Origin of the sequence: Myceligenerans crystallogenes (assembly GCF_039529775.1) — a bacterium.
GTDB lineage: Bacteria > Actinomycetota > Actinomycetes > Actinomycetales > Cellulomonadaceae > Myceligenerans > Myceligenerans crystallogenes.
The window spans coordinates 81,873-132,136 of the sequence record NZ_BAAANL010000003.1 but is presented as its reverse complement, the minus strand read 5'-3'; the positions used below and the strand labels follow the sequence as shown (position 1 = coordinate 132,136).

The 50,264-nt window shown below is 74.1% G+C and carries 39 protein-coding genes (1 of these 39 only partly in view); 6 read left to right on the top strand and 33 right to left on the bottom strand.

The annotated features are described in order from the left end of the window. Positions 1-70: 70 nt before the first annotated feature. From ABD208_RS08245 to ABD208_RS08135, 23 genes are all read right to left on the bottom strand, one after another. Complete coding sequence (locus ABD208_RS08245; protein ID WP_344101450.1) at positions 71-808, bottom strand: phosphoglyceromutase; 738 nt, start codon at positions 806-808, stop codon at positions 71-73. A 53-nt stretch (positions 809-861) separates the two neighbouring features. After that, positions 862-2,133, bottom strand: coding sequence for a D-inositol-3-phosphate glycosyltransferase (gene mshA / locus ABD208_RS08240; protein WP_344101448.1), 1,272 nt, complete (start codon positions 2,131-2,133; stop codon positions 862-864). After that, the gene (locus ABD208_RS08235) at positions 2,133-3,362 is read right to left on the bottom strand and encodes a lactonase family protein (protein WP_344101446.1); all 1,230 of its coding nucleotides are present in this window, start codon (positions 3,360-3,362) and stop codon (positions 2,133-2,135) included. The genes mshA and ABD208_RS08235 overlap by 1 nt, the downstream gene beginning before the upstream one ends. Before the next feature lie 30 nt (positions 3,363-3,392). Beyond that, a complete protein-coding gene (locus ABD208_RS08230) occupies positions 3,393-3,719 on the bottom strand; it encodes a histone-like nucleoid-structuring protein Lsr2 (protein ID WP_344101444.1) in 327 nt (108 codons plus the stop codon). Positions 3,720-3,897: 178 nt separating this feature from the next. Continuing rightward, complete coding sequence (locus ABD208_RS08225) at positions 3,898-4,122, bottom strand: hypothetical protein (protein WP_344101442.1); 225 nt, start codon at positions 4,120-4,122, stop codon at positions 3,898-3,900. Positions 4,123-4,162: 40 nt separating this feature from the next. Further along, the gene (lysS, locus tag ABD208_RS08220) at positions 4,163-5,683 is read right to left on the bottom strand and encodes a lysine--tRNA ligase (RefSeq protein WP_344101440.1); all 1,521 of its coding nucleotides are present in this window, start codon (positions 5,681-5,683) and stop codon (positions 4,163-4,165) included. Between the two features lie 85 nt (positions 5,684-5,768). Beyond that, entirely contained in the window at positions 5,769-6,695 is a 927-nt protein-coding gene (gene nadC, locus ABD208_RS08215) for a carboxylating nicotinate-nucleotide diphosphorylase (RefSeq protein ID WP_344101438.1), read from the bottom strand. Between the two features lie 9 nt (positions 6,696-6,704). After that, the gene (locus ABD208_RS08210) at positions 6,705-10,394 is read right to left on the bottom strand and encodes a hydantoinase B/oxoprolinase family protein (protein ID WP_344101436.1); all 3,690 of its coding nucleotides are present in this window, start codon (positions 10,392-10,394) and stop codon (positions 6,705-6,707) included. A gap of 119 nt (positions 10,395-10,513) precedes the next feature. Further along, the gene (locus ABD208_RS08205; protein ID WP_344101434.1) at positions 10,514-12,241 is read right to left on the bottom strand and encodes an L-aspartate oxidase; all 1,728 of its coding nucleotides are present in this window, start codon (positions 12,239-12,241) and stop codon (positions 10,514-10,516) included. After that, a complete protein-coding gene (panD, locus tag ABD208_RS08200) occupies positions 12,238-12,702 on the bottom strand; it encodes an aspartate 1-decarboxylase (protein ID WP_344102272.1) in 465 nt (154 codons plus the stop codon). The genes ABD208_RS08205 and panD overlap by 4 nt, the downstream gene beginning before the upstream one ends. A gap of 100 nt (positions 12,703-12,802) precedes the next feature. After that, a complete protein-coding gene (gene panC, locus ABD208_RS08195; RefSeq protein ID WP_425561083.1) occupies positions 12,803-13,894 on the bottom strand; it encodes a pantoate--beta-alanine ligase in 1,092 nt (363 codons plus the stop codon). A 73-nt stretch (positions 13,895-13,967) separates the two neighbouring features. Next, positions 13,968-14,933 carry a Rossmann-like and DUF2520 domain-containing protein gene (locus ABD208_RS08190; RefSeq protein WP_344101432.1) on the bottom strand — a complete coding sequence of 322 codons (966 nt, stop codon included), beginning with the start codon at positions 14,931-14,933 and terminating at the stop codon, positions 13,968-13,970. A 19-nt stretch (positions 14,934-14,952) separates the two neighbouring features. Next, positions 14,953-16,557 (bottom strand): PH domain-containing protein, encoded by a 1,605-nt coding sequence (locus ABD208_RS08185; RefSeq protein WP_344101430.1) that lies wholly within the window; start codon positions 16,555-16,557, stop codon positions 14,953-14,955. Next, positions 16,554-17,036, bottom strand: coding sequence for a PH domain-containing protein (locus ABD208_RS08180; RefSeq protein ID WP_344101428.1), 483 nt, complete (start codon positions 17,034-17,036; stop codon positions 16,554-16,556). The genes ABD208_RS08185 and ABD208_RS08180 overlap by 4 nt, the downstream gene beginning before the upstream one ends. A gap of 30 nt (positions 17,037-17,066) precedes the next feature. Beyond that, positions 17,067-17,549, bottom strand: coding sequence for a DUF3180 domain-containing protein (locus tag ABD208_RS08175; RefSeq protein WP_344101426.1), 483 nt, complete (start codon positions 17,547-17,549; stop codon positions 17,067-17,069). Between the two features lie 10 nt (positions 17,550-17,559). After that, complete coding sequence (gene folK, locus ABD208_RS08170) at positions 17,560-20,325, bottom strand: 2-amino-4-hydroxy-6-hydroxymethyldihydropteridine diphosphokinase (protein WP_344101424.1); 2,766 nt, start codon at positions 20,323-20,325, stop codon at positions 17,560-17,562. Beyond that, on the bottom strand, positions 20,295-21,299 hold the full coding sequence (gene folP, locus ABD208_RS08165; protein ID WP_425561082.1) for a dihydropteroate synthase: 1,005 nt from the start codon (positions 21,297-21,299) through the stop codon (positions 20,295-20,297). The genes folK and folP overlap by 31 nt, the downstream gene beginning before the upstream one ends. 2 nt (positions 21,300-21,301) lie before the next feature. Further along, positions 21,302-21,925: a GTP cyclohydrolase I FolE gene (gene folE, locus ABD208_RS08160; RefSeq protein WP_344101422.1), complete on the bottom strand. Its 624-nt coding sequence runs from the start codon at positions 21,923-21,925 to the stop codon at positions 21,302-21,304. Continuing rightward, a complete protein-coding gene (ftsH, locus tag ABD208_RS08155; protein ID WP_344101420.1) occupies positions 21,922-23,958 on the bottom strand; it encodes an ATP-dependent zinc metalloprotease FtsH in 2,037 nt (678 codons plus the stop codon). Before ftsH ends, folE begins: the two co-directional genes overlap by 4 nt. A 188-nt stretch (positions 23,959-24,146) precedes the next feature. Then, entirely contained in the window at positions 24,147-24,701 is a 555-nt protein-coding gene (gene hpt, locus ABD208_RS08150; protein ID WP_344101418.1) for a hypoxanthine phosphoribosyltransferase, read from the bottom strand. Continuing rightward, complete coding sequence (gene tilS, locus ABD208_RS08145) at positions 24,679-25,911, bottom strand: tRNA lysidine(34) synthetase TilS (protein ID WP_344101416.1); 1,233 nt, start codon at positions 25,909-25,911, stop codon at positions 24,679-24,681. The genes hpt and tilS overlap by 23 nt, the downstream gene beginning before the upstream one ends. A gap of 15 nt (positions 25,912-25,926) precedes the next feature. Beyond that, positions 25,927-27,027, bottom strand: coding sequence for a zinc-dependent metalloprotease (locus ABD208_RS08140; protein ID WP_344101414.1), 1,101 nt, complete (start codon positions 27,025-27,027; stop codon positions 25,927-25,929). A 67-nt stretch (positions 27,028-27,094) separates the two neighbouring features. After that, positions 27,095-28,501, bottom strand: coding sequence for a D-alanyl-D-alanine carboxypeptidase/D-alanyl-D-alanine-endopeptidase (locus ABD208_RS08135; RefSeq protein WP_344101412.1), 1,407 nt, complete (start codon positions 28,499-28,501; stop codon positions 27,095-27,097). A 197-nt stretch (positions 28,502-28,698) separates the two neighbouring features. On the opposite strand from ABD208_RS08135, the gene ABD208_RS08130 reads away from it, so the two are divergent. Then, positions 28,699-29,196 (top strand): inorganic diphosphatase, encoded by a 498-nt coding sequence (locus ABD208_RS08130; RefSeq protein WP_344101410.1) that lies wholly within the window; start codon positions 28,699-28,701, stop codon positions 29,194-29,196. A 47-nt stretch (positions 29,197-29,243) separates the two neighbouring features. Here the strand turns inward: ABD208_RS08130 and ABD208_RS08125 are convergent, their stop codons facing one another. Beyond that, positions 29,244-30,758, bottom strand: a complete 1,515-nt coding sequence (locus tag ABD208_RS08125; RefSeq protein WP_344101408.1) for a C40 family peptidase — start codon at positions 30,756-30,758, stop codon at positions 29,244-29,246. A 393-nt stretch (positions 30,759-31,151) separates the two neighbouring features. On the opposite strand from ABD208_RS08125, the gene metX reads away from it, so the two are divergent. Both metX and ABD208_RS08115 read left to right on the top strand, forming a co-directional pair. Continuing rightward, complete coding sequence (metX, locus tag ABD208_RS08120; protein WP_344101406.1) at positions 31,152-32,402, top strand: homoserine O-acetyltransferase MetX; 1,251 nt, start codon at positions 31,152-31,154, stop codon at positions 32,400-32,402. A gap of 35 nt (positions 32,403-32,437) precedes the next feature. Beyond that, positions 32,438-32,761 (top strand): thiamine-binding protein, encoded by a 324-nt coding sequence (locus ABD208_RS08115; protein ID WP_344101404.1) that lies wholly within the window; start codon positions 32,438-32,440, stop codon positions 32,759-32,761. Between the two features lie 44 nt (positions 32,762-32,805). Here the strand turns inward: ABD208_RS08115 and ABD208_RS08110 are convergent, their stop codons facing one another. The 3 genes from ABD208_RS08110 to cofD form a co-directional block, all read right to left on the bottom strand. Continuing rightward, positions 32,806-35,820, bottom strand: coding sequence for an FAD-binding and (Fe-S)-binding domain-containing protein (locus tag ABD208_RS08110; protein ID WP_425561090.1), 3,015 nt, complete (start codon positions 35,818-35,820; stop codon positions 32,806-32,808). A 167-nt stretch (positions 35,821-35,987) separates the two neighbouring features. Beyond that, positions 35,988-36,662 carry a 2-phospho-L-lactate guanylyltransferase gene (cofC, locus tag ABD208_RS08105; RefSeq protein ID WP_344101402.1) on the bottom strand — a complete coding sequence of 225 codons (675 nt, stop codon included), beginning with the start codon at positions 36,660-36,662 and terminating at the stop codon, positions 35,988-35,990. After that, complete coding sequence (gene cofD / locus ABD208_RS08100; RefSeq protein ID WP_344101400.1) at positions 36,659-37,618, bottom strand: 2-phospho-L-lactate transferase; 960 nt, start codon at positions 37,616-37,618, stop codon at positions 36,659-36,661. The genes cofC and cofD overlap by 4 nt, the downstream gene beginning before the upstream one ends. 215 nt (positions 37,619-37,833) lie before the next feature. Between cofD and ABD208_RS08095 the strand changes: the two genes are divergently transcribed. Then, a complete protein-coding gene (locus ABD208_RS08095; protein WP_344101398.1) occupies positions 37,834-40,572 on the top strand; it encodes a restriction system modified-DNA reader domain-containing protein in 2,739 nt (912 codons plus the stop codon). 56 nt (positions 40,573-40,628) lie between these two features. On the opposite strand, the gene ABD208_RS08090 is transcribed toward ABD208_RS08095, so the two are convergent. Continuing rightward, positions 40,629-41,090 carry a VOC family protein gene (locus ABD208_RS08090; RefSeq protein ID WP_344101396.1) on the bottom strand — a complete coding sequence of 154 codons (462 nt, stop codon included), beginning with the start codon at positions 41,088-41,090 and terminating at the stop codon, positions 40,629-40,631. A gap of 120 nt (positions 41,091-41,210) precedes the next feature. Between ABD208_RS08090 and ABD208_RS08085 the strand changes: the two genes are divergently transcribed. Next, positions 41,211-41,849 (top strand): nitroreductase family protein, encoded by a 639-nt coding sequence (locus tag ABD208_RS08085; RefSeq protein ID WP_344101394.1) that lies wholly within the window; start codon positions 41,211-41,213, stop codon positions 41,847-41,849. A gap of 123 nt (positions 41,850-41,972) precedes the next feature. Here ABD208_RS08085 and ABD208_RS08080 read toward each other — a convergent pair whose 3' ends face one another. The 3 genes from ABD208_RS08080 to ABD208_RS08070 form a co-directional block, all read right to left on the bottom strand. Then, positions 41,973-42,416, bottom strand: coding sequence for an OsmC family peroxiredoxin (locus ABD208_RS08080; RefSeq protein ID WP_344101392.1), 444 nt, complete (start codon positions 42,414-42,416; stop codon positions 41,973-41,975). Positions 42,417-42,507: 91 nt separating this feature from the next. Beyond that, positions 42,508-44,322 carry a hypothetical protein gene (locus tag ABD208_RS08075; RefSeq protein WP_344101390.1) on the bottom strand — a complete coding sequence of 605 codons (1,815 nt, stop codon included), beginning with the start codon at positions 44,320-44,322 and terminating at the stop codon, positions 42,508-42,510. Beyond that, complete coding sequence (locus tag ABD208_RS08070) at positions 44,312-44,860, bottom strand: RNA polymerase sigma factor (RefSeq protein ID WP_344101388.1); 549 nt, start codon at positions 44,858-44,860, stop codon at positions 44,312-44,314. Before ABD208_RS08070 ends, ABD208_RS08075 begins: the two co-directional genes overlap by 11 nt. Before the next feature lie 216 nt (positions 44,861-45,076). Between ABD208_RS08070 and ABD208_RS08065 the strand changes: the two genes are divergently transcribed. Further along, on the top strand, positions 45,077-46,558 hold the full coding sequence (locus ABD208_RS08065; RefSeq protein WP_344101386.1) for an endo-1,4-beta-xylanase: 1,482 nt from the start codon (positions 45,077-45,079) through the stop codon (positions 46,556-46,558). A gap of 194 nt (positions 46,559-46,752) precedes the next feature. Here ABD208_RS08065 and ABD208_RS08060 read toward each other — a convergent pair whose 3' ends face one another. Both ABD208_RS08060 and ABD208_RS08055 read right to left on the bottom strand, forming a co-directional pair. Continuing rightward, positions 46,753-48,600 (bottom strand): glycosyl hydrolase family 18 protein, encoded by a 1,848-nt coding sequence (locus ABD208_RS08060; RefSeq protein WP_344101384.1) that lies wholly within the window; start codon positions 48,598-48,600, stop codon positions 46,753-46,755. A gap of 166 nt (positions 48,601-48,766) precedes the next feature. Continuing rightward, a protein-coding gene (locus tag ABD208_RS08055) for a LuxR C-terminal-related transcriptional regulator (RefSeq protein ID WP_344101382.1) crosses the window boundary here: on the bottom strand, positions 48,767-50,264 show its 3' portion. The gene runs 521 nt beyond the window's last position; the window shows 1,498 of its 2,019 coding nt (coding positions 522-2,019); the start codon falls outside the window, past its right edge — the gene reads right to left on this strand; the stop codon is at positions 48,767-48,769.

The following is a 50,264-nucleotide window of genomic DNA, read 5'->3' as shown; positions in this document are numbered from 1 at the left end:
GGCCGCTTCCTCGGACTCCGCTGCGGGCGGGAGCCTCGTTCCTCGGCTCCCACCCTGCGCTGCGTCCTCGTCAGCGGCCCTGGTTCGCGACCGCCGCGATCGCGTCCTTCGCGGCCTCCGGGTCGAGGTAGGTGCCGCCCGGGGTGGTGGGCCGGAAGTCCTCGTCGAGCTCGTAGTACAGCGGGATGCCCGTGGGGATGTTCAGGCCCGCGATGGCCTCGTCCGAGACGCCGTCGAGGTGCTTGACCAGGGCGCGGAGGCTGTTGCCGTGCGCCGCCACCAGCACCGTCCTCCCGTCCTTGAGGTCCGGGACGATCTCCGACTCCCAGTAAGGCAGCGCACGGTCGAGAACCTGCTTGAGGGCCTCAGTCCGGACCAGGGGGGCGCCCTCGTAGCGGGGGTCGGTGTCCTGGCTGTACTCCGAGCCGAGCTCGATCTCGGGCGGCGGCACGTCGTACGAGCGGCGCCAGGTCATGAACTGCTCCTCGCCGAACTCCGCGAGGGTCTCCTTCTTGTTCTTGCCCTGGAGCGCGCCGTAGTGGCGCTCGTTCAGGCGCCAGCTGCGCTTGACCGGGATCCAGTGCCGGTCCGCCGCGTCGAGCGCCAGGTTGGCGGTCATGATCGCGCGGCGCAGCAGCGAGGTGTGCACGACGTCGGGCGTCACGCCCGCCTCGGTCAGCAGCGCGCCGCCGCGCCGCGCCTCCTCGATGCCCTTCTCGGACAGCGGCACGTCCACCCAGCCGGTGAACAGGTTCTTGGCGTTCCACTCGCTCTCGCCGTGGCGGAGCAGGACAAGCTTGTAGGTCATGGGCCCCATCCTGCCGTGTCCGGGAGGCCGTGCCATCCGGTCCCGCTCCTTGGTCACGCGATGTTCACCGGTCCCGGGACCCCGCGGGAATCCGCGTGCCGCCTGCGTGCCGCCTCGTAGACCTGCAGCATCTCGCCCGCCGCGTGGTCCCAGCTGAAGCGCGCCGCCGACGCCCGCGCGGCGCGGGCCATCCGCGCCCGGCGCTGCTCGTCCGCGAGCAGGTCCGCCAGCGTGCGCGCCCAGCGGGCCGGGTCGTGGCCGGGAACCAGCGCACCCGACTCGCCGTCGGCCACCACCGTGCGCAGACCGCCGACGGCGGCGGCGACCACCGGCGTGCCCGACGCCAGTGCCTCCGCCGCCACCAGCCCGAACGACTCGTTGTGCGACGGGACCGCGACGAGGTCCGCCGCCCGGAACCAGCCCGCCAGCTCGTCCTGCGGCACGGCCGGGCGCACCAGGACGTCGTCGGACACGCCCTCCTGCCAGGCGAGCGCCTCGAGCTCGCGCACCGCGGTGCGCGTCCCGCTGGCCCCGCCGAGCACGACGAGCAGGGGACGACGCCGCCCGGCGGGCCAGGCGCTCAGGGCCCGCACGAGGACGTCGGGGCCCTTGAGCAGCTGGATGCGGCCGGCGAACAGCACGACGTCACGGCCGGCCGGCAGGCCGAGACGTTCCCGGAGCACCGCGCGGCCCCCGGCCGCCTCGGGCAGCGGGGAGAAGAGCTGCGTGTCGACCCCCGGCGGCACGACGTGGACGCGGGACCGCTCGGCGCCGTACCAGGAGGTCAGGTCGTCGGCCTCCTGCTCGGTGCTGGCGACGAGCGCGTCCGCCTCCGCGACCACCTGCTCCTCCCCCACGATCCGCACCATCGGCTCGGGGCGGTCGCCCGGGGCGAGGGCGGCGTTCTTCACGCGCGCCATGGTGTGCATGGAGTGCACGAGGGGGACGTCCCAGCGCTCCGTGGCGAGCCAGCCCACCTGGCCCGACAGCCAGTAGTGGGCGTGCACGACGTCGTACCAGTCCTCGGGGCGGTGCGCCTCGGCGCGCAGCACGCCCGCGGCGAACGCGCAGAGCTGACCCGGCAGGTCGTTCTTGTCCAGGCCCTCGAAGGGCCCGGCCGGGATGTGCACCACCTTGATGCCGGGTTCGGCGTCGACGGCCTTGGGCTGGGCCGACGACGTCGCGCGCGTGTAGATCTCGACCTCTGCCCCGCGGCGCACCAGCGCGCGGGAGAGCTCCAGGACGTAGACGTTCATCCCGCCGGCGTCCCCCGTGCCGGGCTGCTCCAGCGGCGAGGTGTGCACGGAGATCATCGCGACGCGCATCAGGCTTCCAGCACGCACGCGGGCGGGACGGGGAACGGGAGCCGCGCGGTGACCTCTCCCTTCCCGGTGGCGCGATCGATCCGGACGGAAAGGAGCTCCGCGGAGTTCTGCGCGGCGACGACGATCAGCTCGGCCGCGGGGTTCCCGGCGCTCCCGCCGGCGGAATCCGCGGCGGCGCCGGCCGCGTCACCGGCGACGACGTCACCGGCGCCCGGGTCACCGACGACGGCGTGGTGCCGCGGCCAGGCGCCCGCGCCCAGGGCGACGTCGCCGGTCCGGACCAGCGTCCAGCCGCTGTCCCCGGCGCGTTCGAGGCGCAGCACGGCCAGCACGTCCGGGCCGCGGACCCCGACGTGGACGTGCCGGCCGTCCGGGGAGAGCGTGAGGTGCGACGGGAAACCGGGCGCCGCGTCGGGTCCCCAGGTGGCCTCGGTGATCGGGAAGCTGTCCGCGTGCCGGTAGCGCGGCAGGTCCGACGGGCCGGGCTCGGGAAGCAGCAGGTGCAGTCGGCAGTCCAGCTCGCCGGCGACCAGGAGCGCGCCGCCGGGCAGTTCGACCAGGTGGCGCGGGCCCGTACCGGGCGGGAACGTGGCGGCGACGGCGGAGGTGCCCGCGTCCCCGGGGACGCCCGGCCGGTGGGCGCGCAGCTCGTCGGTGCCGAGGTCGGCGACCAGCACGACGTCCGACGCCGTCTCCGCCGACGGCTCGCCGGTGCCCGCTGCCCGGGACACCGGGTGGGCGAAGTGGGCGTGCGGGCCCTCCTGGCGCTCCAGGACCGGGCCGGCCCCGCGGTGCGCGTACGTGACGGGGGCCTCCGCGCCGAGCGCGCCGTCGTCGTCGACGGGCCAGGTCGAGGCGACGCCGTCCGAGTAGTTCGTGACCCACAGGCGGTCCGCCGTCGCGACGACGTGACACGGGTCGGATCCGCCGGAGCTCACCGTGCCGCGGCCGGCGATGTCGCTGCCGGGCATGTCGCCGCCGGAGAGGTCGAGCACGGTCAGCGAACCGACGCCGGTCTCGCCCACGGCGTACAGGCTGCGCCCGCCGGGGTGCACCGCGAGGAACGACGGCGACGGGAGCGCGACCACGCGCCGCGCGTCGCTCAGCGCGCCCGTGGCGGCGTCGACGGTTACCTGGAAGATGCCCTCACCGCTGCCCGGATCGGCACCGGGTCGAGGATAGGTGCCGATCCACAGCGAGCGGATGCGATGGCCTGGCTCCGAAGTCATGGAACCAGCCTAGGGCTGCTGCCGAGCGGGTCAGGCGTTGGCCTTCTCCCAGGCGGTGACGATCTCGGCGGCGATCCGGCCGCGGTCGCTCACCTTGTGACCCTGCTCACGGGCCCACTCGCGGATCGCCGCGGTGTTGTTGGTGGCGCGTGCGCGGCGCGACGCCGGGGCGGCCTTGGCGGCTTTCGCCTTGCGTGCCGCACCCACCCACGGAGCGATGGCGTTCCGCAGTTCCTCCGCGTGTTCCTTGCTCAGATCGATCTCGTAGCTCGTGCCGTCGAGACCGAAAGACACCGTCTCGTCGGCGACGCCGCCGTCGATGTCGTCCTCCAGTACCAGCTGAACCCTCTGGACCATTGTCCGCACGCCCTTTCAATCAACAAAATCTCTGGGTGTTGTTGAAAGCATGCCGCACCGGTGTGCGCATCGTCAAACAAAGGGGTCACGACCGTGATTTCGCACACACAGAAACTTCACCCGTGGTCAGGGTCGTCCGACGTGGCCTCGATTCCGGCGGAAGAATCTCGCGCCCCGGTTACGCGCCGCGAGAATTTTCGCTGGATACCACGCCGCCCGAAGCGGAATCCGCGACGCCCGCCGTAGAATCCGGAGCCCCTGACGGAGCACCGGCATCCATGCGCTCCAGCGCGAGACGTTCATCGCGGTCCGCGCGAAGGATCTTTCGCATCGCGAACCAGAACAGAACGCCTACACCGATCGAGGGCGCCAGGCCCGAGATCACCGCCACGAAGGTATCCACCACAGAATCCTCACAATCGAGTGTGCGTCACCGGCATGCGTCAGGCCTGGGGCTTGACGAGCGGGAACATGATCGTCTCGCGAATGCCGAGACCCGTGAGCGCCATCAGGAGCCGGTCGATCCCCATGCCCATTCCGCCGGCGGGCGGCATGGCGATCTCCATGGCGGTGAGGAAGTCCTCGTCGAGGCGCATCGCCTCGTCGTCGCCCGCCGCCGCGAGGGCGGCCTGGGCCGCGAAACGTTCCCGTTGCACCACCGGGTCGACGAGCTCGGAATATCCGGTCGCGAGCTCGAATCCCCGGACGTACAGATCCCACTTCTCGACCTGGCCGGGAATGCTCCGGTGGTCCCGGGTCAGCGGGGAAGTGTCGACCGGGAAGTCCCGCACGAATGTCGGGGCGGACAGGCCGTCACCCACATGGTGCTCCCAGAGTTCCTCGACGAGCTTTCCGTGCGTGGCCTTCTTCGGGTCGAGGGAGATCTCGGCCCGGTCGGCGAGCTTGGTCAGGTGTTCGACTCCCGTGGCGGGGGTGATCTCCTCACCGATCGCCTCCGACAGGGAGCCGTACATCGTGATCTTCGCCCATTCGCCGCCGAGGTCGTATTCGGTGCCGTCCGGGAGCGTCACGACCGTGGTTCCGAGCACGTCGTTCGCCGCGGTCTGGACGAGGTTCTGGGTGAGCGCGCCGATCGTGTCGTAATCGCCGTACGCCTCGTAGGCCTCGAGCATCGCGAACTCCGGGGAGTGCGAGGAGTCGGCCCCCTCGTTACGAAAGTTCCGGTTGATCTCGAAGACCTTCTCGACGCCGCCCACGACCGCCTTCTTGAGGAAGAGCTCGGGGGCGATCCGCAGGAAGAGTTCCATGTCGTACGCATTCATATGCGTCGAGAACGGACGTGCCGAGGCGCCCGAGGCGACCGCCTGCAGCATCGGCGTCTCCACCTCGAGGAAATCGCGGCGGTGGAAATTCTCCCGCAGGGAACGCACCACGCCGGCACGCATCCGCACCATGTCCCGGGCGGCGGGCCGCGCGATGAGGTCCACGTATCGCTGCCGGACGCGCGCCTCCTCGGAAAGGTCCTTGTGCAGCACGGGAAGCGGGCGCAGCGCCTTGGCGGCCATGCGCCATTCGTCGGCGAAGACGCTCAGTTCGCCGCGCCGCGAGGACCCGATGCGGCCGTGCACGAAGAGATGGTCGCCGAGATCGACGTCGCTCTTGAAATTCGTGAGCGCTTCCTCGCCGACGACGTTCTGGCTGAGCATCGCCTGCAGGCGATTGCCCTTGCCGTCCTGCAGCGTGACGAAACAGAGTTTGCCCGTGTTGCGCAGGAAGACGACGCGCCCGGCGACGCCGGCGACATCGTCCGTTTCCTCGCCTTGCGCCAGATCAGCGTACTTTTCCCGGATCTCTGCGATGCCGTGGGTGACGGGAAGATTCACCGGATAGGCCGCATCGCCGCGCGCGAGGATGCGCTCGCGCTTCTCGCGCCGGATCCGCGTCTGCTCGGGCAGGTCGTCGGTTTCGGGTGCGGTGTTCTCGGCGGGGGCTTCGGAAGTCACCCGGCGATTCTATCGGCGTGAAGCAGTGCGCCGAATCCATTTCGTCCCGACGCTGGATTTCGCCGGAGGCCGCCGGACCCCGGATTCACGAGGAACGCAGGTCCAGCGCGAGGTCGAGGATCGGGGCGCTGTGCGTCAGCGCACCGACGCTCAGGTGGTCGACGCCGGTCAGGGCGACCTCCCGGGCCCGGTCCAGGGTGAGATTTCCCGTGGCCTCGAGGTCGACGTGCGCGGGAACGCCGTCGCGGCCCTCGCGCTCGCGCACCGCGCGGACGGTCGCGGCCAGGACCGGGGTCGGCATGTTGTCCAGCAGCAGGAAGTCGGCGCCGGCGCCCAGCGCCTCGATCGCCTGCTCGGTGGTGTCCGCCTCGACCTGGATGCTCACGTCCGGGAAGGTGGCGCGCACCGCCGCGATCGCCCCGGCCACGGAGCCCGCGGCCACGACGTGGTTGTCCTTCACCATCGCGACGTCGTACAGGCCCATCCGCTTGTTCGTGCCGCCGCCCGCCCGCACGGCGTACTTCTCCAGGGCACGCAGCCCCGGTGTGGTCTTGCGCGTGTCCAGCACGGTCGCGCCCGTGCCCGCCAGCTCGCGCGCGAACGCCCGCGTGGCGGTCGCCACGCCGGAGGCCCGCGAGGCGAGGTTCAGCAGCGTGCGCTCGGCGGTGAGCAGCACCTGCACCGGCCCGGTGATCGTGGCCAGCACCTGCCCGCGCTCGACGTCGTCCCCGTCCTGCGCGACATACGTCACCTGCGGCGCGTCCAGCCCGAACCGGTCCGCGACCTGCGACAGCGTCTCCTGGGCGACGACGAGCCCCGCCACCGTCCCGCTCTGCCGCGCCACCAGATCGGCGGCGCCGACGGCGTCGGCCGGAACGGTCGCCTGCGTGGTGACGTCCCGCCCGGGCGCGGCCCCGAGATCCTCGTCGAGTGCGACGGCGACCGTCCGCGCGATCCACCCGGGGTCCAGCCCCGGCTCGACGACGGACGGCTGGCGTTCTGTTTCGCTCACGCCCACAACCTAATCGACGGAGCCGAAGCCGCCGCCACCCGGGGTCTCGACGACCAGGACGTCGCCCGGGCCCAGCTCCACGAAGTCGCGGCCCGCGAGCGGTTCGGGAGGCGGGCCCGATGCCGCGCGGCGCACGCTGTTGCGGCCGAGGGCGCCCGGGGCGCCGCCCGCCATGCCGTACGGCGCGACGACGCGGTGGCTGGTCAGGAGGCTGGCCGTCATCGGCTCGCGGAACTCCAGTTCGCGCACGACGCCGTCGCCGCCGCGCCGGCGGCCGGCGCCGCCCGAACCCTCGCGGATCGCGAAGTTCCTGACGATGACGGGAAAACGGGTCTCCAGGACCTCGGGGTCGGTGAGGCGGGAGTTGGTCATGTGGGTCTGGACCGCCGGCGCGCCGTCGAAGCCGTCGCCCGCGCCCGAGCCGGAGGCGATCGTCTCGTAGTACTGGTGGCGCGCGTTGCCGAAGGTCAGGTTGTTCATCGTGCCGGAGCCCTCGGCCTGCACGCCGAGCGCCGCGTAGAGCGCGCCGGTGATCGCCTGGCTGGTCTCCACGTTGCCCGCGACGACGGCGGCCGGGTACGCCGGCGACAGCATCGTGCCCGGCGGGATCACGATGTCGAGCGGGCGCAGGCAGCCGTCGTTGAGCGGGATGTCGTCGGCGACCAGGGTGCGGAAGACGTACAGCACGGCCGCCGTGACGACGGCGCTGGGGGCGTTGAAGTTGCCGTCGAGCTGCGGCGACGTGCCCGTGAAGTCGACCGTGGCGCGCCGGGCGTCCCGGTCCACCGTGACGCGGACGGCGATCGTGTCGCCCGAGTCCGTGCGGTACTCCGTGGCGCCGTCGTCCAGGCGGTCGATGACGCGCCGCACGGCCTCCGCGGCGCCGTCCTGCACGTGCCGCATGTACGCCTGCACGACGTCGAGCCCGAAGTGCTCCACCATCGCGGCGATCTCCTCGACGCCGCGGGTGTTGGCGGCGACCTGCGCGCGGAGGTCGGCGAGGTTGGTGTCCGGGTCGCGGGACGGATGGCGGGCCGAGGTGAGGAGCTCGCGGGTCTCGGCCTCGCGCATCCGGCCGCCCGAGACGAGCAGCCAGTTGTCGAACAGGACGCCCTCCTCGTCGATGTTCCGGCTGGTCGCGGGCATGGAGCCGGGGGCGATGCCGCCGATCTCGGCGTGGTGCCCGCGGGAGGCGACGTAGAAGAGGATGCGGGCGGCGTCGTCGAACACGGGCGTGATGACCGTGACGTCCGGGAGATGGGTGCCGCCGTGGAACGGGTCGTTGACGGCGTACGTGTCGCCGGGGCGCATCGCGCCGGCGCGGCGCGCGATGACCTCCTTGACGGACGTGCCCATCGAGCCGAGGTGCACCGGGATGTGCGGCGCGTTGGCAACGAGGTTGCCGTCCGGGTCGAAGAGCGCGCAGGAGAAGTCGAGGCGCTCCTTGATGTTGACCGACTGCGACGTCGCCTCCAGGCGGGCGCCCATCTGCTCCGCGATGGACATGAAGAGGCTGTTGAAGATCTCCAGCATGACGGGGTCGGCGGCGTCGGCGGAGATCCGGGCGTCGGGGCGCGGGGTGGTGCGGGTGACGGTGAGGTGGCCGTGGTGCGTGGCCTCGGCGGTCCAGCCGGGTTCGACGACGGTGGTGGCGTTGGCCTCGGCGATGATCGCAGGGCCGACGACGACGTCGCCGGGTGCCATCGCCTCCCGCTGCCGCAGCACCCCGTCGGCCCAGCGCCCCCCGGCGAAGAGGGAAATCGTCGCGGGTTCGTGGTCGGTCGTCCGCGGCAGGATCGGCCGCTCGGGCGACCGATCTTGCGACAGCTGACCGACCACCGCGTCACCGGCCCCGGACGGGGCCACCGCCTCCACGGCGACCGCCTCGGCGGTGAGGGGGCGGTCCAGGAGGAAGGAGTAGACGGAGCGGTGGGCCGCCTCGAACTCGGCGGTCATCTCCGCCGGGTCCGCGAGCCGCACCGGGACGACGGTGTCGGTGCCCTCGTACCGCAGGTGCACCTTGCGCGAGACGACGACGCCGCTCGCGTCGTGGCCAGGGGCGTCGCTCCCGCCGGAGATCCCCTGGGCGGCGAGCTCGGCCCGGGCCGCGGACTCCAGCGCGCCGGCGGCTTCCCGCAGCCGGGCCGCACTGTCCGCGGCGGCCAGCGGGAGCTCCACCGACTGCTCGCGCATGACCGTCGTGTCCGCCAGGCCGATGCCCAGCGCCGAGAGCACGCCCGCCATCGGGGGGACCAGCACCGTGTCGATCCCCAGTGCGTCCGCGACCGCGCAGGCGTGCTGCCCGCCCGCGCCGCCGAACGTCGTCAGGGCGTAGCGGGTCACGTCGTGGCCCTTGCGGACGGTGATCTTCTTGACGGCGCCGGCCATGCTGGCGACCGCCACGGCCAGGAATCCCTCGGCGACCTGCTCGGGGGTACGGCCGTCGCCGATCTCGGCCGCGAGCGCCGCGAACTTCCGGGCCACGACGTCGGTGTCGAGCGGCTGGTCGCCGTCGGCCCCGAACACGGCCGGGAAGTGCTCGGCGCGGATGCGCCCGAGCAGGAGGTTGGCGTCGGTGACGGTGAGGGGACCGCCGCGGCGGTAGCAGGCGGGGCCGGGGACGGCGCCGGCGGACTCCGGGCCGACGCGGTACCGCGTGCCGTCGAAGTGCAGGATCGAGCCGCCGCCCGCGGCGACGGTGTGGATGTCGAGCATCGGGGCGCGCAGCCGGACGCCGGCGACCTGGTTGTCGAAGACACGTTCCAGCTCGCCCGCGTAGTGGGAGACGTCGGTGGAGGTGCCGCCCATGTCGAACCCGATGACGCGGTCGAACCCGGCGAGCGCCGACATCCGCACCATGCCGACGATCCCGCCCGCGGGCCCGGAGAGGATGGCGTCCTTGCCGCGGAACCGGTGCGCCTCGGTGAGCCCGCCGTTGGACTGCATGAACTGCAGCGGGACGCCGGTGAGCCGGTCCGCGACGCGGTCGACGTACCGCCGCAGCACGGGCGACAGGTAGGCGTCGACGACGGTGGTGTCCCCCCGCGGCACGAGCTTCATCAGCGGGCTGACCTCGGCGGACCGCGACACCTGCGGGAACCCGATCTGCTCGGCGAGATCGGCGACGAGGTTCTCGTGCCCGGGATGCAGGTGCGAATGCATCGCGACGACGGCGACCGCCCTGAACCCGTCGTCGTACGCGCTACGCAGGTCCTGTTCCACGGCCTCCAGGTCCGGCGCGCGAAGCACCTCCCCCTCGGCGGTCACCCGCTCGCCGACCTCGATCACGCGCGTGTACAGCGGCTCGGGCAGCACGATGTGCCGGTCGAAGATCCGGGGCCGGTTCTGGTAGGCGATCCGCAGCGCGTCCCGGAACCCCTGGGTGACCACGAGCACGGTCGGCTCCCCCGTGCGCTCCAGCAGCGCGTTGGTCGCGACGGTCGTCCCCATCCGCACGGCCCGGATCCTGTCCGACGACGCCCGCGGGGCACCATCACCCTCGGCCGGCCGGGCGCCGTCGGCCCCCGTCGTCGCGCCCGCGTACTCCCGCAGGATCCGCTCGATCCCGGCCACGGCGGCGTCGTCGTACCGCTCCGGATCCTCGGACAGCAGCTTGTGCGAGCTCAGCGCCCCCTCGGGGTGCCGCGCCACGATGTCGGTGAAGGTCCCGCCGCGATCGATCCAGAACTCCCAGGTCATCCGCTGATCGTAGGCGCCGCGCGACGCCGTCGCCGGTACGGCGCCGATATCGACGCCGAGGATCGCGAGGTCGATATCGACGTCGTGGGCGAACGCGTGGACGGGCCGCCGCGCGGGGGTCAGCGGACGCGCAGGGCGCCGTCGTCGGACAGGCTGATCAGGACGCGGCGCCTCCAGTCCGGGTCCGGTGCGGGGTGGTCGGCGCGGAAGTGGCCGCCGCGGGATTCCGTGCGGAGCCAGGCCGCGCGGGTCAGTGCGCGGGCGACCTGGTAGAGGTTCGTCGTCTCCCATTCGGCGGCCTGGGGGGCGGCGATCACGTCGGCGGCGCGGTGGGCGTCCGCGCGGATCGCGGAGAGCTTCTCGTCGGTGCGGGTCAGGGATTTCGCGGTGCGGATCACGCCGGTGCCGTGGGACATCGCCTTCTGGATCTTGCTGCGCGACGTGGCGGCGATCAGCGCCTGCCCGCCGGGCCGCCCGGCGGGTTCCGGGACGTCGCGGAACTCTCCCGCGGCGTACCGGCCGGCGACGTCGCGCGCCGCGCGGTACGCGAACACGAGCCCTTCCAGCAGGGAGTTCGACGCGAGCCGGTTCGCCCCGTGCACGCCCGTGCACGCGACCTCGCCGACCGCGTACAGGCCCGGCACGTTGGTGCGCCCGGCCAGGTCGGTGACGACGCCGCCCGAGTGGTAGTGCTGCGCGGGCGCGACCGGCACCGGCTCCTCGGACCAGTCGATGCCCAGCTCGCCGAGCCGTTTCGTGATGGTCGGGAACCGCTCGCCGAGGAACCCCCGGCCGAGGTGCCGCACGTCCAGCAGCACGTTGTCGGCCGACGTGGCCGCCATCTGCCGCACGATCGCGTGCGCGACGACGTCCCGGGGCGCGAGCTCGGCCATCTCGTGCACGCCCGGCATGAAGCGGTGCCCGTCGACGTCCAGCAGCAGCGCCCCCTCCCCGCGCACGGCCTCGCTGATCAGCGGCAGCTGCCCCTTCGCCCCGGACCCCAGCCACAGCACCGTCGGGTGGAACTGCACGAACTCCAGGTCGCCGACGACGGCGCCCGCCCGCAACGCGGCCGCGATCCCGTCCCCGGTCGCCCCGGCGGGATTCGTCGAGGACCGGAACACCTGCCCGATCCCCCCGGTCGCCAGGATCACGACGGGCGCCAGCACGGCCCCCACCCCGTCCCGGGAACCCTCGCCCCGCACGTGCAACGTCACTCCGGCGACGGGTCGCGCGTCCGCCGAGGACACGGCCCCGCGGCCGAGGGCACCACCTCGCGCCTCGGCCGAGGCCGGCGTGCCCGTGAGGATGTCCAGCACCAGGGCGTGCTCGATGATCTCGATGCCCGGGTCGTTGCGGACCGCCTCGATCTGGGCGACCAGGGCACGCGAGATCTCCGCGCCCGTCGCGTCGCCGCCCGCGTGCGCGATCCGGTCGGCGCGGTGGCCGCCCTCGCGGGTCAGGGCGATGCCGCCGGCGGCGTCGGCGTCGAACACCGCGCCGCGCGCCACCAGCTCGCGGACGCGCTCCGGGCCCTCCGTGACCAGCACGCCCGCGGCCTCGGGATCGGAGAGCCCGCCGCCCGCGCCGAGCGTGTCCTGCAGATGCGCCTCCGGCGTGTCCGACGGGTGCAGCGCCGCCGCGATCCCGCCCTGCGCCCACACCGTGGACCCGCTGGACAGCTCGCCCTTGGTCACGAGCAGCACCCGCGGCACGCGCGTGCGCAGTTCGAGCGCCGCCGTCAGCCCGGCGATCCCGGAGCCGACGACGACGGCGTCCACGCGCGTGCTCCAGCCGGGCTCCGGTGCTGCCAGGGCACGAGCGAGCCGTGCCGGGGGAAGGCTCACCGCTCGTCGACCGACATCCGGCCGGCGGCCGTCCGCACCAGCCCGGCCTGCTGGTACGGCTCGATCGGCAGGCCGCTCTCGGTGAGCCCGTAGCCGTCCGGCACGAGCCCCGGCTCGTCGCTCTGCTCCACGATCCGGTTGTGCTCGTCGACGAAGGCGACGCGCGGCAGGAAGGTGCGCGCGTCGGCGTCGGACATCATGCCGTAGGCGATGAGGATGACCATGTCGCCCGGCTTCACCAGGTGCGCGGCCGCGCCGTTGATGCAGATCTGCCCGGAACCGGGCTCACCGGGGATCACGTAGGTGCTCAGGCGCGCCCCGTTGGTCACGTCGACGACGTCGACCTGCTGCCCGGGAACGAGGTCGACCGCGTCGAGCAGGTCGGAGTCCACGGTGATGGATCCCACATAGTGCAGATCCGCCTGGGTGACGGTGGCGCGGTGGATCTTGGAGATCATCATGGGCCGCTGCAGCGACGCCGGGCGGCGTACGGGCGCGCGGTGGGGGGTGTGGTTCACGGTTCCAGCCTCCTGGGACGGCGCCGCCGACCTCCAGAATCACTCACGTGACCTGCGGCGACACCTCAACAACGTGGTTGTCGATCAGTCTTGTCGCGCCCACCCGCGCGGCTACCAGGAGGAGCGCGGGTCCCTCGAACTCATCGGGCACATGTTCCACCGTAAACGGATCCACGAGGGCCAGGTAATCCACGACGACGCCGTCGGCGTCGTTCAGGACGTCCGACGCCGCCCGGCGCACCGCCGCCGCGCCGCCCGCCCCCGCCTCGGCCCCCGCCCGCAGCGCCCGGGACAGCGCCAGCGCACGTTCCCGCTCCTCCGGGGACAGATAGGCGTTCCGGGACGACTTCGCCAGGCCGTCCTCGTCACGGACCGTCTCCACGCCCAGGATCTCCACGTCCAGGTCCAGATCGGCGGCCATCCGGCGCACCGCCAGCAGCTGCTGCGCATCCTTCCGGCCGAACAGGGCCACGTCCGGCCGCACCAGGTGCAGCAGCTTCAGCACGACGGTCAGCACGCCGTCCATGTGCCCCGGGCGGAACTCGCCCTCCAGCACCTCGCCGATCCGGCCCGCCGACACCCGCACGATCGGGTCGCCACCCGGGTAGACGACGTCCGGGCCCGGGGCGAACACCAGGTCGGCACCCACGGTCGCCAGCTTCGCGACGTCGCCGTCCAGGTCACGCGGGTACTTCTCCAGGTCCTCGCCCGCGCCGAACTGCAGCGGGTTCACGAAGATCGTCACGACCACCTGGCCGCTGGGACCTGCCTCGTCGCGTGCCCGGCGGACCAGCTCAAGATGTCCCTCGTGCAGCGCGCCCATCGTCATCACGACGGCACGCCGCGCCGGCGCGCCGCCGGACAGGCTGCCCATCGGTGCGGACATCGTCCACCGCACCAGCGCCTCACGCAGGTCCTCCCGCGTCCGGACGACGGCGGGAGGTGCGGCCACCGCGGCGTGTTCCTCCAGTACGTCGCTGCTGCCGAGGGTCCCGCCCTCGACGGTGCGGCTCTCAGTGGCCACGCTCTGCGGCGCCACGCCCGCGGAGGTCGCACTTTCGGGTGTCACACCCTCAGGCGTCGCGCCCTCGGAGGCTCCACCCGCGGCGGCCCCGCCCTCGGAAGTCGTGTTCATCAGTGGTCACTCCTCGTATCCATGTCCGCGCTCCTCGGACTCCGCTCCGGGCGAGGGCCTCGTACCTCGGCCCTCACCCGCCGCTCGCCCTTCGTTGCGCGGAAGCGCGGGCACGTTCCAGCACGTCGAGCAGGGCGCTCGCGGCGTCGTCCCCGATGCGGTGGCTCGCGAGCGCGCGGCGCGTCGCGCCGCTCGCGAGGGCGGTGTAGGCGGCCGGGACGTCGGTCGCGCCGGTGCGCGCCGCCAGGTCCGCCAGGACGCCGAGATGGCGCTCGACCGTGCCGACGTCGCCCCGCGACACCGGGCCGGTGAGCGCCGTGATCGCGCCGGGGCCGTCGCCGACGACGTCGGCCGCCCGCGTCGACGACTCCAGCGCGGCGCCGAGCAGCGGCGCGAGCACCCGGCCCGGCGTCGCGATCCCCGCCTCCCGCAGCGCCTGCGCCGCCTGCGCGACCAGCACGACCAGGTGATTCGCGCCGTGCGCCAGGGCGGCGTGGTAGAGCCCGCGCGCCTCCTCCGGCACGACCACCGGCTCGCCGCCGATCTCCACCACGAGCGCCTGCCCGATGGGCTGCACGGCGGCGGGACCGGTCACCGCGAACGTGCAGCCGGTCAGCCGCGCCAGGTCGAGCGAGGTGCCCGTGAACGTCATCGCGGGATGGATCGCCAGCGGGATCGCGCCCGCGAGCCGGGCGGGCTCCAGCACGGCCGCGCCGGCCGCGCCGGACGTGTGCACCACGAGCTGGCCGGTCTGCCAGGCGCCCGTGTCGCCGAGGCCCGCGACCAGCGGCGCGAGGGCGTCGTCGGGCACGGCGAGCAGCACCAGCTCGGCGCGCTCCACCACCTGCGGCACCTCGAGCACGGGCACGCCGGGCAGCATCGTCGCGATGCGCTCGCGCGACTCCTCGGACACGCCGCTCGCGCCGACGACGGTGTGACCCGCCGCCCGCAGCGCGCTGCCCAGCACGGCCCCGACGCGCCCGGCGCCGACGACGCCGACCCCGAGCCGGCCGGGCCGCGCCGCCGGATCAGTGCTCATGCCGACCTTCCTCGCGCCGTCAGTGCTCATGCTCACCGTCCTCCATCCACCTCTCGGGTCCCGCGTGGGCGCGGGCCGTGCGGGCGCGGGCGGCCTGCTCGCCGAGCAGCGCCGCGGCGTCCGCCGCGCGCAGATGACTGACCTGCGGGGAGACCGGCCCCGGCGTGGAGTGCACCTCGAACGAGGTGAGCCCCAGCCGCCGCTGCAGCGGCCCCGACGCGATCCGCAGGGACTGCGTCCGCTCGTGCGGCACCACGTTCAGGATGCGGTACAGGCGCCCGCCGCGCAGCAACAGCGCCCGGCCGGTCACCGCGAAGCCCTGCCGGCGCCAGCCGACCGGATCGACCCAGCGTGCGCTGCGCGGGCTGCCGACGAACCGGCCCGTGCGGCGCGAGTCGCCCGACAGGCCGTCGTCGAGCACCGCGCGCGGGTCCTCCACGCCGAGGTCCGGCAGGACGAGCGACAGCACCGTCAGCGCCTCGTCGCGCGTGCCGACCGGCAGCAGGACGTTGGTGGTCTCCGCGTTCGAGTCGCCCCCGTAGCCCGCGACGTTCACCTGGACCCGCCACCAGTCCGGCCCGCGCCACAGCAGGCCCTGCGTCAGCGACACCGCCTGCACCCGCCCCGGCGGGATGGTCTGCGCCCGCGTCTCCAGCAGGCCGTGCCGCAGCCGGATCCCGTCGGCGCTGATCGCCACCCGGAACGCGAACTCCGTGGAGAACCGGTTGAACAGGTACCCGCCGATACCGATGATCGGCGCGATCACCGTGAACACGATCTGCGGCCGTCCGGTGACGATCATCGTGACGATCAGGCCGATCGTGAACAGCGCGAAGCCGATCGAGACGCCGTTCCGCAGCAGCGAGGCGATCAGCCGCCCGGGCTGGACCTCCAGGACCGGTCGCTCGGGAGCCTCGACCAGCAGCGGCCCGTCGGCGGGCGACGTCGTCGTCCCTTCGGGGGTGCCGCCGGGGGCCGGCGCCGCGCCGCCGGCGTCCGGCGGCGGGACGACGCCGCTGGTCGAGGCCGGGGTTCCCTTGAGGCCCGCGGCACGCGCCAGGAGCTCGTTGCGCAGCGCGGCGGCGTCGGCGTCGCGCAGGTAGCCGATCGTGACGCCCGAGTCCGACCCGCCCGCCACCTCGAGCTTGAGCTCGCACAGCCCGAACAACCGCGCGACGAGCGGCTGCCGCACGTCCACCGCCTGCAGCCGGTCGAGGCGGGCGTGCCGCTGCTGCTTGAACAGGATGCCGCGGCGCAGGTGCACCGTCTCCTCGCCGACCGCGAACGTCGTCATGCGCCAGGCGAGCGCGGCGTAGCCGAACCCGGCGAGCGCGACCAGGACCAGGCCGAGCGGGACCGTCCACCAGAAATCGCTGGTGAGCAGGCCGATCAGCCCGCGGTCCTCACCCGGCCCGCCGTCCAGCGTCTGCTGGCCCACGATGAAGATCGCGCCACCCAGCACCGCCCAGCCCCGCACCATGGGCGTGACGGGGTGCACGCGGCGCCAGCTGAGGGAATCGGTGCTGTCCGGCACGCTCTCCGGCGCGGCGTCGTCCAACCCGATGCCGTCGGGCTTGGTCTCGTCCGGCCTGACGTCGTCCGGCACGGCTCCCGGGCCGTTCACAGCCCCGCCAGCCTGGCCTCACCGCGGGAGGCCAGACGATCGCGTAGGCGCGCCGCCTCCTGCGGCCGGAGGCCGGGGATCTGGGCGTCCGTGCCCGGCGACGCCGTGTGCAGCTGCACCGTGGCGAGCCCGAGCCGCCGGTCGAGCGGGCCGGCCTCGACGTCGACGTACTGCATGCGGCCGTACGGCACCACCGTGAGCGACACGAACATGATGCCCTTGCGGATCAGCAGGTCGTCCTCGCGCTCGGCGTAGCCGATCGCCCGGACCTGGCGCGGCACGAGGAGCGCCGTCCACACCCACAGCACCGCCGCCGTCCCGGCGAGCAGCCAGAACCACCGCCCCACGGTCAGCGCCAGGACCACTCCGGCGACGACTGGCACCGCGAACGTGATCGACGCGGGGATGAGGCGCGCGGCCGTCAGGCGGGGCGACACGCGGCTCCAGGTCACATCGTGCGGGTCGAACGGGCTGGTCATGTCGCCATCCTCGCACGGCCCCCCGCTACGTCACGCGGTCGCGGTCGAGCCGTTCGTGTCCCGCTCCTCGCCGTCCGGGGGCGGCGGGAGCTGGCAGAACCGCTCGACCACGAGGCCGACGACGGCCAGGCCCAGCGAGCAGGCGACGGCGATCCCCGCCGCCAGCGCCCGGTCCCGGCGCGGCTCGATCGCCAGGTCCGGCAGGACGAGCAGCACCTGCGCCAGGTACCAGCCGCCGAGCAGCGCCCCCGCCAGCGACGCCGCCTTGGCGAGCACCAGCGTGCGCGCCGCCCGGAGCCCGTCCAGCGAGGGACGGTCGCCCTTCTGGTAGGCGCGCACCGTCCAGCCGAGCCAGAACACCACGCCCGCCAGGACGACGATCGCGGCGTCGACGAGCCACGGCACCGGCGGCAGGTGGACGCCGCGGGCCTCGAGCGCCCGCAGCACCGGCCAGCCCACGACGGCGACGCCGGCGAGGATCAGCAGCAGGCTCGGGATCGAGGTGCGTCGCATACCGGCCGCCTCAGCGCTGCCCGTTGTCGTCGGGCAGTACCGGCATCCAGGCCGGGCGCTCGTCGGTCGTGGCGGCGGGCTGCTGGGTGCCCTGCTGGTGGTTCACCGGGGCGAACGGCACGTCGCCCGGCTGCGGCCGGACGGGCGCGAACACCGGCTTCGCCGGAGCCGGGTCCAGGGGGACCGGCTCCGCGGGGATCTCCTGGTGCGCGGTCTCGCGCACGGCGGCCGGGACCACCGGCGCGGAGCGGGGCCCGGGGGCGTGCGCCGCCGGCGCCGGGACCAGCGACTCCTGGGGCGGCGGCACCGCACCCGCCTGCTGCGGGTACGGCGTCGAGCCGGAGCCGGCGAAGCCCTGGCCGTCCTGCGGCGGCTGGAACGCGTCCTGCGGCGGCTGGAACGGGTTCTGCTGCTGCGGGGGCTGCTGCTGGAACTGCTCCCCCGGGTGCTGGCCCGGCTGTCCCTGGCCGGGCGCGCCCGGCATCGGCTGCTGCTGGGCGGGCGCCTCGGGCTGCGCCGGGGCGGGCGGGTTGTACGGGCGGTGCGACGCCGTGGGCTGCGGCTCGACGTCGCCCGTCGGGTCCGCGCCCGAGTTCGACTCCGTCAGCCAGTCCAGCGCGAGCCAGCGGATGCCGCCGCGGTCCTGGGCGGTCGCGGCGAGCTGGGCCACCGGGCCGCCGCCCAGGCCGGGCAGCACCGCCTCGGGCTTCAGCTGGGCCCACGGCTCGAGCACGAACGCGCGCTCGTGGGCGCGGGGGTGCGGCACCTCGAGGTCGTCCGCGGCGGCCGTCAGCAGCCCGTAGGTGACCACGTCGATGTCGAGGGTGCGCGGCCCCCAGTGCTCCTCGCGGGTGCGGCCGTGCGCGTGCTCCACCGCCTGGCACGCGTGCAGCAGGCCGCGCGGCGACAGCCGCGTCCGCGCGACGACGACGGCGTTGAGGTAGTCCGGCTGCTCCGGCCCGCCGACGGCGGCGGTCCGGGCCAGCGGGGAGACCTCGGTGATCTGCAGCCCGGCGATCCGGTCCAGGTCCAGGACCGCGGCCCGGAGGGTCGCCTGCGGGTCGCCCAGGTTCGCGCCGAGCGCGAGCACGACCTCGACGGGTTCGGCGGGCGTCTCGTCGAGGCGGTCCACCGGGCCGTTCCCGGGCATGTCCGACGACGCCGCCGCGGGCTGCTCGGCCGGTGCGGGCTGCGCGGCCGGGGCCGGCTGGAACTGCGGCTCGGGCTGGTACTGCTGCTGGTCCTGCGGGAACGCCTGCTGCTCGCCGGCGTAGGGCTGCGCGTCGGCCGGGAACTGGTGCGCGTCCGCGTACTGCTGCTGCGGCTCCTGGAACTGCTGCGCCGCGTCCTCGTGGTACTGCGGCTCGGGCTGGTACTGCTCCTGGTCCTGCGGGAAGGACTGCTGCCCGGCAGGATGCGGCTGCCCCTCGGCGAACTGCTGACCCTCGGCGAACTGCTGGGAGTCGGAGAACTGCTGTCCGTCGGCGAACTGCTGGGGATCCGCGAACTGCTGCCCCTCGCCGAACTGCTGTGCGTCGGAGAACTGCCGCGGGTCCTGGAACTGCTGCTGCGCGTCCTGGTCGTGCGCGTCCGCCGGGTCCTGCTGCGAGTCGAACCGCGGGTGCTGGATCGCCTCGTAGTGCGACCCGACCGGTTCCTGGCCCGCGGGCGCCTGCTGGTCGCCGGGGAACCCGGGCGCCTGCTCCCGCTGGTACTCCTCCTGCTGGTAATCCGCCGGGTAGTCCTGCTGGTACTGCTGCTCGGGGAACCGCTCGCCGGCGTACTGCTCCGGCTGCGCCTCCGCGGGCGCCCCGTTCGGCGGGGTCTCGGGCTCCTGCGCCGCGAACCCGGCGACGGCCGCGGCACCGGCGGCGCCCGCGGCAACGGCCGCGTAGGCGTCCGGGTCATAAGCGGGACGGCGGGCGGTCACTTCCTCGTCGAGCGGGCGCGCGGGCGCGTCGGCCGACGGCTCGAAGGCCGGGACGGCGACCGGCTGCTCGGCCTGCGGGGCGATCTCGGCCGGCTCCTGCGCCGGCGCCCCGGCCTGCTCCGGCCCCGCGGCGAACGCCTCGGGCGCGGCGGGCATCGGGCTGATCTCGGGGACCACCAAGCCGTTCGGCTCCGCGTCCTGCGCGGTGCCGGTCAGCGGAGCCGCGGGCTCGTCCGACGGGCCGGCCGCTACCGCGGCGGACTCCGTCGGAGGCCAGGCCAGCGGGTCCTCCGCCACGTCGCCGCCGGGGAGCTCGTGCCCGGCCGGGGCCGCCGTCGTCGTCCCCGGATCCGCCGGTCCCGCGCCGTCCGCCGCGACCGGCGCCGACGGCGCCGCCCCGACCGCGGGCGGGACCGCCACGCGGTCCCGGCGGATGGTGACCTCGACGTCGGCGAAGGCCACGGGAATGGGCGCCTGCGGCTTGTGCACCGTCACGTCCACCGCGTACACGGCGTCGTGCGAGAGCGCGACCGCGGCGATGCGCTCGGCGAGCGTCTCGATGAGGTCGACCGGCTCACCCACGAGGATGTCGTGCGTCTCCTGCGCCACGTCCGCGTAGCTGACGGTGGCGCGCAGGTCGTCGCCCTCCGCGGCCGGGCGCGTGTCGAGGTGCAGCACCACGTCGGCCCGGAACTCCTGGCCCGTGGCACGCTCCGACTCGAGCACGCCGTGCCGGCCGCGCCCGCTCACTCCCGTGATCCTGATCTGGTCGAGCGCCTGTCCGTCCGGACCGGCCACCGCCGCCGCGAAGCTGTTCACCGTGAGGTCCCCCCGTGATCGTCGCACGTCCCAGAATCCTGCCAGGTCCGCGCAAGTCCCCCCGCACCCGTTTCATCATCTGTGTGGTACGCCACGGATATGTCCCCGGAATCACCCGATGCCCGCCCCCATGCGGCCGCCACCCGGACCGCGTCGGCCGACGCGCGCACGGAGTGCACCCGCACGCACCAGGCGCCGGCGGCGGCGGACAACGCCGAGACCGCCGCCGTCGCGTCGTCGCGCGCCCTGGGCGCCACCGGCTCGCCGTCGCTGTGCGCGAGCAGGTGACCGAGGAACCGCTTGCGGGACGCCCCCACCAGCACCGGCCTGCCCAGGGCGGTGAGCGCGTCGAGGCGGGCCAGCAACGGCCAGTTCAGCGCCCCGGCCTTCGCGAAGCCGAGCCCGGGGTCCAGGATGATCTGCGCAGCATCCACACCAGCCCCGACCAGGGCATCCATGCGCGCGGAGAGTTCGTCACGAACGTCGGCGACGACGTCGTCGTACACCTCGAGGCTGTCCATCACGTCCGCGTGCCCGCGCCAGTGCATCGCGACGTACGGGACGCCCAGGTCCGCGACCGTGCGGGCCATGTCCGGGTCCGCGAGGCCGCCCGACACGTCGTTGACCACGCGCGCGCCCGCGGCGACCGCGCGCTCGGCCACCGCCGCCCGGGTCGTGTCGACGGACACGATCGCGCCGTGACCGGCCAGCGCCTCGATCACCGGGAGGATCCGCGCGAGCTCCTGGTCGCGCGGCACGCGGCCCGCGCCGGGGCGCGTGGACTCGCCCCCGACGTCGAGCAGGTCCGCGCCCTCGCCGAGCAGTTCCAGGCCGTGGGTGACGGCGGCGTCGGGCTCGTACCACTCGCCGCCGTCGGAGAACGAGTCGGGCGTCACGTTGACCACGCCCATGACCAGCGTGCGCGCGACGCCGGACAGCTCGGGCAGCCCCGCGATCCCGGCTGCTACCGCCGGGCCGCGCGCATGCGTCGTGCCGCCCATGGTCACTTCCCGATGATCAGGCTCATCGCCTCGGCACGGGTGACGGCGTCACGCATCTGGCCGCGCACCGCCGACGTCACCGTCCGTGAGCCGGGTTTGCGCACCCCGCGCATGGACATGCACAGGTGCTCGCACTCGACGACGACGATCACCCCGCGGGGCTCGAGGATCTTCATCAGCGAGTCCGCGATCTGCGTCGTCATGCGCTCCTGCACCTGCGGGCGCCGGGCGAACACGTCGACCAGCCGCGCCAGCTTGCTCAGTCCGGTGATCAGGCCGTTCTCGTTCGGGATGTAGCCGACGTGCGCGACGCCGTGGAACGGCACCAGGTGGTGCTCGCACGTCGAGTACACCTCGATGTCCTTGACCAGCACCATCTCCTCGTGGCCGAGGTCGAAGGTGGTCGTCAGGACGTCCTCGGGCTCCTGGCGCAGGCCGGCGAACGTCTCGGCGTAGGCCCGCGCCACGCGGGCCGGGGTCTCCTTGAGGCCCTCGCGGTCGGGGTTCTCGCCCACGGCGAGCAGCAGCTCGCGCACGGCGGCCTCGGCGCGCGCGGCGTCGTACGGCGGCACGTCCGCCGCGGGGCGGTCCGCGCCGGTCAGGGGGGCGATGGGGCCGGTGATCATCCCGCGGCCCCCGGCTCGTCGCCCCGCAGTTCCGCCGGCGGCGCGGTGCCGACCGGAGCCTGGACGTCCACCGTCCCGGCGTGGCCGTTCTGTGCCGCCCGCTCCGCGGCGGTCAGCACCGGGCCGCGCGTGTGCACCGTGCGCTGCTCGCTGGAGAGCCAGATGTCGCGGGCCGGGCGCTTGACCACCGGCGCGAAGATCTCCTCGAGCTCCTTCTGGTTCAGGGTCTCCTTCTCCAGCAGGCGCAGCACCAGGTCGTCGAGCACGTCGCGGTACTGGGTGAGCACCTCCCAGGCCTCGTCGTGCGCGGCCTCGACGAACCGGCGCACCTCGGCGTCGACGGTCCCGGCGACGGCCTCCGAGTAGTCGCGCTCGTGGCCGTAGTCGCGGCCCAGGAACGGCTCGCCGCTGGAGGAGCCCAGCTTGATCGCGCCGACCCGCTCGCTCATGCCGTACTCGGTGACCATCTTGCGGGCCGTGGCGGTGGCCTTCTCGATGTCGTTCCCGGCGCCCGTGGTCGGGTCGTGGAACACGATCTCCTCGGCGACGCGGCCGCCCATGGCGTACGCGAGCTGGTCGAGCAGCTCGTTGCGGGTGGTGGAGTACTTGTCCTCCGTCGGCATGACCATCGTGTAGCCGAGGGCGCGGCCGCGCGGCAGGATCGTCACCTTGGTCACCGGGTCGGTGTACCGCATGGCGGCCGCGACCAGCGCGTGCCCGCCCTCGTGGTACGCCGTGACCTTCTGCTCGCGGCTGTTCATGACGCGGGTGCGCTTCTGCGGGCCGGCGACGACGCGGTCGATCGCCTCGTCCAGGGCCCGGTCGTCGATGAGCTGGGCACCGCTGCGGGCGGTGAGCAGCGCGGCCTCGTTGAGCACGTTGGCCAGGTCGGCGCCGGTGAAGCCGGGGGTGCGGCGGGCGACCGCGGTGAGGTCGACCTCCTCCACCATGGGCTTGCCCTGCGCGTGCACCCGGAGGATCGCCTCGCGGCCCTTGAGGTCCGGCGCCTCGACCGCGACCTGCCGGTCGAACCGGCCCGGGCGCAGCAGCGCCGGGTCCAGGATGTCCGGGCGGTTGGTCGCGGCGATCAGGATCACGTTCGTCTTGACGTCGAAGCCGTCCATCTCGACGAGCATCTGGTTCAGCGTCTGCTCGCGCTCGTCGTGGCCGCCGCCCATGCCGGCGCCGCGGTGGCGGCCGACGGCGTCGATCTCGTCCACGAAGATGATCGCCGGGGAGTTCTGCTTCGCCTGCTCGAACAGGTCCCGCACGCGCGAGGCGCCCACGCCCACGAACATCTCGACGAAGTCCGAGCCGGAGATGGAGTAGAACGGCACGCCCGCCTCACCCGCGACGGCGCGCGCGATGAGGGTCTTGCCGGTTCCGGGCGGGCCGTAGAGCAGCACGCCCTTGGGGATCTTGGCGCCCACGGCCTGGAACTTCGCGGGCTCCTGCAGGAACTCCTTGATCTCCTGGAGCTCCTCGACCGCCTCGTCGACGCCCGCCACGTCCTCGAACGTGACCTGCGGCATGTCCTTGCTGATCAGCTTGGCCTTGGACTTGCCGAAGCCCATCACCCGGTTGCCGCCGCCCTGCATCCGCGACAGCAGGAACCAGAACAGCACGCCGATCACCAGGAACGGGATCAGCACGGAGAACATCGAGCCCCAGAAGCTCGGCTGCGGCACCTCGGAGTCGTAGCCCAGCTTCGGGTCGGAGTTCTCGACGGCGCGGGCGATCTCGTCGCCCTGCGGCTCGACGTAGAAGAACTCGACGGCCTTGCCGTGCTCGACCTCCTTCTGCTCCTCGCCCTCCTTCGCCGTGAAGTCCTCGGAAAGGGTCAGCTCCACGCGCTGCTCGCCGTCGACCATGAGCGCCCGGGTGACGGTGTCGCCCGCCAGGAGCTCGAGGCCCTGTTCCGTGGTGACGCGCGACACCTGCGGCTGCAGCAGGGAGGTCAGGGCCAGCGAGAGCACGACAAGGGCCAGGATCACCCAGATGATCGGCCCGCTCAGAAACTTCTTGATGTTCATGCGTGAACGGGGCCAGGCCCCGCATCCCTCCGCTGTGTAGGACTCTGAAGGAAAGCTCTGTCTCGAAAGTACACGTCAACCCTGGCAAGGGCCCGTGAGTTTCGCCGTGAGCGGGACGTCACGAGGGGAGTTCACCCTCCCTGCCGTCCGGCGGCCTCCTCCGGCTCGACCGTTCGTCTCACCGTGCGTCAGCCGCCGTAGACATGCGGCGCCAGGGTGGCAACGAACGGCAGGTTCCGATAGTTCTCCGCGTAGTCGAGGCCGAAGCCGACCACGAACTCGTTCGGGATGTCGTACCCCAGGTACTTCACCTCGACGTCCGCCTGCGCCGCGTCGGGCTTGCGCAGCATCGACGCGATCTCGACCGACGCCGGCCCGCGCGACCGGAGGTTCGAGACCAGCCACGACAGCGTCAGGCCGGAGTCGATGATGTCCTCGACGATGAGGACGTTCCGTCCGGTCAGGTCGGTGTCGAGGTCCTTGAGGATCCGCACCACGCCCGAGGACTTGGTCCCCGACCCGTAGCTGGAGACCGCCATCCAGTCCATGGCGATCGGGTGGTGCAGGCGCCGCGACAGGTCGGCCATCACCATGACGGCGCCCTTCAGGACGCCGACGAGGAGCAGGTCCCGCCCCGCGTAGTCCTCGTCGATCCTCGCCGCCATCTCATCGAGTTTCTTGCCGAGGTCCTCGCTGGTCAGGAGGATCTTCTCGATGTCGTTACCGACGTCGGACTGGTCCACTGCGCACTCCTGGGTTGGGGGCCGCGCCAGGCACTCGGCGCAGGAAAAGCCTGCCATACGCGCGCTCCGCCCGTGCACCGCCCGGCAAGTGCGCAGGTCCCTGGCCGCTCCACGAGACGACGAACGCCTCCAGGGCGTCGATGTGCCGCGCGGTGGTGGCCGCGGCGGTCACGAGATGCGCGGCACCGCGGAGGGCACGGCGCCGCACGGCGCGCGGCGCCGCCTCGAGGACGGCGGCGTCGAGGGCGACGTGCACGACGACGCCGGGGGCGGCGGGGTCCTCCGGCCGGCCCCGCCCGGGCGCCGTCGAGCCGGACGACGCCGGCCCCGGATCGCCCGTCACCCGTTCCACGGTCGCCCGCTCCAGCAGGTCCGACGCGAGGGCGTCCAGCGCATCGGCGTCGTCCCGCAACGACGACGCGCTGCGCGCGAGCGCCTCGGCCAGGCCCGGGCCCAGCACCTGCTCGAGCACGGGCAGCGCGACGCCGCGCACGCGCGAGCGCAGCGGCACCGGCGGGCCCTCCCCCGGGCCCGCGGGATCCGGCCCGCCGGGCCCCGGGCCCGCGGAATCGGGCCCGCCGCCCGGGCCGGGCCCGGCGGATGGGACCAGGTTCGTGGGATCCGTCCAGAAGGTCAGGCCCGACGCCGCGCAGACGGCCTCGGTGTCGCCGCGGCGCAGGCCGAGGAACGGGCGCCGGTAGATCCCCCGGGCGGGCGGCATGCCCGCCAGGGACCGCGCGCCCGCGCCCCGCGCGAGCCCGAGCAGCACCTGTTCGGCCTGGTCGTCGAGGGTGTGGCCGAGCAGGACCAGATCCGCGCCGGCCTCGCGGGCGGCCCGGTCCAGGGCCGCGTAGCGGGCGTCCCGCGCGGCGGCCTCGAGCCCGCCCCCGGCGTCGTGGACGGTGACCTCGCGGACCAGCACCGGATCGAGGCCGAGCCCCCGGCACTGCTCCGCCGCGCGGGCCGCGACGGCCGCGGAGCCCGGCTGCAGGCCGTGGTCGACGATCACCGCACCGGCGCGCACGCCGTGCGCGGGCGAGCGCACGGTCCGCCCCGCCCGCGGCGCCTCGTACGCGAGCGCTGCCGCGAGCGCCAGGCTGTCGGCCCCGCCGGAGCAGGCCACGAGCACGAGCGCGCCGGGGCCGAGCCCGCCGATCGCCTCGCGGACGGCCGCGCGGGCCCTGCGCACGCCGCCGTCGACCTGCCCCACCGCCGGGCCCCCGTGTCAGCCGTGGACGCGCCGGATCCAGGCGCGCGGGTCCTGGATCTCGCGGGCGTCCGGGAGGGTGTCCGGGCCGGTCCAGACGGCGTTGAGGCCGTCGCGGCCGACGGTCCGCTCGACCGCCCGGACGAACGCGGCTCCGTCGCGGTACTGGGCGAGCTTCGCGTCCATGCCCAGCAGGCGCCGCACGACGACGTCGAAGGCGGGCTTGTCCGCGCCGTCGCGCCGCCGCTCGAACCGCGCGCGGATGCGCTTCACGGACGGCACCACGGACGGCCCGACGGCGTCCATCATGACGTCGGCGTGCCCCTCGAGCAACGCCATGACGGCGGTGAGGTCGGCGAGGGAGTCCTTCTGCGCGGGGGTGAGGAAGCCGTCGACGAGCGTGTCGCCGCGGCCGCGCAGCGCGTCGAGCACGGCCCGGCCGACGACGGCGATCTGGCGGTCGAGGCGCGCCCTGGCCAGCTCGGCCGAGGTGCGGGTGAGCTCGACGGCCAGGCCGTGGGTGCGGCCGCGCAGGTGATCGGCGAGCCACGGCGCGACGCCGAACTGCCAGGCGTGGGTCTGCTCGTGCAGGCACACCCACAGGCGGAAGTCGCGCACGGGGACGCCCATCGAGGTCTCGGCCTGCAGCACGTTCGGGGCGACCAGCAGGAGCCGCCCGGCTCCCCCGCCGGGCAGGTACGGGTCGTACTGCCCGAGCACGCGGCCGCTGAGCAGCGCCAGCACCGCGCCGACCTCGGCGGCGCCGGCCACCTGGACGGCGGGCCCGAGCCCGCGCGGGAGGATCCCGGCGAACCCGTCCTGGGCCGTGGTGGCCTCCTCGATCCCGTCGATGACGGTGGCCATGGACTGCGTGTTCGCCCGCGCCCAGGAGGCCCGGTCGACGACGACGACATCCGCCGGGCCGCCGTCGGGCACCATCCGCGTGACGTCGTGGACGTGCCCGACGGCCGTCGCGGCGGCCTCGCGGAGGCCGCCGACGAGATCGTGCAGCCGCTGCCGCGGCGCGACGGGCCCCGGCGCCGCGAGCCGTGCGGCGACGCGGGCGGCGGCGGGCCAGTCGACGGCGGGCTGGGACGTGACGGGCGCGATGGGCTCCACCGGTCCACCGTATGTGATGCGAGGTCCCGCCGGGCCCGCCCGGGGCCGACGGCGGACGCGTGGGGGCTCAGCCGGCGGAGTACGCGGCGAGCTCGTCCACGAAGTCGTCGAAGATCCAGGTCGCGCCGACGGCGTTGTTGGGCGGGATGGCGTCCGCCAGCAGCACGAACACGAGCTGGCGCTGGTCCGTGGTCATCACCGTCCCCGCGAGCGCGCGGGTCCTGGGCAGGCTGCCCGTCTTGGCGCGGACGACGCCGCGCGCCGGGCTCTCGTCGCGGAACCGGGCGTAGAGGGTTCCGTTGAGCCCGCCGATCGGCATGTCGACCGCCAGCACCCGCAGCTCGGAGTGCGCGGGGTCGAGCATGAGCTGCACGATCGACGTGAGCTGGCGCGCGCTGAGCCGCGATCCGTCGCCGAGGCCGGAGCAGTCCTTGAGCTTCGCGCCGGTCAGGTCGACGCCCTGCGCCTCGACCGCGGACACGACGGCCTGCGTCGCGCCGTCGACCGAGCCGGGCGCGCCCGCCTCGATCGCGACGAGCCGGCCGACCACCTCGGTCAGGGTGTTGTCGGAGCTGTGCAGGAAGTACTCGGTGATCTCGGCGACCGTCGCGGAGCGGACCTCGGCGATCTTGGCGGCGCCCTCCGGCGCCGTGCCGCGCCCGAGGGCCGTGACCTTGATCCCGCGCTCCTCCAGCCGGGTGGCCAGGAGGTCCCCGGCCTGGCGGGCGGCGTCGTCCACGTACGGGCCGATGGAGTACGCGGTGTTCGAGACGAGGCCGACGTTGACCCCGATGGGGGAGGCGGCGCCCACGTAGAGGCGGTTGCCGCCGGAGACCGCGGGCGCGATGCGGGGGCCGGTGAAGAGCGTGTCGTCGACGGCGAGCCGGACCTTCTTCTTGCCCGCCGCCCTCAGATCCGCCGCCACCTGGTCGGCGAGGTCCGCCATCCCGGCGCGCCCGTTGATCGCGGCGGGGTCGCCCTGGCCGGGGGCGAGCATGATGTCGCCGCCGCCGACGAGCGTGACGGTGTCCTCGTCGCGCACGACGGTCGTGGCGAGCGTCCGGTCGGCCAGCGGCGACGAGAGCGCGGCGACGCCGGTGAGGATCTTCTGCGCGGAGGCGGGCGTCATGAGCTCGCTCTCGTCCGCGGCCGCGAGCGTGTCGCCCGTGATGGCGTCGACGACGACGGCGCTGACGCGGGATCCCAGCCGCTTGTCGCCGGTGAGCGCGTCCACCTGCTGCTGCATGACGGCGGCGTCCGGTACGGGCGCGGACTGCGCGGGAACGGCGTACACGGTCTCGGGCGCGGGGGGTTCGACGGCGCCGGGGGCCTCGGGGAAGGGAGCCACCTCGGGCCACGGTGCGGTCGTGGTCAGCATGCCGGGTACGACGTCGTACGCGTCGAAAGCGAGGTAACCGCCGAGCAGGCCCAGCAGGACCACCACGGTGGTGCCGGGCCTCGCTGACCTGGTCATCGACTCCCCTTCATCGTTTCGCAGCCCGCATTATGCCGAATCCGCCGAGTGGGACTCGCCACATGTTCGCTCCTCGGACCGGTTCGGGCACCGGCCGCGTGGCAGACTGAGAGCGCGCGGCGCCGTTGCCGCGCCGATGAACTGTGCCGGGACCTGCGTACCCGGCGCACCCCTGACGACGAAGTGGAGTACGAGGCGTGGAGTTCGACGTCACGATCGAGATCCCCAAGGGTCAGCGGAACAAGTACGAGGTGGATCACGAGACCGGACGCATCCGCCTCGACCGCATGCTCTTCACCTCCACGCGCTACCCCGACGACTACGGCTTCATCGAGGGCACCCTCGGCGAGGACGGCGACCCGCTGGACGCCCTCGTCCTGCTGGAGGAGCCGACCTTCCCCGGCTGCCTGATCAAGTGCCGCGCCCTGGGCATGTTCCGCATGCGCGACGAGGCCGGCGGCGACGACAAGGTGCTGTGCGTGCCGACGGGTGACCAGCGCGCCGCCTGGCGCCAGGACATCGACGACGTCTCGGACTTCCACCGCCTGGAGATCCAGCACTTCTTCGAGGTCTACAAGGACCTGGAGCCGGGCAAGTCCGTCGAGGGCGCCCACTGGGTGGGCCGCACCGAGGCCGAGGCCGAGATCGAGCGCTCGTTCCAGCGCGCGAAGGACTCGGGCTACTACAAGCACTGAGCGCCCTCCCGGGCCGCCGGGCCCGGTCGCCCTCGGGGCGTTCCCGGTCACGGCCGTCCGGCGTACGGCATCGCGCCGTCGAGCCGCAGGTTCGTCTCGCGCAGCGGCACGCCCGGCATGACGGCCTCGATCATGCGGCCGTCGCCGGTGTACATCGCGACGTGGTAGATGCTCTGCGGGTCCGTGCCGTCGGTGCCGTAGAAGATGAGGTCGCCCGGGCGCAGCGCGGCGTAGCCGACGTGGCTGACGGCCAGGTACTGCGAGCGCGAGGTCCGGGTGATCCACGTCCCCGCCGCCCGCCACGCCTCCGAGGTGAGGCCGGAGCAGTCGTAGTAGACCGGGCCCGCCGCGCCGAGCCGGTACGGCGCGCCGATCCTGGTGCGCGCCCAGCCGACCGCGAGCTGCCCCTGGGCCGCGTCGCCCTCCGGTACCTGGATTCCGGGGTCCGGGATCGAGGGCGGGTCGTACGACGGCGGGTCGTAGCCGGGCGGGTCGTTCTCCGGTGCCGGGACGGGGGCGGGTTCGTGCTCCGCGTCGCCCTCGAGCGAGCGGTCCGCCTCGGCCTGCGCCGCCTCCGCCTCCGCGGCCTCGGCCGCCGCCAGCGCCTCGCGAGCCGCGGCCTCCCGCGCGGCCTGCTCGGCCGCGGCGCGCGCCGCCTCCCGTTCCCGCTCGATCTGGACGCTGGTGTCGCGCAGCCGCGCGAGCCGTTCGATGAGCACCGCCCGGTCCCGCTCGACGACCTCCGTGCGCCGCTCGAGGTCCTCCACGGCCTCCTGGGCGGCCTGGTACGCGGCCTCGGCCTCCCGTTTCGCCTCGGCGCGCGCCTCGCGGGCGGCCGACCAGCGCGCGTCCGCCGACTCCGACGCGGCGCGCGCCTCGGCGTACCCGGACAGGGCGGCCGCCAGCTTGCGCGCCACCGCGCGCTCGGCGGCGTCCTGACCGATCAGGTCGTCCACGTTCTCGGCGTCGAGCACGACCTCGAGCGAACCGAGCACGCCGTCCGGAACCGCCGAGTGCCTCGTGGTCCGGTAGACGCCGGCGAGCGTCGACCGGGACCGCTCCTCGGCCTGCGCGGCGCGGTCCGCCGCGGCGCGCGCGTCCCGGACCTCCTGCTCGGCCGCGGCCAGCGCCACGGCCGCCTCCTGGTAGTCCGCGGCGGCGGACTGCACGTGGATCTGGGCGCCGCGCAGCGCGGCGCGGAGGCCGGCGAGGGCCGCCTCGGCCTCGGCCACGTCGAGGGCGCCGGCGTCCACGGCCGCGGCCGCGTCGGCGGCGTCCTGGGCGGTCGGGCCGGCGGGCGTCGATGTCGGCGTCGGCGTCGGCTCCGGGGTGACCAGGTCGATCGGGGCGTCCGGGCCGTCCGGCGGTTCGGCGTCGTCGGCCGACGAGACCGGGCCCCACGGCAGGATCAGGCAGATCACCAGCGCGAGCACCGCGAGCGCCCGCCACGCGACGTGCCCGGCGCGCCCCCACCCGTCGCTCGTGCGGATCCACCACAGCACGACCTCCCGGATGCCCGCGGGTGTCGTGGTGGACGTCGTGTCGAACGGCTCCGAGCTCATGCCTTCCATCCCCCTGCAGCGACGTGGGACAGCGCGCCGGGATCGGCCCGACCTCCGGCGCATGCGCCGCGACATGCCGTCGCGCACACAACCTTCACTCGTTCCTCAGATTGACCCGACTTCTCGGATTGCGCACGCCGAACGCTCCCACGCCGGACGTGAGCGGACGCGGCACCCCATGGGGCCCGCGTCGGTTCCGGGCGGAACGACATACGTCTCAGATCCGCGTCTCACGATGCGACAGGAGTTTCCGGCGGACGGCGGCGTCGCGATAGCGTACGGCCCATGACTCTTCCGACCCGTCGAATGTGCCGCTGACCCCAGCGCGCCCCACCTGACCGCTCGCGGTGCGCCCACGCCCGTCCGCCCCTTGACCGAGCCGCAGGAGAGTCCATGATCGCCGAGCGCCCCCACTTCGTCCCGGGTCCCGAGATCGACGTCCCGTTCCCCCCGCACGCCACCGGCCTCAGCGCGCCGTTGCTGCCGACGTTCCCCGTGCGGGCGCCCGGTACCGCCCCCGTTCCCGCGAGCGGCGCGTGGCGCGAGGGCGACGCCCCCGGGCGGCGGCAGTTCGCGGACCTGGGCGCCTTCGACCTGGAGGCCGGCGGGCGGCTGCCCGCGGTCCGCGTCGCCTACGAGACCTGGGGCGAGCTCGCGCCCGACGGCTCCAACGCCGTGCTCGTGCTGCACGCCCTGACCGGCGACAGCCACGTGACCGGGCCTGCCGGGCCCGGGCATGCGACGGACGGCTGGTGGCAGGACATCGTCGGGCCGGGGCTGCCCGTCGACACGGACAAGTACTTCGTCGTGGCGCCCAACGTGCTCGGCGGGTGCCAGGGCACCACGGGCCCGTCGTCGACGGCGCCGGACGGTCAGCCCTGGGGCGGGCGGTTCCCCTTCGTGACGACCCGCGACCAGGTCGCCGTCGAGGTGGCGCTCACCCGGGCGCTGGGGATCAGCGGGTGGGAGTTCGTCGTCGGCGGGTCGGTGGGCGGGCTGCGCGCGCTGGAGTGGGGCGTGCAGGGACCGGAGGCCGGCATCGAGGTGCGGAACCTCGCGGCGATCGCGACGACGGGGCAGGTCGGCGGCGACCAGATCGCCTGGTCGCACCCGCAGCTCGCGGCGATCCGGGCCGACGCCGGCTTCCGCGGCGGCGACTACTACGACGCGCCCGACGACGGCGGGCCGCACCGCGGCCTGATGATCGCGCGCCAGATCGCGCACGCCACCTACCGCACCGGCTTCGAGCTGGACACGCGGTTCGGGCGGCTGCCCCAGGGCGGCGAGAACCCGTTCGACGGCGGACGCTTCGCCGTGCAGTCGTACCTGGACCACCACGGCGCCAAGCTGGCGCGGCGCTTCGACGCGAACTCGTACGTGGTGCTCACCGAGTCGATGAACTCGCACGACCTGGGCCGGGACCGCGGCGGCGTCGAGATGGCGCTGTCCGGGATCACCGCGCGCACCCTGGTGGTCGCGGTGGACTCCGACCGCCTCTTCCCGCCGGAGCAGTCGGCCCGGCTGGTGCGCGGCATCCCGCACGCCGACCCGCTGCGCGTCGTCACCAGCGACTACGGCCACGACGGCTTCCTCGTGGAATCCGACCAGCTGGCCCCGATCCTGGCGGAGTTCCTCGCGGGCTGACCTGCCACCTCGCCGGCCGTGCCACGATGGGGGGCATGGCTCTCTTCGCGTTCTCCGTCGCACCGATGACCGGCGGCGAGTCCGTCTCCGCCGCCGTGGCCGAGGCCGTCCGCATCGTCCGGGAATCCGGCCTCCCGAACCGCACCACGGCGATGTTCACCGAGATCGAGGGCGACTGGGACGAGGTGATGCCGGTCATCAGGGCCGCCACCGACGCGGTCTCGGCGGCCGGCCACCGCACCTCGCTCGTCATCAAGGCCGACATCCGCCCGGGCGCCGCCCCGGGCCAGATCGACAGCAAGATCGCCCGCGTCGAGGAGCACCTCGCGGCCGACGACGAACAACGCGGCCACAGCTGATTCGTGCCACGGGTTGTGGCACGAACTCGCTGAGTGGGACGCGACTACAGCCGCTCCGCGATCAGTTCCACCAGGGCCTTGCCCTGGACGCCCGCCAGGTGGTCCGCCTGGGTGCGGCAGGAGAAGCCGTCCGCCAGGTAGATGTCGCCGGGCGCGGCCTCCCGCAGGGCGGGGAGCAGCGCGTTCTCCGCGACCGCCACCGACACGTCGTAGTGGCCCTTCTGCATGCCGAAGTTGCCCGCCAGGCCGCAGCAGCCCGCGAGCTCCCGGATCTGCGCGCCCGCCGACGTCAGCACCTCGCGGTCGGCGGCGAAGCCCATCACCGAGTACTGGTGGCAGTGCGGCTGCACGACGGCGCTGACGCCCTCCAGCGACGGCATCGACCAGTCCGGCGACGGCGCCGGCAGCGGGATGGTGGTCTTCGAGCGCTTGCCCGTCAGCAGTTCCGCCACGGTCACCACGGCCCGCGACACCGCGAGCGCCCGCGCGTCGTCGGGGAACAGATCGACCAGATCCGACCGCAGCACCGCGGTGCACGACGGCTCCAGCCCCACGATCGGGATCCCGTTGACGGCATAGGGCCCGAGCACCTTCATCAGCCCCTCGAGCCGCCGCCGCGCGCCGTCGAGCTGCCCGGTGGAGATCCAGGTCAGCCCGCAGCAGGCGCCGTCGCCGGGCACGATCACGTCGTAGCCCATCGCGGACAGCACCTCGACGGCGGCCTGCGGCACGGACGGCGCCATCGAGTCGCTGAAGGAGTCCGCCCACAGCACGACCTTGGGCTTCGTGGCGAGGCGGGCGGCGGTCTCGGCCTCGCGGCCGGGCACCTCACCGACGCGGAGCCCCGGCACGCCACCGGTGGCCCCGCCGCGCCGCCACCACTCGCGGAACGGCACCTCGGCGAACGACACCATCTTGCGGCGGGTGTCCATCCCGCCGCCCCACAGCACGAGCTTCTGCATCCAGCGCGGCTTCAGCGCGGCGTTCACCCACCGCGCGAACGGCCCGGCGAGCCGGGCCCAGCGCGGCAGCCAGCCGAGCACGTAGTGGTCGATCGGCCGGAGCCGCCCCTGGTAGGTGCGGTGCAGCACCTCGGACTTGTACTGGGCCATGTCGACGCCGGCCGGGCAGTCCGACGAGCAGGCCTTGCAGCTCAGGCACAGGTCGAGCGACTCGTGCACCTCGGGCGCCGTGAGCCCGCCGACGAGCGTCCCGTTGACGGCCTCCTGCAGCACGCGGGCGCGTCCCCGCGTCACGTCCTTCTCGTCGCGGGTGGCCTGGTAGCTGGGGCACATGAACCCGCCGGACGGCCCGTTGTCGGCGCGGCACTTGCCCACGCCCACGCAGCGGTGCACGGCCGTGGTCAGGTCGTGGTGGTCGTGCGCGAACCCGAAGCCCGTGTAGCCGGTGCGTGAGGACGGCCCGCCGGTCAGCGTCGCGATGAGCCCGGTGATCGGCTTGACCGACGACACCGGGGTGGCCGCAGGGCGCCGCAGGTCCTGGTCGACCCCGCGCGGGCGGACGACGACGCCGGGGTTCATCAGGTCGTCCGGGTCGAACAGCGCCTTGAACTTCTCCAGCAGCCGGATCGCCTCGGGCGAGTACATCTTGGGCAGCAGCTCCGAGCGCGCTCGCCCGTCCCCGTGCTCGCCGGAGAGCGACCCGCCGTACTTGGCGACGAGGTCGGCGGCGTCGTGCATGAACGTGCGCAGGATCGAGCCGGACGCCTCCATCGGGAGGTCGATCCGCAGGTGGATGCAGCCGTCGCCGAAGTGCCCGTAGGGCAGGCCGTCGACCTTGTAGCGGTCCATGAGGTCCTGCAGGTCGCGCAGGTAGGCACCGAGCTTCTCGGGCGGGACGGCGGAGTCCTCCCAGCCGGGCCAGGCCTGCTCGCCGGCCGGGGTGCGCCCGGCGAGCCCGGCGCCGTCGGCCCGGATCTGCCACATGCGCATCGCGTCGGGACCGGCGGGGAAGACGGCGCTGTCCAGCGCCGACGATCCACGCACGATCGCGGCCGCCTTGCCCAGGGCGTGATCCTGGGTGATGCCGCCGACCTCGATCATCAGCCAGCCGGCCCCCTCGGGCAGGTCCGGCACGGCCTGGGCACCCTTGGCGCGGCGGACGACGTCGACCAGCCTGGCGTCCAGGCCTTCGATCGCGAGCGGCTTGTAGCGCAGGAGCGCGGGGACGTCGTCGGCGGCGGACGGCATGTCCTCGTAGCCGAGGACCACCAGGGTGGGCGTGTCGGGGACCGGCACGAGGCTGACCGTGGCCTCGAGGATCGTGACGAGCGTGCCCTCCGTACCGACGAGAGCGCGGGCGAGGTTCGAGCCGTTCTCCGGGAGCAGGTGCTCCAGGGAGTAGCCGCTGACCTGCCGCCCGAACCTGCCGAACTCGGTGCGGATGAGCGCGAGGTTCTCGCGGACGAGTTCCTTGAGGCCGGGGACGTCGCTGAACGAGGGGTCGCCGGCGCGGGCCGTGAACCGGCGGCCGCGCCCGTCGAGCACGTCGAGCTCGACGACGTTGTCCGCCGTGCGGCCGTAGGCGACCGCGTGGGGGCCGCAGGCGTTGTTGCCGATCATGCCGCCGAGCGTGGCGCGGTTCTGCGTGGACGGGTCGGGGCCGAAGCGCAGGCCTTGCGGCTTCGCCGCGGCCTGCAGCGCGGACATCTTGGCGCCGGGCTGGACGCGAGCGGTGCGCGCCTCCGGGTCGACGTCGAGGACCTGGTTCAGGTGCCGCGAGAAGTCGAGGACGACGCCGGTCCCGACCGCGTTCCCCGCGACGGACGTGCCCGCGCCACGGGCCGTGACCGGTATCTCCAGCTCGCGCAGCAGCGTTCGCGCCGCCACGACGTCGTCGGACGACTCGGGGAACACGACCATCTCCGGGACGACGCGATAGTTCGACGCGTCCGTCGAGTACTCCGCCCGACGGCGCGTGGACGCGTCGACGGCGCCGGCGACCACGGTCCGCAGGGCGTCCGCGACGGCCTCCCGGGCGACGGCGGCGGCCTCGGCCGCCTCGTTCTCGGCGGCGAGCCGGGACTCCTCCCGCGTGATCTGCCCGGCGGTCGGGGCCGAGGTCTCGGCGGCTTCCTGGACGCGATGAGTCGACGTGGGCACGAGCGTGATTCTCCCACCGACGGCAGGCAGCCTGTCGAACGGTCCGCACTTTCGGCGGGCAACATGCCGGCGGCCGGGCGTTCGTCGATCGCCGGGGCGGGCTTTCAGTGAACCTGCGAACGGGCCGTCACGCCGCGCCCGATGGCGTGGCGGACGTGGGCCGGGAGCTCGGCCCAGTCGTCGGTGGTGTCGAGGTCGACGGCGGTTCCGGGGCGGACGACGACGGCGGAGCTGAGGCCCAGTCGCCGCGCCTCCGCCTCGTGGGCGGATCGGGAGGCCTCGCCGAAGTGGAAGCGGAATGAGCCGGAACCCGGCTCACCGGTGAGCAGCAGCAGGTTCGTGCCGCGGCCGACGCGGTCGGTGGCGATCGTGACGTCCGTGGTCCCGGCGGTCAGCGCCGCGATGTCCGACGACGTCAGGGCGGGCAGGTCCGCGTGGGTCACGAGAAGGCCCGGTCCTGGCGCACCCGGCGCAGTCGTCGTCCCCGAACACTCCCTCGCGAACTCGAGCGCCCCGTTCAGGCCCGGCCGATCCCCCGGCTGCGGCAGCACCTCGATGCCTTCCCCGCCCGGCACGCCGTCGAGCACCGTACGCGTGAACGGCTCGTCCGCGGTCACGATCACGACCCTGTCCACCTGCGGGGACTCCAGCAGCACGCCGGCCACGTGCCGCGCCAGAACCGTCACGAGCGCCCGCCGGTCGGCGGCCGACAGCACGGACGCCAGCCGCGACTTCCCCGAGACCCCGTCCCGGAGCGGCACGACGGCGGTCAGGGTCACGCCAGGAGCTCCCGGGCCAGGCGTTCGCGGCCCTCCGGGCCGCCCATGATCGTGTCGGTGACGAGCACCTCGAAGCCGAGGTCGGCGATGGGCGCCGCCAGGTGGGCGTCGCGCTCGTCGACGCACATCACGTCCACCAGGCCGGCGTAGAGCCGGGCGACGCCGAGCGCCGAGACCTCGTGCCCCAGCGACTCCAGGATCTGCGCGGCCGGGCCCTTGATCGCCGCGCCGCCCACGATCGGGCTGACGGCGACACGGCGCGCGCCGGTCGTGGTCAGCGCGTCCCGGACGCCGGGAACCGCCAGGATCGGATCGATCGAGAGGAACGGGTTCGACGGCGCGACCAGCACCAGGTCCGCCTCGGTCAGTGCCGCCGCCACGCCGGGGGCCGGCCGGGCGGCGTCGGCCCCGGCGAAGTGCAGGCCGAGCACCTGGTCGGCGTGCCGGTGCCCGACGAAGTACTCCTGGAACCCGAGCCGCCCGGCGGGCGTGTCCACCATCGTGGCGACCTTGTCGTCCGTGACGGGCAGGATCCGGGGCACCACGCCGAGCGACCGCGCGATCTCGCCCGTGATCCGCGACAGGGGAGCCCCGCCGCGGAGCCGCGCCGTGCGCACGATGTGCGTCGCCAGGTCCTTGTCCCCGAGCGTGAACCACGTGTCCTCGCCCAGCCGGGCCAGCTGCTCGAGCGTCGCGTACGACTCCCCGCGCAGCCCCCAGCCCCGATCCTCGTCGTTCAGCCCGGCGAGCGTGTACACCACCGTGTCGATGTCCGGCGAGATCCACAGCCCGTGCAGCTCGGTGTCGTCGCCGACGTTCACGACGACGGTCAGCGGATGCGCCGCGTCCGCGCCGCCGGAGGCCGTTCCGTCCGACGACGGCCGCAGCGCCCGGTCCAGCCCGTGCGCGAGGCGGGCGCCACCGACCCCGCCGGCGAGGAGAGTCACTCGTTCCACGCGTCGAGCCTACGTCTCCGGCGGGCCGTCGCGGCAGTTCGGACCATGATGCAGATCACCGCCCGAAATCCCGCCCCGGGCGAATGTTTCCGCGGGTGACAAGAGTCACGGGACCTTCACCAGGACGTGTTTCAGGTCACCATGGGGTCCGCCGTAAACTCTTGCGGACCGTGGTCACCAGGGCTGCGGGCCGAACCAACCGGGGGAACGCCGTTATGCCACTGTTCGAGGTCGATGCCGTACGGCCCCTCCTCGTGCAGGGCGCCGGGAGTTCCGCGGGCGAACCCGGGGTGCACACCTCCGCCCACCGCGTCGTGGAATCGCACATCGACGGGCTGCTGGGCGAGCAGGTCTTCCCGGTCTCCCAGGGCACCGGACCGGACGAACCGCACCTGCTGGCCCTCGACGCCTCGGGCCTCCCCGTGGTGGTGGAGCTGGTCGGGGACCTCGACAAGTCCACGCTGACCCGCGCGCTGGACCACGCCGGAGCCGCCGGGCGGCTCACCCGCGGCGAGCTGGCGGCGCGCTACCACGGCGGGCAGCAGCGCTTCGCGCACGACGTCGCCGAGTTCTACGACAGCGTCCCGATCACCCAGTCGAGCAGCTCCAAGAGCGGCGGCGGCGCGCGGCTCATCATCATCTGCCAGAACGCGCCCCAGGAGATCCTCAACGCCGTCGACTTCCTGCGGCAGCCCACCATGCCGGTGGAGGTGCTGAAGATGGACGTGGTCAAGTCCGACGACGGCCGCCGCTTCCTCGACGTCTCGCCGCTCGTCATCCACCTTCCCCCGGGTCTGCCGTCGCCGCGTCAGGAGGACCGCCGGTCGATCACCCGCGGCAACGAGCCCGCTCGCGTGACGCCCGAGCCGGTGGCGTCCGCGCCGATGTTCACCTCTGCGCAGAGCAAGAACCAGGAGGACGTCTTCGCCGAGGGCGTCAAGGTCGGGTACGCGCTGACCGGCAAGCTGCCGGTCGTCGCGCACAAGCCGGGGTCCGGGCCGAACGCGTCCCAGGACTCGCGGCGGCGGAGCGCCGCGGCGAGCGCGCCCCGCCGGGGCGAGCCGGCGGCACAGTCGCCCGCACCCGTCTCCGGGCCGACGCCGACGCCGTCGTCCGGGGACGCGCGCCCCGCGGCGGAGCGCCACCAGGCCACGACCACGGCCGGCGGGGCGACCGTCCCGGGCGGCCCGAACCCCGCCAAGGGCCTGCGCCGGTCGCTGGCGCGCAAGGGTGACGCCCCGTCGGCACCGGAGAGCAACCCCGTGCCCGCGCCGGACGGCGCCCGGGCGATGCCGCCGAGCCGCGCCGCCCGGCGGGTGATGGCCGAGCGAGAGGCCGCGACCGCCACCCCGCAGAACGGCACCCCGGTACCGCCGCTCTCGGCGGAACGCCCCGGCCCCGCCGGTGGCCCGGCACCGACGGCGGCGCAGGACGGGCGTCCCGCCCCGGTGCGCCCCGGCGCGGGCACGCAGGACCCGGACGCCGCGGCGCCGTCGTCGGACACCTTGCCGCGCGTCCCGCAGTCCGCCCCGACCCGGCGCCGCTCGCGCAGGGACCGGTTCGCCTCGGCGCCGGACGAGCGCCCCGCGGACGCGACGACGCCCGCGCGGTCCGACGCGGCCGGGCCGACGGCGCCGGAATCCTCCGCCCACGAGCTGTCCTTCCCGGCCGCGGCCGGCCGCGGCGGAGGATCGCCGTCCTCCCCGGGCGCCCCGGGCCCCTCGTTCCCTGCCTCGCCCTACGAGGCGGGCGGCCGGCCCGATCCGGCGCCGTCGTACCCGCCCGTCCCGGCGCAGCCGGAGGCGAACGGAGCCTTCTCCCCGATGGCTCCGGCACACCCGGAGCCGACCGAGCCGTTCCCGCCGACATATCCGACCGAGCCTGAGGCGACCGAGCCGTTCCCGCCGGCGTATCCGACCCAGCCCGAGGCGAACGAACCGTTCCCGCCCGTGTATCCGACGCAGCCGGACGTGAACGGGGTCTTCCCGGCGGCGCCTCCGGCGCAGCCCGAGGCGAACGGGGCGTTCCCGCCGGTGATTCCGGCACCGCCCGAGGCCGTGCCGCCGGCTCCGGCGTACCGCGACGACCGGCCCGCGCTCGTGGACGGGACGTTCACCACGCACGCGCCGGTGCCCCCGCCACCCGCGCCGGCGGTCGCCCCCTACGAGCCCTCCGCGCCGGCGCAGGACAACCTCTGGCAGCCCCCGGCGGACTTCCCGGCCGCACCGCCCGCGCCGGCGTCGCCCTTCGAGCCGGCGCCGGCCGCGGGATCGTTCGACCCGTCGTTCCGCGAGGACTACCCCAGCGGGTCCTTCGGACCGGTCGAGTCGGTGCCGTTCCAGCCGCCGGTGATCGACAGCAGCGTGGCGCCCGCACCGGACGGCGGGTTCAGCGCGTTCGGTAGCAGCGAGCCAGGCCAGGGGCACGCGGCCGGCACCTTCGGCGGCGAGCCGGGTCCCGGGCACGCGGCCGGCGGGTTCGCCGCCGAGCCCGCCGGGGGCCAGGTGTACGACTGGTCGGCGCAGCAGGCGTTCGACGCCGCCGACCCGGAGCCGTCCGACTTCGACGACCAGACCGTGCTGCGCGCACCCGCCAGGACGTTCCCGGGTGCGGCCCCCGAGGCGCACATCCCGCCCGTGCCGACGGACGAGAGCATCCGGGCGCACACCCCGGCCCTCTTCGACGAGGAGGACGACCCGGACCTGGAGGCGCTGGCCCGCAGCTTCGGCGCGCCGACCCGCATCGTCTGGTCCCGGCCGCGCCGCAACCAGCACTACGAGGCGGTGCTGCACCCGAACGGCGTGATCGAGCTCGCCGACGGCGGGCAGTACCGGCACCCGGACACGGCGGCCACGGCCGCCTCCGGCTCGTACACGGCCGACGGCTGGAGCGTGTGGCGGGTCGGCGAGCAGGGCCCGTCGCTGACGGAGGCGTTCCAGCAGCGCTTCGTGTAGGCCGCGCCCCGCCCGGGCGCCGCCCGCACGGGCGGGCCGTCAGCCCGGCGGGACCGTCAGCCCTGCTGCCCGGCCTGGGCCGCGGCGGCCTCGCTCTCCGGGGTGCCGCAGTCGAACATCCACGAGACGCCGTACTTGTCCTTGAGCGAGCCGTAGACGTCGCCCCACGGGGCCGGCTCGAACGGCAGCACGTCGCTCGCACCCTCGGAGAGCTTCTCGTAGGCGGCGGCGATGTACTCGCGGTCGGCGGAGCCGCCGGTCAGGGCGACGGTCACGCCGCCGGACGGAGCCTCGTAGGGCATCATGCCCTCGGGCGAGTCCGCGGCCATGAGCGTGAGGCCGTGCTCGGTGGTGAGCGAGCCGTGCATGACGAGGTTCTCGGCGCCCTGCGGCAGATCGGGCATCGGCATGTCGCCGAACGGCATGACCTCCACGGTGCCGCCGAGCGCGGTCCGGTAGAACTCGAGCGCCTCGCGGGTCTCGGTCCGGAAGCTGAGGTACGGGTTGAGATTGACCATGATCGTCTCCAGCGGAGCGGGATGTGATGACCCTCACGACTGTATTCCGGCTGTCTGACATCGGCCCGGCGGGCGGCCGCCCCGTCCCCCGGCGCACCGCGCGCGAGCGAGGATAAGGCCATGGAATTCCAGGACGTGGTCCGCAGACGCCGGATGCACCGGAGGTTCGACGGCGAGCCCGTCCCGCCGCGGGCCGTGGACCGCATGCTCGGCAACGCGGTGCGCGCCCCGAACGCGGGCTTCAGCCAGGGCTGGGCCTTCGTCGTCGCCGACGACGCCGAGGCCCGCGCCCGCTTCTGGACGGCCGCGACCCCGCCCTCGGCCGGCGCACGGAGCGACCGCGACATGTCGGGCTGGCTCGCGGGGATGCGCACCGCGCCCGTGATCGTCCTCGTGCTGACCTCGAAGGCCGCCTACCTGCGCCGGTACGCCGAGCGGGACAAGGGCTGGGCGGATCTCGACGAGTCCCGCTGGCCGGTCCCGTTCTGGCACGTCGACGCGGGGATGGCGGCGCTCCTCATCCTCCAGACGGCGGTCGACGAGGGCCTGGGCGCCTGCTTCTTCGGCGTCCCGCCCGCCCGGGTCCAGGAGGTGAGGTCCGCCTTCACGATCCCCGGGGAGTTCGAGATCACCGGCGCGATCGCCGTCGGCCACCCCGCGACGGGCGGAGCCGCGGGCTCCCCGGGGCGCCGCCGCCGCAAGCCGTTGTCCGACGTCGTCTTCCGCGGGCGGTTCACCGCGACGGACGCGCCGGGATAGGCGGCACGCGCCGCCCGTCCCGGCGCAGGGCCGTCCCGCCGCGACGCGGCGGGTGCCCGCGCTCCGTCGCGCCGGGCAACGCCGGCGGGTGACGGAACGCGGGCACCCGGTCGTGCTCGGGCCTCAGCCCTCGTACGTGACGTCCAGCGTGATCTCGCCGACGCCCGCGAGCGCCTTCGAGATCGGGCAACCCGCCTTGGCGGCCTCGGCGGCGGCCTTGAAGCCGGCCTCGTCCACGCCGCTCGCGTAGCCGCGGACGGTCAGGGCGATGGTGGAGATCTGGAAACCGCCGGCGGGGTCCGCCGACAGCGTGACGTCGGCGCCGACCTCGACCTGCTCCGGAGTGCCTCCGGCGTTGCCGAGCTCGGCGGAGAACGCCATCGCGAAGCACGAGCTGTGCGCGGCGGCGATCAGCTCCTCGGGGCTGGTGGTGCCCTCGGCGTCGTCGGCGGCGCGACGCGGGAACGACACGTCGAACGTCGCGGCGCCCGACGACGTCAGTTCCACCTGACCCGACCCCTCCTGAAGGGTGCCGTTCCAGGCGGTGCGGGCGGTACGGACTGGCATGGGAACTCCCTGTGATCGTGGATGATCCGACAGGTGCCCGGCCCCGCCGCGCGGGCGGGGGACGGTCACCGTGTCGAACCTATCCCCCGGTTCAGCGGCTCGCGAAGTCCAGTCCATCCTCGGCGACCGCGACGACCGACCAGGTGCCGCCGTCGCCGGTCAGCTCGTACGCGGGAATCAGCACCACCGCGCCGTCGGTCAGCGTGTGCTGCGCGACGCCGAGCTCCGCCCCCGTGATCGTCACGTCCCGCACCGGCCAGCCGATCGCGTCGCCGGGCACCGGCGTGGCGGGCGGTCCGGCGGGGACGTCGGACGACGACGTCGAGGTGTCCGGCGCCGCACCGCTGCCGCCGGAGGCCGGCGCGTCGCCGCCCTGCTCGGCCACCGCCGCCTCACGCCCGGCGGCGGCGAGCGGCAGGATGTCCCCGTACCCCGCGCCGAACCGGGCGTCGCCCAGCCGCCCCGCGGCCTCGCGCTCGGACACGACCGGGTACGTGCCCAGCTCCGTGACCGGCGCGAGGAACCCGTCGAGCGCCGCGAAGCGCAGGCCGGCCCCGTCCCCCGTCACCGTCGCGGACCACTGCAGCCCGGTCCGCCGCCCGTCGAGCACGTGGAAGGCGATCACGCTCGTGCCGCCGCCGGAGGCCTGCGCCTCGAACTCGAAGGCGCTCGTGTCCACGCCCACCGCCTCCATCAGGCGGCGCAGCTCGTCCGTCGCGGCCGGCGTCGAGGGCGCGCCCGCCGTACCCTCCGGGCACGGCGGTGCACCGCCGCCCTTCGCGTCCGGCGCCGCGGCGCCGTCGTCGGGCTCGATCACGCCGGGTTCCTGGCCCGTGCTCCCGTCCGAACCGCCCGCGGTCCCGGGCTCGGCCGGCTCCGTGAGCGTTTCCGCCCCGTCCGCGCAGCGCCAGGAGTCCACGTCGCCGAAGAACCACACCGACGTCCTGCCGTCCGCGGAGACCTGCAGCGCCGGGGCACTGCCGTCGGCGGGGCCGGCCGTCCACGCGCCGCCCTCCTCGCGCACCCCGGTCCGCAGGCCGAGCGCGCTCGCCATCCGTTCGGCGGCCTCGCGGGTGTACGACGACGCCGCGTCGAGCGCGTACGCCTCCGCCTCGCCCGTGCCGCCGGACAGCCCGGCGCCCGGGTGGAACACCGTGCGGCCCGGGGCCGGGTACATGAAGGTGCCGGCGGCCGGGGTGTCCCCGGCGCCGGGCCCGGCGTTCTCCGTGGTCCCGCCGCTCCGCTCCGGGCCGCCGGCGTCCGCGCCCGGCATGTCGAGGGTCATCGGGGGCGCCGCGTCGGCCGCCGCCTCGGCACCGGACTCGGGCGCAGCCCCGGCCCCGTCGCTGCCCCCGAGCGACAGCGTCAGCCCGTTCGAGCCGGCCGCGTACCCGCCGCCGCCCACGACGAGGAAGGCCGCCACGGCGGCCGCGGCGAGCCACGGCTGCCGGCGGCGACGCCGCGCGGCGAGTTCATCGGCACCCTGCACGGGAGCGTTCGCCGCGGTCGTGCCGCTGCCCGACGACGCCGCGCCGGGTGACCGGGACCCGGCCGGGGCGTCCTGCCCGATCAGGGCGTCCACCTTGGCCCGCAGCACCCCGGCCGCGGGTGCGGGCGCGCCGAGCGCCGGGTCGGCCGCACGGAGGCGGGCGAAGACGTCGTCGTGCGCCGTGCCGTCATCCGTCGCGCCGTCGTTTCCCGCGCCCTGCGTGCCGTCGTCCGGCAGGCCGTTCGATGCGTCGTTCATCGCCATCCCTCCGTACTCGTCGTCGTTGCCGGTGTCACCGCTGCCGGTGCCGCCGCTGCCGGCCTCGCCGCGGTTCGATGCGCCGCGAGCCGTCTCGCCGTCCCGGTCGCCGTCGTCCGGCGGCCGGCCCTCACCCTGGTCTCTGTCGTCACGCGTCACGGGCTTGCTCCTGCGTGAGCCACGCCTCGCGGAGGCGGGAGCGGGCACGGGAGAGCGCGGCGTCGGCGCCGCCGCGGGACACGCCCAGGACCTCGGCGAGGGCGTCGCCGTCCAGGCCGTCCCAGGCGACGAGCAGGAGGATCCGCCGGTCGCGCGCGCTCAGCGAGGCGAGGACGGCGCGCACGGCGTCGTCGTCGACCGCGAGCGTCTCGGGGTCGACGTCGTCGGGCTCGTCGGGGACGACGGCGACGGGCAGGGCCCGGATCTTGCGCCGGTGGTTGGCGAGCGTGAACCCCGCGGTGCGGTACAGCCAGGGGAGCTCGGCGCCGTCGGGGACGTCGGCGCGGCGGCGCCAGGCGGTGGCGAGGACCTCGGCGGCGAGGTCCTCCGCGTCGCTCGTGCGGCCGCCGCCGGTGGCGGGCAGCCGGCGTACGAAGTAGCGGAAGAGGGCGCGGTGATGCGCGTCGAAGAGCGCGGCGAACCAGGCGTCGTCGTGCGACGGCGGGCGGCCGGACGGCGCCGCGTGGATGTCTCCCATGCCCTCACTATGTCCGGTGCGCGGGGCGGCTTGCACCGAGCCGGAGGGCCTGGCCCGCGGGCCGGCGGGCCACCTCACGCGCCGTGCGGCCCAGCCCTCTCCAAAAAACGTTATCGACAACGATTGCCAGCCCACCGTTGTAACGCTAATATCGCTCTGAAAACCTTTTCGCGCTGACCAGCCAACGAAGGCCGGTCCGGGAAGACAGGATCGAAGATGACCCGAGCACTACCCCCGCGCACCACCCGGAAGGGACGCGTCGCCGCGTTCGCCGCTCTCGCAGCCGTCGTGATCACCGGCAGCATCGCCGTCACCGGCACCCTCCAGGCGAACGCCGCGGGCAGCACCCTCCAGGCCGCCGCCGCGGAGTCCGGCCGCTACTTCGGCACCGCCCTCGCGGCGAGCAGGCTCTCCGACTCGACGTACTCGACCATCGCGAACCGCGAGTTCAACATGATCACCGCCGAGAACGAGATGAAGATGGACGCGACGGAGCCGTCGCAGAACCAGTTCAACTACAGCCAGGGCGACACCATCCTGAACTGGGCCACCAGCCGCGGCAAGCAGGTCCGCGGCCACGCCCTGGCCTGGCACTCGCAGCAGCCGGGCTGGATGCAGAACATGGAGGGCACCTCGCTGCGCAACGCGATGCTCAACCACGTCACCCAGGTCGCCACCCACTACAAGGGCAAGATCTACGCCTGGGACGTGGTGAACGAGGCGTTCGAGGACGGCAGCTCCGGCGCCCGCCGTAACTCCAACCTCCAGCGCACGGGCAACGACTGGATCGAGGCCGCGTTCCGCGCCGCCCGCGCCGCCGACCCGGCCGCCAAGCTCTGCTACAACGACTACAACACCGACAACTGGAGCCACGCCAAGACGCAGGCCGTGTACAACATGGTCCGGGACTTCAAGTCGCGCGGCGTGCCCATCGACTGCGTGGGCTTCCAGGCCCACTTCAACTCGGGCAACCCGGTGCCGAGCAACTATCACACCACCCTCGGGAACTTCGCCGCCCTGGGCGTCGACGTCCAGATCACCGAGCTCGACATCGAGGGCTCCGGCACCTCGCAGGCCGAGCAGTACCGCGGCATCGTCCAGGCCTGCCTGTCCGTGGCCCGCTGCACCGGCATCACGGTGTGGGGCGTGCGTGACACCGACTCGTGGCGCGCCTCGGGTACCCCGCTGCTGTTCGACGGCAACGGCAACAAGAAGCTCGCGTACAACTACGTGCTCGACGCCCTGAACGCGGGCGGCACCGGCACGCCCACCCAGACCCCGACGGCGACCACCTCCCCGACGCCGGACCCCACCGGTGGCACCGGCACCGTCACCCGCCTGCAGAACGCCCAGTACGGCAAGTGCCTGGACCTGCCCGGTGGCAACACCGCCAACGGCACCAAGCTGCAGACGTACTCCTGCTGGCAGACCGACAACCAGCGGTTCACGTTCAACTCCAACGGGTCGCTGACCGTCAAGGGCAAGTGCGTGGACCTGCCCTCGGGCAGCAACGGGACCCAGGTCCAGATCTACGACTGCAACGGCAACAACAACCAGAAGTGGACCCAGAGCGCCAACGGCGAGATCCGCAACACCCAGTACGGCGTGTGCATCGACATCTGGAGCGGCAGCGACGGCGCGACCGTCCAGTCGTACGCCTGCTCGGGCGGCGCCAACCAGCGCTGGAACCGGGTCTGACCCCCTGACCGGCCGAGGTAGCACTCTGCACCTCCGCGGTGCTACCTCGGCTACCAAACCGGACCGCCGGGGTGGTACGTCTGCCATGAGACGTACCACCCCGGCGGTTCTCTGTGTCCGGAGCCCGGTCAGGATCCCCGGTCAGGAGCCCGGGTCGCAGGCCGTGACCGGTTCCCCGGGCCCGTGCCCCCGGATCAGCAGGCCCCGAGCTTCTCCCACGGGCCCCACTCCCCGGCACCCGGGGTGTCGCCCTGGGTCCACCACTTCGCGCGCCAGCTGCTGCCGCCGTAGGACACCTTGTCGTCCTTCACGTAGGCCTTGCTGCCGACCCACGCGGCCGGGCAGGCGCCCGGCGCCGTCGGGCTGCTGGTGGGCTGCGGGCCCTCCGCGCACGCGCCGAGGTCCTCCCAGACGGCGGCCGCTCCCGGCGTCTCGCCCTGCGTCCACCACTTCGCCTTCCACTCGTGGCCCTGGTGCGAGGCGGTGTTGCCGCCCGTGTACACCTGCGTGGCGCTCCACGCGGCCGACGGGCAGTCGCCGGCCGGCGGGGTCGTGGGGGTCGCGGTCGGGGTGGGGCTCGGCGTCGGGCTCGGCGACGTCGTCGGGCCGGGACCCGTCGAACCGAGCTCGGCCACGAGCGCCTTGTTCAGGTCGCCCGCCTCGTCGCCGGAGAGCTCCCACCACATGGCACCGCCGAGGCCCTTGGACTTGATCCACTGCGCCTTCTGCTTCACGGACTGCGGCGTGTCGAGGCTCCACCACTGCGTGCCGTCGTACCGCCACGCGGCACCGACGGCCGCGTCGAAGTGCTCCGTACCGCGGTTCTTCAGCAGGTCGTAGTCCTCGTTGCCGGCCTCGTACGTGCCGGGCGCCGCACCGGTCGCCACGCCCCAGGGCGCGGAGCTCGTCGCCCCGGTCCAGCCGCGGCCGTACATCGCCATGCCGAGCAGCAGCTTGGAGGCGGGAACGCCCTTGCTCGTGTACGTCGTCAGGGCCTGCTCGATGCTGAACCTCCGGTCCGCCGCGCGCGGGTCCTTCGGGTCCGGGAACAGGTTGCCCTGGTGCCCGGTGAGCGTCGGCTCCCAGGCGCCGTGCAGGTCGTAGCCCTGCAGGTTGCCGAAGTCGAGGGACTGGAAGATGGCCGGGTCGTTCCAGCCGCCCGCCTCGACGTCCTCGGGGTTCGCCGGGAGGAACGCCGACAGCTCGTACCGCTTGCCGGTCTGGGCGCCGTAGGCGTCGAGCTGCCTGCGGAACTCGGCGAGCAGCGCCTTGAAGTTCGCGCGGTCGTTCACCGGGTCGACGTAGTTGCCCACGTTCCCGTTGTCCGAGCCGGGCCACTCCCAGTCGATGTCGATCCCGTCGAACACGCCCGCGGCCGCGCCGGGCCCGCCGCGGCCGTCGATCACCGGAAGGTTGCCCTTGATGTACTGGTCGACGCACGAGGCGACGAACTTCTCCCGGGACGCCTGCGTCGCCGCCGCCCTCGAGAAGTTCTTCGACCAGGTCCACCCGCCGAGCGAGATCATCACCTTGATGTTCGGGTACTTCGCCTTGAGCTGCTTGAGCTGGTTGAAGGAACCGGCCAGCGGCTGGTCCCACGCGTCGGCCACGCCCGCGACCGAGTCGGCCGCCGTGTAGCCCATGCCGTAGTCGGCCCAGGCGTCGCCCGCGCCGTCGGACCCGTTCGGGCCCGTGCCCTGCGCCTTGTTCGCCTCGAAGCACTCGAGCCGCTCGTGGTGGATGTTGCCGAACGAGTAGTTGATGTGCGTGAGGTCGTCGGCCATCCCGGCCGCGACGATGTCGTTCACCTTGTAGCCGCGCCCGTACACGCCCCATTGCGTGAAGTACGCGACGTTGCGGTAGCTCGTCGCGGCCGCGGTCTGGTCGGCCGCGACCACCTCCCGGGCGTTCGCGCTGGTCGCCAGCGCCGTGAACGTCCCGGCTCCCGCGACGGCGAGCGCCGCGAGGCCCGCGACGATGCGGCGCCGTACGCGGCTCCTGCTCAGGGCGCCTCGCGACGCCGGACCTTCCTGCACGTCCATGGGTTCTCCTTCGTCATCGCGTCGAAGTCTTCGTCGACTGACTACAAAAGTAAGGAGAGCTTCCTTTTAAAGGAATCAGTGATCCCCACAATGCGCGGGCGCGACCGGCCCTCGCCTACGGGTTTCCCCGTACCCGGCGCGGCCTCGGCGAGGGCGCGGCAAGGCATCAGGCCGTCCGGTAGGCCAGCACGGCGAGCTCCGTCCGCGAGCGCACGCCGAGCTTGCGGAAGACCCGCCCGAGATGCACCTCGACCGTCCGCACCGACACGTACAGCTGCTCGGCGACCTGCCGGTTCGTGCGCCCCTGGGCCACCAGCCGCGCCACGTCGAGCTCGCGCCCGGTGAGCAGCTCGCCCCAGTGCGCGAACCGGTCCGGGACTGCGTCCGCCTCGCGGGCCTCGCGCTGCTGCCGCCCGACGTCGAGCCGCGTCACGTTCGCCGCGCGGCCGGTCTCCCCCGTCCGGTGCGCGTCCGACGACGCCGCCGCGCGCCGGTCCGGCAGGAACGCCACGGCGCCCGACTCGGCGAACAGGGCCCGCGCCGCCAGCTGGTGCGCGGCGGCGTCGGCGTCCCTGCCGTGCCGTTCGAGGGCCCGCGCGATGACCAGCTCGGTGAGGCCGCGCTCGAACGTCGAGCCCACGGTGAGGGAGACCTCCACCGCGTGATCCGCGGCCCGCCGCAACGTCGCCGGTTCCGCGAGCGCCACCTCGGCACGCGCCAGGTCGAGCCGCAGGCGCAGGCAGGCGGGGCGCGACGCCGGGCCGAGCACGGCGGCGCGCAGCAGGGCGAGGTGCCGCCGGGCCGCGCGCTGCTGCCCGGCCCGGACGTAGAGCTCGACGGGATCCGGCGTCGGCAGCCACCAGGCACGCAGTTCGGCGCCGCCGCGCTCGGCGGCCAGCCCGAGGAACGTCGCGGCCTGCACGTCCCGCCCGGTGCAGGCGGCCTCGACGGCCCGGTCGCCGAGCAGCGCGGCCCGCACCACGCCCGCCTTCGCCCCGGGCGCGGAGCCCTCGAGGGCCGCCGCGGTACCGCTCACAGATCCGGTGCGCACGAGGTCGAGCCGCCGCGCCACCGCGACGCCCAGGCCGCCGAGGGCGAGCGCGACCGGCAGCCGCCGGGCGGCGTCGTGCAGCACCTCGGCGGCGCGGTCGAGATCGCCGGACCGCATCGCGACCAGCGTCTGCACGACCCGCAGGTGCGCCTCGACCAGCGGCGTGGGCCGCTCGGGGGCCTCGAACCAGGCCTCGGCCCGGCGCGCGGGGGCGACGTCGGGCAGCACCTCGGCGAGGATCGCGCCGGCCCGGCCGGCGCTGTCGTGCAGCACGGCCAGCGAGCAGACGGCCGCCCGCAGGGCGGCGCGGTCGTGCCCGGAGACGACGACGTCGGCCAGCCGCGGGTTCGGCTCGCCGTCGTGCAGGTCGAGGGCGGCGGCGAGGACCGGCCCGGCGTCGTCGGCCTGCCGCGCCCACGTGACGGCGTCGGCGATGTGACCGCCGAGCAGGGCGGCGCGGCTCGCGACGCCGGACGCCCTGCGGCGGGTGACGCCGTCGCCCTGGCTGGCGGCCTCGCGCGCCACCTCGTGGGCGCGGGCGGTGTCGCCGCTGACGAGGTGGCGTTCGGCCAGTTCGACGAGGCCGTCGGCGAGCAGCGAGTCGCCCTCCATC

Excerpts from the sequence above, each read along its gene's own strand:
- ABD208_RS08230 (WP_344101444.1), bottom strand. The coding sequence starts at position 3,719 with ATGGTCCAGAGGGTTCAGCTGGTACTGGAGGACGACATCGACGGCGGC.
- ABD208_RS08090 (WP_344101396.1), bottom strand. The coding sequence starts at position 41,090 with ATGGTCAATCTCAACCCGTACCTCAGCTTCCGGACCGAGACCCGCGAG.
- ABD208_RS08180 (WP_344101428.1), bottom strand. The coding sequence starts at position 17,036 with ATGACCAGCCCGTTCGACCCGCACGATGTGACCTGGAGCCGCGTGTCG.
- metX (WP_344101406.1), top strand. The coding sequence starts at position 31,152 with ATGATCGCCGAGCGCCCCCACTTCGTCCCGGGTCCCGAGATCGACGTC.
- ftsH (WP_344101420.1), bottom strand. The coding sequence starts at position 23,958 with ATGAACATCAAGAAGTTTCTGAGCGGGCCGATCATCTGGGTGATCCTG.
- ABD208_RS08115 (WP_344101404.1), top strand. The coding sequence starts at position 32,438 with ATGGCTCTCTTCGCGTTCTCCGTCGCACCGATGACCGGCGGCGAGTCC.
- ABD208_RS08190 (WP_344101432.1), bottom strand. The coding sequence starts at position 14,933 with ATGAGCACTGATCCGGCGGCGCGGCCCGGCCGGCTCGGGGTCGGCGTC.
- ABD208_RS08070 (WP_344101388.1), bottom strand. The coding sequence starts at position 44,860 with ATGGGAGACATCCACGCGGCGCCGTCCGGCCGCCCGCCGTCGCACGAC.
- ABD208_RS08125 (WP_344101408.1), bottom strand. The coding sequence starts at position 30,758 with ATGAGCTCGGAGCCGTTCGACACGACGTCCACCACGACACCCGCGGGC.
- ABD208_RS08060 (WP_344101384.1), bottom strand. The coding sequence starts at position 48,600 with ATGGACGTGCAGGAAGGTCCGGCGTCGCGAGGCGCCCTGAGCAGGAGC.
- panD (WP_344102272.1), bottom strand. The coding sequence starts at position 12,702 with ATGATGATCTCCAAGATCCACCGCGCCACCGTCACCCAGGCGGATCTG.
- panC (WP_425561083.1), bottom strand. The coding sequence starts at position 13,894 with ATGAACACGACTTCCGAGGGCGGGGCCGCCGCGGGTGGAGCCTCCGAG.
- ABD208_RS08095 (WP_344101398.1), top strand. The coding sequence starts at position 37,834 with ATGCCACTGTTCGAGGTCGATGCCGTACGGCCCCTCCTCGTGCAGGGC.
- ABD208_RS08245 (WP_344101450.1), bottom strand. The coding sequence starts at position 808 with ATGACCTACAAGCTTGTCCTGCTCCGCCACGGCGAGAGCGAGTGGAAC.
- mshA (WP_344101448.1), bottom strand. The coding sequence starts at position 2,133 with ATGCGCGTCGCGATGATCTCCGTGCACACCTCGCCGCTGGAGCAGCCC.
- folP (WP_425561082.1), bottom strand. The coding sequence starts at position 21,299 with ATGGGCGGCACGACGCATGCGCGCGGCCCGGCGGTAGCAGCCGGGATC.
- ABD208_RS08210 (WP_344101436.1), bottom strand. The coding sequence starts at position 10,394 with ATGACCTGGGAGTTCTGGATCGATCGCGGCGGGACCTTCACCGACATC.
- folE (WP_344101422.1), bottom strand. The coding sequence starts at position 21,925 with ATGATCACCGGCCCCATCGCCCCCCTGACCGGCGCGGACCGCCCCGCG.
- ABD208_RS08135 (WP_344101412.1), bottom strand. The coding sequence starts at position 28,501 with ATGACCAGGTCAGCGAGGCCCGGCACCACCGTGGTGGTCCTGCTGGGC.
- ABD208_RS08065 (WP_344101386.1), top strand. The coding sequence starts at position 45,077 with ATGACCCGAGCACTACCCCCGCGCACCACCCGGAAGGGACGCGTCGCC.
- ABD208_RS08080 (WP_344101392.1), bottom strand. The coding sequence starts at position 42,416 with ATGCCAGTCCGTACCGCCCGCACCGCCTGGAACGGCACCCTTCAGGAG.
- ABD208_RS08235 (WP_344101446.1), bottom strand. The coding sequence starts at position 3,362 with ATGACTTCGGAGCCAGGCCATCGCATCCGCTCGCTGTGGATCGGCACC.
- ABD208_RS08085 (WP_344101394.1), top strand. The coding sequence starts at position 41,211 with ATGGAATTCCAGGACGTGGTCCGCAGACGCCGGATGCACCGGAGGTTC.
- ABD208_RS08175 (WP_344101426.1), bottom strand. The coding sequence starts at position 17,549 with ATGCGACGCACCTCGATCCCGAGCCTGCTGCTGATCCTCGCCGGCGTC.